The following is a 47,373-nucleotide window of genomic DNA, read 5'->3' on the forward strand; positions in this document are numbered from 1 at the left end:
GTTATTTTCTTGGCGGCGTGTTTTGAAAAACCTTTAGATTTTTTTTTGCTTTTCTTTAAAAAAACTCACTTTGTGGTTAAAAACACACCAAACTAGGAAAAATAACAAAAATAGCGTTTTTTTTACTCAAGCTTTTAAATGACCTGTCGATAACGATCGTTTTTTTTAATTATTCAGTAAAGACAATGCAAGATGAGGCTGCTTTTTCGCTTGGCTAAGAATAGATGTGCTGACTTGTTGCAGTATTTGCTGTTTAACCATTTGAGTAGTTTCTTTAGCAAAATCAGTATCTTTAATCCGACTATTTGAAGCAGCCAAGTGCTCATGCATATTATCAAGATTATTAATGGCATGATAAAAACGATTTTGGAGAGCACCTAATTCAGCCCGATGGCTATCGACATACTGTAATGCGGTATCAATCACAGCGACAGCACTTTGCGCACCACCAACAGAAGTGATATCAAGATCATTAACAGTTTCATATTTTCCAAAGGTAAGCTGTAACTGGTCAGCCAAACCACCTGAAAAATAAGGCTGGCCGTGAATAAAATGACTATGTTGATTTTCGAAATAAATCTGTAATTGTCCGTTTTCGTTAACTGAGGCGGACAGTTTATCGGTTTGACCATTAATATAAGTGGCTAAAGACTCGATGTTATCACCGACTTTAGCCTGAATATCGACAGTTTCTGTTATGCCTGCGCGATTCATAAACGAAATAGAAAGCTGATGATTACCTTGTTCAACTTGCCAATCGGGATCTTTAGGAAGAGAAACATATTTAAAGCCACCCATTAGCAACTGGTCACTCCGCATCGATTTCAAACCGACTTGTACCGCCTCTCCAGAGGCCGCACCAATCTGAAAAGAAGCCGAACCAAAACGTCCATTGAGTAATTTTCGCCCAGCAAAAGAGGTGGTTTCTGCAATTCGGTTTATTTCATCATTCAAAGCACTCATTTCTTCTTGTAGTGCTTGTCGCTCAGCTTGGCTATTCGAGCCATTCGCTGACTGTAAGGAGAGATCGCGCATTCGCTGCAAAAGGGTTGTGGTCTCTTGCATCCCACCTTCTGCGGTTTGCATGATCGAAATACCGTCATTCGCATTACGCGCTGCGACGCCTAAACCTCGCATCTGTGTTTCTAATCGATTGGAGATTTGCAACCCAGCGACATCATCTTTCGCTCGATTAATTCGTTTACCGGAAGACAATCGATCCAGTGATTGCTGAAGGGCTACTGACGCTTGATTAAGATGGCGCTGAGCGACTAAAGCCGAAACATTGGTGTTGACCGAAAGAGACATGCTGTTTTATCAAATTGCTCTGTGAACAAATACTTAACTAGCATATCGGCAAAATGAACAGAATCTTGAGTCATGATACCGATCATCATTGATGATCGGTAATGAAATAAGAAGAGCGCCCGACAAGATAGATTTGGGTACGTAATCAATAACCGTTTAACTCAACGGGCCAGCAGAATCAAAGCACGCTTTAACTCGACGACTACGTATCAAGTAAAAACCAAACCACAGTAAGATGAGCAGCGTCAATGCATTAGCCCACTGGAATGCGCCATGATCTAAATAAACATGATAAACCGTTTGTACTAATTGGATAATCAGTACACAAAGAGTCATGGCGCGTCCTAAACGGAAACCGGCGATAAGTAAACGTCGCTGCTCTTGTCTAAGGTGAATAAGCCACATCAATAGTAAGCTAGGTAAACCAGTCATTAACCCTAAGTACAGCATATCGTGATCGGGATACACAAAACTCAGAATGGTTGAACCATGTTCTCGGCTTACTCCTGCCACCACAAAAACGACCCAAGCGCGAGCTAAAAACAACCAGCCCAACCAGAGCCATAACGAAGCATTAAGGTAACCATAGCGGTCATAGTGTTCGATCGGATATCGCATAATACATCATAAATTCATACTATTATGCCTGCTACTTTAACGTAATCCTGACTCATCGCCTATGCCTTAACAACTCAAGTTTTAACCTTACTCGTCCTCAGTTGAGGAAATGAATCAAGGCATGTTAATCTGATCAATATTGAAAAGGGGTTATTAATGAAACAGACCATTATTCCGTCACCACAAACTCAGCAAGAAGCACAAGCCATTGCTAAAGCCTCACAAAAACCGGGCCAAACGAAAGAACAAACCAAGTTAATTGCGCAAGGTATAGAAAAAGGTATCGCACTCTATAAGAAACAACAAAAAGAGAAAAGCCGTCAGGCCGATAGAGCCAAAAAAAAGTCTCAGCAATTAAGGCATACGGCAGAGAATACGACGAAAGAAGTCATGCCACTCTCTGCCAAACCCAGCGCAAAATCAAAGCCATGGTTACCATGGGGACTGTTAATCATCAGTTGGATGGGGTTTATTGTTTATCTCTCAACAAAAGCCAGTTGATAAAAAAGCCAGCATAGACTGGCTTAAGCATGAAATCCAAGGCTTGCTGCAATCGCCGCTTTACGTTGGATGACCCATTGACTATCAAACGGTCCCCAATCCGATAACCGATAATAGCCATCATTATGACGACGTCCATCTTGAACAAAGCTGAGCTCAATTCCGATCCCCGGCATCGCTTTGATCACATCCTGAATGGTGCGACGCGGCCATCCGGTTTTTTCAATCAACTTAGGGACATTTGGCCGTTCAAGGCTTTCAACTAATAAGGCGAGATACAAACGCCTTGCAAAAACAGGACTCAATTCCATTGATACCTCCTAAATGGTGCAGAGCACATTATTTCTGTTTTGTCAGTTAAGATGTTGCGTTCGATCAATAACAAGCCAATCGGTGGTGCTACCGAACCGCTTTCTTATCCTTAACCTGTCATCCGTATGTTTTTTGTACATGCACAGCCAAATCATCTTAACAATAGCAAACCGCCAAATAGGGTTTTTTGTCACCGCTTACGCTTCCTGTTAGGATTTAGACACTGAATTCACCCCTATTGTTAACGGGCCAATAATCACAATAAATTGGCACCAGAGCGAGGAAAAGGAATCTTATGCTTATTACTCTTTACGGCATCCCCAACTGTGACACCATCAAAAAAGCGCGAAAATGGTTAGACGCCAAAGGGGTCGAATATCAATTTCATGATTACCGAAAAGATGGTATTACTGCTGAGTTAGTGAATGAGTTTTTTCAAGCACTCGGTTGGCAGAATGTGATCAATAAACGGGGAACGACTTATCGCCAATTGAGCCCACAGCAAAAAGAGAACCTCAATGAAACGACCGCTCTCCCTTTGTTGCTTGACCAACCTGCGATGATTAAACGCCCTATTTTACGTATCGAGAAGTTACTCTATGTCGGTTTTAGTACCGATGATTACGCTACTCTTTTTCCATCACCACAAGGACAATAAGGATGATAGATAGCCCCGTACTCGCGCTGGCAAAAGATTTGATCAGTCGCGAATCCGTCACCCCAAATGATGCAGGTTGCCAACAGGTGATGATTGAACGCCTTACCGCGCTGGGCTTTAATATTGAGCCGATGATCTTCGAAGATACGACCAACTTTTGGGCTCGTAAAGGAACCGAAGGTCCTTTGTTTGTGTTTGCAGGTCATACCGATGTAGTCCCAGCAGGACCTCTTTTTCAGTGGCACACACCGCCCTTTGAACCAACCGTCATTGATGGCTATCTGCATGGTCGTGGTGCCGCGGATATGAAAGGCTCATTAGCTTGCATGATAGTGGCGGTGGAACGCTTTTTAGCGAAACATCCCAATCACAAGGGGTCCATCGGTTTTTTAATTACCTCTGATGAAGAAGGCCCTTTTATTAACGGGACCACTAAAGTGGTTGATACGTTAATGGCTCGCAATGAGCTGATTGATATGTGCATTGTCGGCGAACCTTCTAGTACCTTAAAGGTCGGCGATGTTGTTAAAAATGGGCGTCGTGGTTCGATCACCGGTGATCTGACCATTAAAGGAACACAAGGCCATGTTGCTTACCCTCATTTAGCCAATAACCCCGTACATCAAGCGCTACCCGCTTTAGCGGAACTCGCGGCAACCACGTGGGATAACGGCAATGCTTACTTTCCGCCAACTAGCTTCCAAATCCCGAACTTGCAAGCAGGAACGGGCGCGTCAAATGTGATACCTGGCGAATTTAGCGTGCAATTTAATTTCCGATTTAGTACCGAATTGACCGAGCAAGAGATCAAACGCCGCGTTCACTCGGTATTGGATGCTCATGGTTTAGACTATGAGCTAAAATGGACATTGAGTGGCGATCCTTTTCTGACTGATGCCGGCTCGCTACTTGATGCGGTTGTTTGCGCCGTCCAAGAGGTCAATCATCAACAGCCCCAGTTATTAACCACTGGAGGCACTTCTGATGGCCGCTTTATTGCTAAAATGGGCGCACAGGTCGTCGAGTTAGGACCTGTCAATGCCACCATTCATAAAGTCAATGAATGTGTCAGCATCGCAGATTTAGAAAAACTCACGGACATGTATCAAAACGTGCTGGAGCACCTTTTCGGCCAATGATGTCACCTGAACAATTAACCGGAAAAACCGACGATCACCTCAATGCGGTGATCGTCGGCCAAAAAAACTTTTGGGTTCACCCAGAGGTAAGCCAAGATCTGCTTGCTTTAAAACAAGCGGCCGATTCAGCTGGATTTAATTTTAATATCGCCAGCGGCTTTCGATCTTTTGCACGTCAGCAGAGTATATGGAATCGTAAAATGAGTGGCGAACTCGCGATCTTAGATGAAGCAAGTCAGCCTATTGATACCGCTCATTACTCAGAAGAACAACGAGTATGGGCTATTTTACGTTGGTCAGCGTTACCTGGCGCAAGTCGCCATCACTGGGGAACCGATTTTGACGTTTTTGATCGTCATGGATTACCAGCCGGAGAGTCATTACAGCTAGAGCCTTGGGAATATTTGCAGGCTCATCAACACCCTTTCTATTTATGGTTAAAAGCACATATCGAACCGTTTGGATTTTTTTTCCCTTACCAACAGAATGGTATCGGGGTCGCCTTTGAACCTTGGCATATTAGTCACCGACTGACCGCTGAAAGGTGCTTAACACAATTAACCCTTGACGTACTCGCCGAACAATTAGCACCAGAACAGCTATTAGGCAAACAAACCGTATTACAAAACCTAGAGACGATCTACAATCAGTACATCATCAATATTGCATAGGCAGGACGGATATGGACTTTTTATTCAACCCATGGGTGATTTCAATTGCTGCCATGAGCCTGATTATTGGTAATTTAGCGGCGCTCAAATACCTATCCAAAATCAAATTCCAACCCATGAGCAAAAAAAAGGACTTTGAAAAGCTCAGCGAGCTAGACAAAAAACTGCAATCGATGACTGCCGAACTTGATTCCTCAGAACCGACGCCATCAGAGCAGGAAACAGAAAAAAAAGAACAAGCTAAAAAAGAGAGGGATACTGATCATTAGTATCCCTCATCGCTATAGTTGGTTACTTAGTATCAAACTATTTCTCTGCAATCGCAGCCAGTACCGGAGCCATCTCTTTCAGTAGCTCTTCCTCAACAGGTTTACCTGCCGAGTTGGTTACGTTGACTGACGTTCGGTTGCCTAAATCACCAAATAAGAAGGTATAAGTGCCCGCTCTTAGATTCATTGGCTTGACACCAATGTGATTCCAAAATTGATCATCGGGGGACGCGTACTTCGCTTTGATGGTGCCCTGTGACTGATTACGCTCTTCAATAGTAAAGCCCATCTCAGGTAATAAAGTCGGTAAACGCTGCCATAACACATCATAAGGCGTACGAGCAATGATCACCGGTAAACCACTACGGTCGGAGCCCATCGTGATGGGTATCTGCTTGACTAATTCTTGCGCTCGACGCGTCGCTTCTTCTCGTACTTGCTGATCATAACGGCTGGTGACTAAATTAGTCATAAAAGCGTTATAACGTTCTTTATTGCTTGCGGTCACCGGCATTGACTTGCCATCTTCCCGCCAATCTATCAGGGAAATTTTAAAACCAAAGCGATTATTAGCCTCAACGCGAGTTAACTCATAGCGGCTACCAAGCGTGGTGTCCTCATCTTCAGAAACCCAATTAATCCAACTGGTTTCGACACGATTATCGCTCTGCTCTACCGCGCCAATGCCTCGCTCTTCCATCATGGTTAATGCCGTTTGCCATACTCTATCGGCTTCATCTTGACGAATCATCCACAACGTCACTTCACCATTTTGTCGTTCTGCACGAGCGCCAGGAATTAACTCAAGAATTTGTTGAGGTGGACGAATATCCACTTTCCGGCCAATTTTTCCAGGAAATTGTCCTTCGGGAATCGTATAGTTAGGGTAAAACTGAGGTACCGCACCTTCAGGTAATACCCAAGGCGTTAATGGTTTGGTCTCTAAGTAGGCAAAATCATTTTTTGCTTGACGCCGCTGTGCCGGACTACTTGAACAAGCACTCAACACCAATACAGCCAGCGAACCAACAACCAGCTGGTGGGATAACTTCATTGAAACTCCTAAGTTGCTGAGAAGAGACTCAGCCGTAAAACGTTATAGAATACAAGCTTCTGTCATAGCTTGGGCAACGAACGGGCGAGCAGATTCTGAAAGCTCAGTCAAAGGCAAACGTAAATGACCGTGTGCAATTAAACCCAATTTATGGGCGGCCCACTTCACCGGAATGGGGCTAGACTCAACAAATAACCCCTTATGAAGAGGCATTAAACGTTGATTGATGACCTCCGCTTCCGCAAACTGACCGGAAAGCGCAAGTGACATCATTTGAGCCATATCTGCAGCGGCAATATTATTGGTAACCGAGATAACTCCTTTACCACCCAGTTTAACAAACTCAAGCCCAGTCGCGTCATCGCCACTCAGCAAAATAAACTGGTCACCGCACAACTCACGATGCAACGCAATACGACTTAAATCACCCGTTGCGTCTTTGAGTGCAACAATATTTTTTAGTTCCGCTAAACGAGCAACCGTTTCTGGTTTTAAGTCAACAGCCGTTCGGCTCGGCACGTTATAAAGAATAACCGGAATATCCGTTTCTTGACTGATCGCTTTATAGTGCTGAAATAGCCCCTCTTGAGTCGGCTTATTATAATAAGGAGTGACACTCAGATAACCCGCGATTCCAGTATTATTCAGTAAACGACTAAACGTCACGGATTCATGAGTCGCATTGGCACCGGTTCCAGCAATGACTGGTATACGCCCAGCAGAAAACTCGACCGTTTTCGCCACGACTTTGACATGTTCTTCTACCGAAAGGGTCGATGACTCACCAGTAGTACCCACAGAAACAATCGCGTCGGTTCCTGCTGCGACATGATAATCGACTAATTTTTGTAAACTAACGTAGTCTACTTCACCGTCATGGTCGAAAGGCGTAATTAACGCGACGATACTTCCTGAAAACATGTCTATCTCCCTAAATTGATAACTTTTGCATGGTACTGCATGGCACTTAAAAAACACAAGGGGGGAAATCTGCTTAAATGACACCTAACCGTGAATATTTATCAAATCTTATACCAGCGCCACTGAACCTTACTTGATCTTAGTTGGGTTATATACCTAAACGACTTAGCGTTGCAAGTGGGCGGTCAATGAATGATCTCTATACGCAAAGCAAACGATATGGTTATGGCTAAGCAAACGTCGAGAATGCCATGACAGCGTCGGATAGGCATGATCTACACCGGTTTCACCTACTTGTTGTCAAACTTAAGTAAGAAGGTTATCAGCCATGATTGACTCATGATCATTCACCGGATGTACGATTTTTATATCGCTTATTAACTGTGTTAACATCAATGAAAACATTCAACTCAAGTGGCCTTATGATTCAACATCTCGTGATAACCGCTATAGGCTCTGACCGTGCGGGTATTTGTAACCAAGTTATCCAGCTGGTGACTCAAGCTGGTGGTAATATTATTGATAGCCGGATTGCTTTATTTGGCAATGAATTTACTTTAATTATGTTGGTCTCTGGCAATACAAATAGTATTACTCGTATCGAAAGCACCCTTCCGTTGCTCGGACAACAACACGATCTTATCACAATGATGAAACGAACCTCTCCGCATCATCAGCCACATTATGCTTATAGCGTTGAAGTGTATGTCGAATCTGACGATAAACTTGGCTTAACTGAAAAATTCACTCATTTTTTTGCCGAACGGCATATCGGCATGGCTTCATTGAGTGCACAAACGATTCACAAATCAAAGCTCAGCACAGAGCATGACCAATTTCATATCGCGATTACTGCTCAAGTCAATGCCGACTATAATCTTATGCAATTACAAGAAGAGTTTGCTGCACTCTGTCATCAACTGGCTGTACGTGGCTCGCTCAATTTCATAAAAAACAGTCAATAAAAGGAAAAGAATCACCATGACTCCTCTACACGTAGGTTCAACGGCACCGACGCTGACTCGCCTTGATCAACACGGTAATCCCATCTCACTGGCTGACTTTGCAGGAAAAAAAGTACTGCTGTATTTTTATCCAAAAGCCATGACTCCAGGTTGTACCGTACAAGCGCAAGGTTTACGTGATATTCAAGCAGAACTTGCCGCACACAATGTGGTGGTACTTGGTGTCAGCGTTGACCCTGTGGCTCGGTTAGGTAAGTTTATCGAGCGTGATAAGCTTAACTTCACGTTATTATCCGATGAAGATCATCAGTTAGCGGATCAATTTGGCGTTTGGGGGGAGAAAAAATTCACCCTTAGAAAATTTTCATGACAATAAACCTTGATAATTTTTTATGACAAATCTATCTTTGATATGTGGGTAACATATTGAGGGTTGTTTTGTGATAGAAACGCATGAAGACAAATGTTTTGATATTTATGATGACTACCAACTGCTTTCCGTCGAGGTAGATACATTAGCAAAGCTACAAATTTCAGCGAGTATCGATACTGAATCTGGAGAAGTGACGCACTCACCCTACCTTTCCCCTTCCAATCTGGAATCCCGCCTGAAGAAAACCGATATCATCATTGCACCTGATGGGACGGTTGTTTACCCACAGTCCCTATACCTAGTGTCTAAATTGCGTGGTGAAGGGAAAGTCAAAGACACTGGGTCGATTGCAAAAAGCTTATTAGCTTTTACTCGTTATTTAGATTCCACTCACTATTCTCAAGTTGATGAAGATGGTAATGAAATACCACCTGAATATCTAACTTATAAAACCCTATCGAAGTATGAAGAAGAAGGTGCGCCTTGGCGATTTGCGGAGTTTCTACTTAAGAACTGCAATAATATTGAAGGTGCTAATGGCGATGAAGCTTTTAGTTTATCTACCGCTAGAAGTTATATGAGTGCCGTTATTGGATTCTATAGGTGGATGCAAAAGTACGGCTACATCAAAAATGACGATCAGAATGTTGTTACCCACTACACAACCGGAACAGTGCATCAAGAGTTAAATCAGCACGATATGTTGGCTCACACAAAGTCAGGTTCTAAACGAACTTATGAAACGTCTAATCTCATGAAGATGTTTCCAAAAAAAGAAAACACTCCCGCACATAAAAAGCTAAAGCCTATGCACCCAGAGCACAAGGCTTTATTTAATGAACATATCAATTCACTCCCAAAGGCGACAGGATTAATCTTTCTGCTATGTGTCGAGGCTGGGCTAAGAATTGACGAAGCTATTCACTTCCCCGCTCACGATATAGGAAAGGCTGACTACAGTAATTTAGATGCAGTACCAGTCAAAATCACTCACACAAAAGGTAGTAAGCCTCGAACCGTAGACATTCCCATTGAGCTTTACGAAGAGCTAGAGATATACAAGGAAAGTAACGCACGACTTACGAACCTAAACAAACGCAATGAACTTGTTCAGTCGGGTGAGGTATTAGATACCGTTGAATATCTATTTATTTCAAATAAAGGGACTCCCTACTCAAGCAACACCCTAGAAACACACTTTTCAAACCTTCGAAAACAAATACGTGAAGTAGACTCTTCTTGGTATTACAGGATTCATGATTTGCGCTCTACCTTTGCAACTCATTGGCTTTGGAGTGAGTCCTATAAGAGGCAAGTTTCCTACGACTATCTGATGGGTGAACTAGCTATGCTAATGGGTCATTCAAGTACATCAACAACGGAAAAGTATATTAAGTTCATGAATAAACTTGATGACCAGTTAAGAGTCGCAATGAGTAAAAACAACAAGATTAATGGGGGGTGGTAGCATGGCAAAAAGCCCTTTAGCAAAAAATTCACAGACTGCCAAGTACATTAGAAATAGTAAAAATGTGATTCCGTTACACCTGACTATCCCTTATAAAAATATCAAAAATAGAACAATAACAGAGTTTGATGTATCGCATTTACTCCACCTCGGCGCCAATAGCAATAACGAAAAAATTCAAAACAGAACACCTTACTTGAGAAGCTTTTGTAAAAAAGCCAAACAGTACATTAAACAAGGGAAATCAGCGACTAGTGTTACGAGTTATTATGATAGCTTACGTAGTTTGATTCTTTTTTGTGATGCTGTAAACGTGCCCCCCTTTTCCAAAGCAGGCTATTTAAAGTTCGCGGGAAATGATGGCGAGTTAAGACATCGTATGAAAATGTACTGTCCATCCAAAAAACTCTGGGAAAGGAGCCACAATGCTGAACTTGGTATTAAGGAGTCCACTGCGAGTGCTATTATGTCCTCCCTTCGCACAGCCCTTAAATGGTGTGGGTTACCCATTAATTCCTGGGGGACCCTGCATCGAGGATTTAGTGGTGGAGAAAAAATGCCATACAAAGGCTATTCCGACTCCGAAGAAAAGATACTAATCAGCCGATTAAGTGAGTTATTTTTCACCTTAGCCCCACAACTCATTGCTGTAAAAAAAGAAAATCTAAAACTGCCTGACATACTACCTGTCATTGTTGACTTGGGTAGCCACCAAGAAGTCATTTCGATTCAAACCCATCTAAAAACACAGGACCAAAACGTCATATCTGTAAGACCATCCTCTGCGTTTAACATGGTGATGGGAGCAGCTTACCACCTAATGTGTTTTTTCAGTTCACTGAACGATAGCGACGTAAAGGGCATTGCTCATCCACTTACGATACATACTGATGAACGAGATAAAAGTTTACAAGTGGTCAAAGTATCGAGCTTTAAAGCACGCGCGAACAAAGAGATAGACGCTATTTTAACCAATCAGAGCTTCGATGTTGATAAGCGCGATGGTGTAAATTTTATTACGACCCTTGAGACACTTTCAGCGCTGTACGGTGGTAACGAAGAAGGCTCAGAGTTAATCTTCACCCTCAATAGTCAGGGGGAGAAAAGCGACACATTTAATTTAGGAGAACTGAATAAACATCTAATGGTGGAATTAAACCTACTCGCACCTACTCGAAAATCCAATCTCCCATGGTTTAAAGAGCTATTTTATAGCTACCGAAACCAACGTGTTATCCAGCTAAAAACAGAGACCAATGAGCTTGGTCGAGTCATTGTAAGTAAAGTGACGCGCCCATGCTCAAAAACGGGAGCCACAAGAGGTGCAACCTCTGCTGCCTACTGCATTTTATCGTGTTACACAGACTTACCACTCAAAGGCGTCCTTCTGCCACTTTCCTACTCAAAGAAAGATTCCGATGGAAACATCCATGTTTCACTCAAATACAGAGATAACTCGATTCATGAATTCTCTATCCCAGCTGCAGATAAGACGTTAATCCAAGATATCGAGCAATTCGCCACAGATTTAGCAGATAAACAAAAACATAGAAATAACGAACGATTACTACTTAAACGAGGTAATGCTCACCAAGCCCCTAAGGATTGGGATGGAATTAGTCCTATAACATCAAACCTAATGAGAACCTGGTCAATTGACCCCAATGAATACTTCATTTCACTTCAATCAAGCCGCTGGAGAGAAATGACCAGCAACCAGGTGTACTCTGAGAATGGTAAAGAGGGTGTTCAAAACCTCCTTCAAAATCTTCTTCAAACCATTGATAAACATTATGTCAATGGTGACCCGAAACTTAATAAACTTATTATATCACAAGCCATGCAAGTCATGGAGCAATTGGGGGAAGACACGAATTTAGAGCAAGTAAGAGCAAAGGTTGTAGCCAAGCTTGGCATAAAAATGCTGGCATACGATGAATGGAAAAAGAAACAAGAGAATGAAAGAGCTAAAACCAACCCAAATGGTATTCATTGTAATGGACAGCAAAGCATCCCAGGCGGTAAAAACTCCCAGCGTGAAACCAACAAAGCAATCGGCTTTACACTACCCTGCACCGAGTACGATATGTGCCATAAATGTCAATCAGCCAAAGCCGTTGATGAAGTTCAGTCTATATATAAACTTATCTCTTTCATTGATGTACTAAAGGAAGCCCTCGACCGGTACCCCACAACAACAGAGGAAATTAATGAAAGGATAGCTGCTTTTGAGTTCACTCTGGACGGAGCAAGTACAGATGTGTACGAAAATGCCATGAAGCTATTTAACAAAAAAGGTCGTCATCCACGGATATCTATTGACCACGCCATTTTGGCTTTATATCGCTAATTAGGAGCCAACCATGATAAAACTACCTGAGCATGACATTGACCGACAAAATGCTATTATAAATGCGCAAAATGAAGTCGGAAGCTACACAAATTACCTGAATGATGTATTAAGGCCTGCGATTGAGTCGGGTGATTGGGATAAATTTGAAACGCTAGATATTGGCTTTAGCATCACTGGCAAATCGCTAGGCAAAATTGGTGATAGTGATGCATGGAAAAAGCTGCAACCTTTCTTTGAACCTATTATTACAAAACCGCACACATTAGACTTTTCCTTTGAAAACAAAGTCATGGAGCGCAACCTAAGAAATGAATTAATGGCGCTTGCTTTGAATATGATGTGGCTTTCTCCCAAAGACTACTCTTTTGCGTCCATTCACGGCACCATCAACACGTTAAAAAAGCTAGTTCAACCTATTTTGAGTGAAGGCTACAACAGCTTTGAGTTTTTGAGTTTTGACAGATTAGAGTCTTGGGTTCAGAGCGATTTTACCGATATAGATTTTGAAAGAGAACAGATTTACGTAGCACTCAATAAACTGTACTCGGAAAAAAAAGTTCTACCGTTTAACGTAGCCCTTTCGAAAAAGCTAACCGCATCTGATTTTGGCTTAACCATTAAAGAACCTGAGCAATATTCGGTTATCCCACTGCGACTGTATTGTTTGGGACTGCAAAAATCCGAAGAATTAGTTAACGAGCTATACCCAAACCGTGACCAATTAGGCAAACTATCTGATTACATTACCACCTACTTTGATAAAGTCTATCAAGAGTACGCTAAATACCTTGCCAGCGATAAGTCAAGGTTAAAAAATGGCAAATATAAGTGGTACTTAGGTAAAACGAATAAAGGTGATAAAGAAGGAGCAATAGCCTTTCAAGAAGCTTTTCTCGCGTTGAATCCCCCATCAGAAACAGCAATCCTTGAGTTGATCTACAAACACAAGCCAAAAGTAAAAAGTGATTACATCGACGAATTTCATCCTGATAGAACATTAAAGATTGGCAGTAGGATCGTGACGGGTCTTGCTGAGGCTCAATCACTTTTCAAACAGCTCAACGGTGGTTGCCTCTGGGCGCTAATGTCTCGAACTGGCATGCGGGCTGATGAAATCTTTCACCTGCATACCGCGAATGGATATTCAGAAGAAACCATATCCAAACAAACCATTCATATTATTCATGCAGACCTTTCAAAGACCACTAAAGGCTCTCAGTCAAAACAAGATGAGTTTGTTACTACAGAGGTTGGAAAAAAGGCTTACGAGATACTTCAGGCTTTACATGAAACACTAAGAAAACGTCATCCAGATAGCCAAGCATTTTTCCATAAGGTCATAGGAAACTTTGGTGCTATAACTAAAGACCAACTCGGTAAACATATTTCGGCTTGGTTCGAAAACACACTCGGGGAAAAACTTACACTAACCAATAACGATGTAATTGATTTAAAGGTTTCCGACCCTAACCTTTCGTTTCGTGTGGGTGATGATTATGAATTCACAGGACATCAGCTCCGCCGCTCATTTGCTTACTACCTAATTGGTTATGAACTTTGTGCTTTTCCACAACTTAAACAACAGTTCAGCCATGTATCTATGGCGATGACAAGGCACTACGCAAGAAACGCCAGTAAATTCCAGAAAATCAGAAAACAAAAGCAAAACCTAGCCAACACAATCGATGAAGAAAGAATTGATCAACAAGCCCATGTCTATCTAAAAATCTACAAAAAACTCGCTAACAAAGAACGTGTCGCAGGCGGAAAGGGTAAGGAGTTCGCAAGAAACATGATTAAAGTTGAGCACAATCTCTTTAAGGATAAAGTAGATAACGACATGCTATCGCTCAACTACTGGAAAAAACAAATTCGAGAGCAAAAGCGCCACATACATGCCGTAGCTCCTGGCATTTACTGTACCTCAACCAGATGTTCTCTACGAACACAAGTGAACCTCTGGGAATGTGTTGACTGTAAGAACGATTATATTGTCGATGCTGTTTTTGCCGAGGCTAAGCGCAAAGAAGCCGAAATTCATATGCTATGGGACATTGAGCATGATGAATTAACGCCTCAATCGGCATCAGAAGCATATATCAAAATCATGGCTGCTGAGCGCATTATGAAGGACCTAGAACTCAGATATGAGCCAGTTGAAATACCGCAAGAAGTTCAAGACCTGCTAATACCATATGGAGTGACTGCGTAATGACACAAGCCACTAAAAATAAACTAATAAAAGCACTAGAGCGACTTCTAGAGGGCAAGCCTGAAAACCGAGAGTTAAGAAAAAAAGCCCGAGAAGGTAAGCTAAAAATCAACAACAGTACCGTTGAAAAAGAAGCAGGGCTATCTGTAGGTGCATTGCGCAGACACGAAGATATTCGAGACATGGTGAAGGATAAATCACTTAAAGCTCGTGTAGCGCAGGATGACTCGAGTGAATCACCTATTGATCTTTTACAATCGGAAATCAAGCAATTAAAAAACGATAAAACTCAAGCAAATAAGAAGAGAAAAGAATACTTAGATCTTTCTAGAAGTCATGAACAAGCACTAGCCGTACAAGCTGCTAACCATATAAAGATAGTTCAAGAGCTAATGGAAATGCTGCATGAAAGTGAACGAGAGAAGGCAATGGATAAGGTCGTCAAAGCAAGACCAGACAACCTTATCCAAGGAGATTTTCGATAACATCCTTGTTAGTATTAACATTATATAGTCACAGTTAGTTACCGATAAAAATTAACACTCTAACGAAATAAAAATGCACTAAAAAAGATGTAGCGAATAACGCTACGCCATATACCATTAATTGAGAAAGTAAGGACAAAACCAATGGCAATAGAAGCTGGACAAATCGCACCAGATTTTACCCTAAATGACCAAGACAATAACCCAGTGACACTCTCTGAGTTTCAAGGAAAGAAGGTACTGCTTTACTTCTACCCACGAGCATCGACACCAGGCTGTACCGTTCAAGCTCAAGGCTTACGTGACATTAAAGCGGAGTTAGATACTCACAATGTTGTTGTTCTTGGTGTCAGCCCAGATGCTCCCAAACGCCTTACAAACTTTATCAACAAGCAAGAATTGAATTTTACTCTGTTGTCAGATGAAGACCATGCTGTGTGTGAAAAATACGGAGTTTGGCAACTCAAAAAATTCATGGGTCGTGAAAACATGGGAGTTGTAAGAACAAGCTTCCTGATTGATGAATCAGGTAACCTTGAACATGTATTTAATAAGTTCAAGACCAAAGATCATCATGAAGTTGTACTGGACTATCTAAACAGCAAATAAGCTTCCATGAGCAATTAACTCTTAACTTGGGGACAGGCATGATTGGCTACATTCGAGTATCAGATTCACAAAGAGCCGATGGCGAATAACAAAGAGAAGCTATCAAGGCGTACGCTGCTAAACGTGGCATACAAATAACGGATTGGATAGAAGAGCACGTGTCTGCCACCAAGACAGAGTTGAGTGAGCGGAAGTTATTTTCTCTCATCACCTCTCAACAAAGTATCATTGTATCGGATATCACTCGGTTGGGTCGCCATAAAGTTATGGAGCTAGTAGGTGCCATTGGTCAAATAGCCTCATACGGTGAACTACATTTAGCATACAACGACACCATCATAAGCTCAGAGAACGTTGATAATGCTGAAATCATTTTTACAGTTATTGGGCAGTCTTTTGCCAGTGCTGTAGAAGCCCAGAAGCGCTCTGAGCGAGCTAAAGCTGGTCACGCTAAACGTAAGGCCAAAGGGCTATCATCTGGCCGTCAGAGGGGGCAGAAGGTGAAATCAAGGCTTGATGAGCATACAGCGTTTATATTGAACCTTCTCGACACCAAGACCACCAAAGCTGAAATTCTTAGGCAACTAAACGAACGTGGTGTATCGATTTCTCGAAGTCGATTCTACTCTTGGTTGGAAGCCCGTGGCCTGCATAACAAGAAAGCAGAGTTTCAGGCAGACATGCTCACTGAGTAGCCGACTCAGTGCTGATTATCCCTTAATCATACTTGGCTAGCTCATTTATGCCCCATTCCGTGTTTGTTCCGATCAATAGAGCAAATCGCAGAAACCATTTTTGCGATACATAATCTAATGACCAAGCATAACTCACCTCCAAAGGCTCAGGCATCCACTTTCGCAATATTCATAAATCATCAAGCATTATTCGCTATCTTTTTGACTCATTTACTATCTTTCTGACTTTACTACATTTAACATATTCCCACAGTAGAATGATGTCATAAGGAAACTTTTTTTGATGCAACCTAATCACTTTGAGCTGCACTATGAAGGCAATGCGACTAGAAACCACTCAATGGATATTGCCGTTACCCGAGATGTGCTCAGTGCGTTAGATATCTTAGTTCGACGTGTAAGCAAAAAAACCGACAAAGAAGAAGACATCGTTGTCGACGTTCAAGCGTTTAAAGAAGGTTGTTTTGCAATTGAACTGGCAATCTTAGGTGGTGTCAAAGTAACAGCGTTTCATCTTATGGGTTTGATAGGTATTACTGCCGTTGCTCATGGTGGTGTACTAGGTTTCCTAGATTGGAAAAAAGGTCGCAAGAACATTGAGATCATCAAAGGTGAAGATGGCGAAGTTGAAGTTAAAGATCTTGATACCAACGAGGTTAAAAAAACAACTGAAGAAGTTGTGAAGCTATCCTCTGACAGTAAAATTACCGCTCAACTTCACCGTATCTTTGTTGAACCTTTTGAGCGGCTAGATTTAGACCGAGTCTTTGTTTCTCAAAACAACCAAACTACGGTTGTTTTGCCAAAGACGAAGGCTGAAACGCTATTTGAAGGTGCGACTGAAGAACACCTAGATAACTGGGTGCTAGATCATATTGTAACTGTTGAGCAAGTATCTTTAACCTCAGAAGGTAAATGGCGTGTTTATATTCACGGTTACAACCGTGCAGTGACAGCTACAATGGTTGATGATAATTTTCAAAAGCTTGTAGAAGAAGGGGCAGTTACCTTCCGAGCAAAAGATAAGATGGAAGTTCTCTTGGAAAAGGATGTTACAAGAAAAGGTGTTAGAAAGACAAATACATACACCATACATAAAGTACATAAACACTGGCATATTGACCAGTAAGGGCTATTTATGGATACAGGTACAGTGATAGTGATAGGACTCATCATTGCGTACCCGTTTATCGTGTCGCTAGTGAGAGCCTTAACTCGAACTACTCTAAATAAAACAATGCCTAAGCAATATCTCGTCAAGTACAAGGACAGTGACGGTAATGCTTCTGAGTTGGTTTTTTCTGCTAAAGATGTAAACCAAGTAACTACAGCACTTCGCACTATAGAAGAGGCATCTAAGGCTGCCAAAATGCATCAACATACAACTGTTGGAGGTCACTAGGTTGGCTAAATCAGTTGCAAATGTAGATACGCCATTATCAACAGCTAGTTTAAGTGGCACATTAATATTAGGCGCTTCACAACTTGTTGAAGCGCATGTTCCAACTAACTATCAAGCTGTCTGTAACGTTTTAGCGTCAACGATCATTACTTACGTTGCTATTCATTCGACGAGGAAAATACAGGCGTATTTACACAAACGCCAAGTAGGCAATACTCAAAAAGAGATGATCGCAGTGATAGATGACTCTATTAACCAGTTAGATGACATAATTGCTGTTTCGAAAGGCGATGTTAAAAAGCACGCTGAAGCAAATCGAAACGATCTAATGCGTAAGAAGGTTGATGTTGTATCTGGTAAGCTTCACATTTTAGCATTGGACGCATACGTAGATCCTCACCCCATGCACAATGCTGAGCCTAAAATAGCTGAATAAAACTGGGGTAGTTTGAACCAAACTGTCAAATTGAATAGCCACCGACTTGATAGACGACGCTTGTCTTGTCCAAACTTTACTTAAACCTAGCTTATCCGAAATGAATGTCTTAAATCGAAAACTCTAAGCCACTCCTGTCCAATTTCGAGTCAGTTAAATAAAGTGTGATTGGTGAAGAGCTCCTGTATTTCTTCTGTCGATATTATCGAATGATTTTGTTCCCTATATTCTAGAACGTTACTTGTTAAACATTTCCCCATCACGGTCACGTTCTAGCAAAATTATTTGCTAGGGCTAGCCAACTTCGATCAAATATTTGATTAAAGTACATAATTATTTGTGACCCACCTCGGTTACATATTTATTTCTCATATGAATTCGACTTCAGTATCGTTATATTTCTAGAGTTTCATATTCAGTATGCAGTGACAAACAGACCGTTCAAAAAGCGCAAGTAAGCCGAGATTGATACTGTTTAGCCATTCGGCGGTTGTGATTCTATTCGCTGCAGCATGCTTAATGTAATAGCCATGCCAATGGGAGGCTCTAATGCAAATAGATGGACATCATACTCTAACTTACGTTATCGCTCGGTATGCGGGGATTGAGCATACCGACGCTGAAAAAGTAGCGTATTCGGCTCAATATGTAGATGAGGCCACAAATGATAAGCCAATCCATTTTGATAATGGTGCGATGTACGACCGTATTGTATCTGCTCACAAAATGCTCGACTATCGAAACACGCAAGAGCTTGCAAATCATAAGGTATGGATACCATTTCACTTTCTTCCAGGCAACCAAGGCTTTCCTTCAAACGTTAAACCAGATGGAAGGTTTATACATCGGCTAGTTTGCAAACCAGACAGCGCTGTTGCAAGAGATATGCTGAGAATGGTGGCAACACATTGGTATAAGCCCTACGGCGTTCATCTGATGGGGATTGCCATGCATGTTTATGCAGATACTTTCGCCCATCAAGGTTTTGCTGGGGTGATCCACGACTACAACAAAGTAGATAACCTCGAATCGTCCTCCAGCTCTCTGTTACAACGAATTAAAGATGATTTGTTTAGTGGTGGGGTATCTGCTGCTTCTCCTCTTGGCCATGGTGCGGCCCTATCTTTTCCTGATAGACCTTACACTTCTTGGAATTATCTAAATGGAGAAGGGGAACACGTAGTAAGAGACAATACCTTGATATTTCTACAAGCCGCGGATGCGATGTGCAAAGCATTGCAATGTTGGAAACATGGTGACGCCGAGATCAATATCGATAATCAACCAGGTTTGACCACGCAGCAGCGCTCTTTAATAGAACACGCTTTAACAACCATAGATGATGAAGATGGTGAAGCTCGCCATACCAAGTGGCTTGAGTGGCTGCGAGAAGGAAAATTTGGCTTTGCTGCAGTCGATTTGTCGTTTGACAAGGATGGAGAGAACAGTTGGAAGCAACAGGCGAGGGGGCAAGGTTTTACACAAGACGGTAAATTTGTTTATCGCTACTCGTCATCCTTTTTAAATTCAGACTGGAAACTCTTTCATGATGCGCTCAAAACCTATCGCATAGAAGTGATCAGAGATGTCCTACCTAAGTACGGGATTTGTATCGCTTAGTGCGTCCACTCCTTAATAGTAAAAGGGAAAATACATGACTAAATGGTTTAAAGTCTCCGCTGTTACAAGGTTGAGGTTTATCACAACGGCTTCGCTGGTAGTGATAGGCCTTAGTGGCTGTGCATCGAATGAATCGATTACAATGGTGGGAGAGTACGCCAAGCAATCTACAGAAGTTCAAGACGCGCTAATCGCTGTATATGAATCTGCCGATGACGCGCGCATTAACGCTGAACTGATGAAAGCAACACGGGATGGTGTCACTGGCTCAGACCTAAATATTTCTACCATCAACAATGCCGGTCAAGAGGCTCTACTCAAAAACTTGAATACATTTTCCCAGAGTATTTATCTGCTTGCGACCGACGATAGAAGCGAAGCTCTGGATAAATACTCGGAGAAGCTAAATTCGTCGTTGGTATCTCTATCCCGGATGCCCCAAGTCGGAGAGATTGATGTAAACGACGTTGAATTACTCTCAACTAGCGTGAATGCAATCGCGCGTGCTTATACGGAGAAAAAGCGTTATGACCTATTAAAGAAAATCGTCATTGATTCAGAGAATATAGTTCAAAGCGCATTTAAATCATTAGAGGGTGAATTGGACTCTTGGAAGAAAGCGACAAGGATTTCTTTGGAAAAAGAACTGCGTATTCGCCTGTATCTACTCAACAACCCCAATCGCTGTGAAACCAGTGACAACATACGCTGTGTGACGTTCTATCATTCACTTGAAGAGCGAGCTGATGCTTACAAGAAAGCTTATGAGATCAGGGTACGTATAAACGAGCTAGATGCGAAGTTTGCAAAACTTGAACGTGCCTTAGTGGATATTCAAAAGTTGAACCAATCGATAGTCATATCTTTAAAAAATGATGACGACTTAACGATGGACGCGGCCAAGAAAGCGCTCAAATCTACTAAGACACAGATCGATGCGATCAAAGAGTTTCGCGATAACCTAGAGGACTAACTAATGGAACATAGCCACAACACTGCATACGCTGAATTGGAAAGTATGTATGACGAACTTCAAAGCTACCTTGACTCTGTCATGTTAGATCCAGCAGATGAGCCGTTGTTACTACAATGCGAACAACTAGGTGACCAAATTTATGCCTACAATGCGGTCATACTAGAAAACAATTCGGTCACACTCGCTAAAGGACAAGGAAGTCTTAAGGAGCTTATCAATCAAGCGAAAGGAGCGAGAAAAGCGTTAAAGAGCGCAGAAGATAAGGTTAAAGTGCTAGCTCAGGTAGCGAATGCTATCGATAAGGTATTAGCACAGTTGGCTAAATTCTTATAAGCGTTTTCGTTTTTTGCATCTTAACACCTATGTAGTGGATGTATTTAATTAGCCACTCAATTAGAGGCTTTGCAGTACTTTTTGTAATTGATTAGATGCTAATTTAGTCAAGTCGCTGAGAAAGTTCTGTCCAAAAGTGGTTTATAAATTGCTAATGCTCGCTAATGCTCGCTTCTGCATTAGCCACTAAAGAAGCTCACTCATTTCTGGTACACTCTCGGCCTGACTTAGTAAATGTTCACACTCTGTTTGGATGAGTGACACACATAGCTCTATGTGTTCACGTTCCCCATCGTCGATTCCTTGAGCTTCGGTAAGGTCAATCGCTTCCTTCAGAGCATTTTTTATAGCACCAACGGTTTCTACCATTATGGAAGCCATTTTGGTGCCTGAATAACTCAGCAGAGCGCCGAATTCAGCTAAATCATAGCTGGTGATAGGGCGTTTGAAGTTACCTTTCGGCGGATTTTGAAAGTCCTCACTTTCCCAATCTCCAATCGACATTGCAAAATATTGAGGGATACTGGCGGCACGCCCCTCATCAGCAGACAGTTTACCGCTTCGTGAGTTACGTTTTGTTCCCTCTTGAGCGATGGCTTCTATGTTTACTAAATCATAAAAAGGGGTTAGTTCCAGCCCTTTAGGGGTGACGAAGAAGCTAATATTTTTACCATGAGCATCGTAGTTTAGCGTTACTAGATTAAAGAGCATCCATTGGGTGAGCTTTAGGTTAGTGATGACCGTGTCTATGGTTTTGACACACAGTATGCGTGGGAAAGAAACGCCATCACGCATATATACGCCATCGCCTTCATCCCCATTCTGACGCTCGTATTTGTAACCTGGAGGTAAGTCAGTTGCCTGACAGCCATCAATCACATGTTTTCGTTGAACGATATCACGAGTAGCGATATAGGCACGATCGAACCGCTCTATGATCAGCGTCCTAGTATTCCCAATGCGAGTTAACTCAACATGAGCGACGTCCAAACCTGCTAGCTTGGCTAATGTCATGCAAAAGAACTCATTAACAGCAATACACGGTGCTCTACCGCTTTCAAATTTCAGAATGTAGTTCGAACTTAATTTTCCTTCGCCAAACCCCCATTCATCACCGCGCTTAAGTAAGTTTAATTTGTTTTGCACACCAGCAACCGAAAGGCGAACCTTACCGTCCCAATAAACTAATGGCGCTAGATTTCGCTCTAGTCGTTCTATTAGTTCATCATCAGGTACAGATCTAAAACTAGTTTCTTGAGGTTCTGATTCTGGAACTCGAAAAGATAATGCGCCAGATGTTTCCGCACCAAGCTTACGAATCAGCCCGAAAGTGTTGCTTTTGGAGATAGTGGTGTTTTGTATCATCTCCTCAAAGGCTTCTCCTTCAGGAAGGAGGTTTCTGAGGTAGTTCTCAATACTACGTGGCGAAGCCCGATCATCGAAAGGGATGTGGGGCGAAATCGGGAAACCAGTGTGTTTCCATTCATCTTCATAGATGAATGAGAACTCTGTTTCTGTTCCGACAGGAAGAATCAAACGACCAATTTTGGTATTCGTACCGATAAACACGTCTAACTGTTGTAACTTACTCATACCAACCGTCCTCATTGCCTCTCACGCTGTTTTCAGCTTGGGAGGGTATTTGGCTATGTGGACGAACAAATAGGTTTAAATCGATAAGGCGTAACGATAGCCCTAAGATGTCCATGAGGACGAGCACATTGGCAAAGGTGACACTGGTATCGCCTTTTTCTACTTTCATGACTGTTCTACGAGATAAGTTGGCTTTTGAAGCGAGATCATCAATACGCCAGCCTCTATCGGTGCGCTTTGAGCGAATGGCGGCTCCCAGCGTTTCCATACTGAACTCGGTATTCAAATCAGGCATAGGTTGTGCCTTTACCATCTTACCTTTTTTCATAAGTGCCTTTTAATGTACTTTTGTTACTATTGGGGTCGCCTCAATATATAAGTTCACTATAACTCACTTTTGAAGTGTCTGTATAAGAAATTATTTAAAAGTGTAATTTAAGTAACTTATGTTTAGTTTGCTAGTTGTATGTTCGTTCCAATAAGTGGCAATCTGTTTTTGCTAAACTAGAGTAAGCGTGTCATAAAATCACCATGTGAATAGAATAAGGTTCTAAGCAGCAATGAAAGTTAAAATTGAGAAGACCTGTGATGGTGAAGCTTTCTTCAACATTCCAGAAATACTGCAAGAAGAATTGCAATGGGAAGAAGGCGATCAAATCGAATGGCTCGACAATAACGATGGCTCATGGACTTTACGCAAAGTTGAACTTGAGGATGATACCCAGTCGAAGTCTATAGAGTACATTCTTTCACAACACCCTACTTTAAAAGAGCAAATGGAGGATGTGTTTGAGGACTCTGGTTTGAGAGCAGAATGGTTAACTTCCGCAATTCCAGCGCTATCTGGTCTAACTCCGCTAGAAGTTGTGCTTAAAGGCGATTTAAAACGCGTTTTAGATGCATTAAATCGTATCAAGTATGGTGATTTTTCTTGAGATGTTTTTATCTCAAAAGATCAGGTTGATATGTTGATCCATTGGCCATCTCTTTCCGGATGAAGCCTACTTTGTAAGGCAGAGATACGCTATATGGGCTGGAACTAACACGCTTGTACCCAATCATTGTGTGTCTAAGAGCCTATATCGCAGAACCAAACAGACCAACTTTCCCTGCTATGTCAGAAAAGTGGCTTTGTGACCAGACCATTGGTAGGTTTCCAGTTAAGCCGTATATCCGTACTTCAACTTATTGATCTCTTCTGTCACCAGAATGATACCGGTTTTTGTGTCACAGAGTGAAAGTGGTGTTTCGTTTTCAAACACCAAACTGGGTTTATTTAACCAGCGTAATGTCGCATCACGATCACCAAAATACTCATCTGCTTCTTTGACCATATCAGCAAGCATAAGAGCATGTTCACTGGCTGTTGGGCTTAGCGTTGCGTTCGGTTCTTTCATTTTTCGCTGGAGAGTACGCAGATTAACGCCAATAATTTTCGCGTAATCTGTCTTAGTCAGACCAAGAGTTAACATTCCTCTATCCAGCATTTCAACAGGAAGCCCTTGACGAATAATTTTTAGGCTATCGATTACGCTCTGAGCTTTGCGTTTTTCACCTCCAAGCATTTCATAAGCAGCACTGAACATTAAAGTACCTCCGAATCTAACTACACTTACACAATAGGCGTAATTAGATTATTTTAACACGGAAATGTGTCGAGGCTTGCTAGTTGCCTACATACTCTTTCCAATTAGTGGCAAGCTGGTTTTGCTACAATAGAACTAATCCAAGTATCGTATTGCTGTATATGTTATAAACGAAAATGGTTCATGAAAAATAGTTACAACTGATGAATTGATAGGGTTGTTAGCTAGTACGAACTAGCGCGTCGGCACAACACATGAGAGGACTAGGATGTTGTTTCTAAGTATAATATTCGCATTGAGTTTAGCTATTGGTGCTTTTACTCTCTATTCGGAAAATGTTCACGTTTGGCTCTCAAAACATATGGATGAATATGAAAAAGAGCTAGAGAAAAACAATCCAGAAGAGCTAAAAAAGCTGAAGAAAAAATACCAGCGTTAACAACCAATCACCTGATTCAACCGTAAATTTTATTAAATTTTCGGTTAATCTTACCGCAATTCATGCCAGTTTTCTGGGAAATCCAGATTCAACCGTAAATGAGGTTAAATTTACGGTTATTACTCCTACCTACTAACTCAAGCTTTTGGGAAATACAAAGACAGGCAATACTAGTGGTTGGATATCATTTTTACCATATGTGGACGCCCCGTTTGTTTCGATTGCAGATAGTGTCCTGGTGTGTGCAAGAAAAGTTCACAGCAAATTCACCTTCGCCCCTAAACGTTTTTAGAGCATAAGAAACTATCAATAGATTAATTTGTGTGTAAGCCTGTTGAACCAGTTTTTTAGTTCCAGGTACGACAAAGCCACAGGCAATGCCTATGGCTTTGTAAACAGCTACAGAAGGTTTGTCATTCAATACATTCTGTGTGCAGCGTCGGGTGTTTAATCACCAATGCATATGGGAGGGAAAGCACCTAGACTTATCGTATGTCCTCGGTGGTCTGCTTTGCGATTAAGCCAAGTTCAATTCGATACAATTACTTCTGGCCAGACAGTAAATCGTAACTCCAAGAAAAAGCAGGGATACCCGAGGCTCTCAAAGTTAGTTTAAAGCTAAGAACCGTATGTGGCAAGTTTGCTTCTGCCCCATTCTGCACCAGCGTCAATTGAGCCAGTTCCCTTTTGCTCTGCCTCATGACTTAGTTTTTACTAATACGTTTAACGTGTCTACATAAGAAGGATACTTCGCTGAGTAACAATGAAAATTCAGCGACTTTGTTAATTGTTCAGTTGCCTATAGGACAGCTATAATTTCAGCTACTACTTAGTTGTTATTTGGTACTAAGTAATGATTAATCTTATCAGCGACAGGAGTTCACAATGAAAGTTTATGGACAAAAAACGATAGAGGTCGTTGTTGTGCGTATTTCGGTGATTGCGATCGCTCGTTTCGGTTTATTCCGATCACTTGATCCTGCCGTTTTTCTCTCTTCCTATTTTTACTCTAAGTGATCGGATTGCGCCAGTTTTCTCATCGACTCACCTCCTAGTTCTATTCGATGACTATTGTGTACCAGCCGATCCATTAGAGCGTCAGCGACGGTGGCGTTGCCGATCATGTTATACCACTCCTTTACGGGTAGTTGGCTGATTACGATTGTGCTGCTGTTTTGGTAGCGGTCTTCAAGCACTTCTAGCAAGTGACCTGCATGCTCTTGAGTCAGTTTTTCCATCCCCCAGTCGTCGAGGATTAGTAGAGCTTTCTTAGCCAACGATTGAAGTTGCTTTTGATAGCTACCATCCAGACGACCTGCGGTCAGGTCATCAAGCAGGCGAGTTAATCGATAGTATCTGACCGTGTGTTGTTGGTCGCAGGCACTGGTTGCCAGTGCGCAGCCAAGATACGTTTTGCCAGCACCTGTTGGGCCTGTGATCAAGATATTCTGGTGCTTATGTAGATAACTGCCCGTTAGAAGTTCGCTCATCTGTTTACGATTGAGATTTCGTCCCTCCTTGTAGATGAGTTGGCTCGGCTGAGCATCCACTCTCAGTTTGGCTTGTCGTTTTAAGCGTTGGATTTTTGTCTGATTGCGATTCAAGATTTCACTTTCCAGAAGTAGGCTTAGCCTTTCCTCGAAGTCCAGCTCTGCGTAGGTGCTCAGTTGTTCTTGTTGCTGCTCTAACGCTTTCACTGCATGGCTCAAGCGGAGGGTTTTGAGTTGGTCGTTCAGTGCGTTCATTTGTATTTCTCCTAGTGATAACAGTTCGGGCCACGGACATTGCTATGAACAAGGTTCGGCGTGCTCGTGTTGTCTTTGCTCAGTTGTCCTTCACGATTGTTCTTCAGTAGATTGTTGATGAAGGTGTAGTTCGGTTTTGTCAGCATCAGCGCATCTTGACAGGCTTGCTCTAAGCGCGACTCGCCATGCGCTTTACTCAGATTGAGCAGCCCAAGACAGGAGCGATACGACTGCTCTGGATGAGGCTTGGAGTAGAGCATCTTATTGACGACTTCTCGTGTGTCTGGGCCGATATTGGCTCCCCAGTTGAGCAGGCGTCCAGGCGACCACTTCTGATGTTGATGATTACTCGGCATGTGCTCTGGTTGGGTGCTGTTTCCGCGCTCTCTTTGGCTGCGTGGATGCTAGGCTACCAAGTTACCTTGATGGTAGATCTGCACCAGACGGTTGGAGGCTTCCAGTTCGACATGGTGACCAACAAGTTGATGTGGCACCGAGTAGTAGTGGCGGCGATATTCGATGTGATAATCAGGCCCAACCTTGGCTCGCTTGGTTTCGGTATAGAGGTATCGCTGCTTAGGTAGCGGCTTTAACGCTGGCTTATCGAGTTTGTCGAACAGCGCTTTGCGGCTCGCACCATACTGTTTCATCTCACGTTCGTTTAAGTCATTCATAAGCTCACGGATGGCAAGGTTCAGCTCTTTGAAGGTATGGAAGGTTTGATGTCGTAGTCGCATCATGATCCAGCGTTCCACTAGGAGCACGGCATTCTCTGCCTTGGCTTTGTCTTTCGGTTTGTAAGGGCGAGCTGGCATCACTGCGGTTTGATAGTGATTCACCAGTTTTTGATAACTGTCGTTAAGTCTCGGCTCATAACGATTGGCTTTGGTGACCGCGCTACGTAGATTATCGGGAACCAAGAGCTGTGGTACACCACCGAAGTGCTCGAACGCATTGGCATGCGCCTCTAACCAGTAAGACTTACCTTGACTCGGGAAGGCTTCAACATAGGTGTAATTGGACGCACCTAAGGTCGCCACGAACACTTCTGCTTCGCGCACTTCACCTGTATCAGGGTTGACCACTTGAAGCCGAGGCCCACAGTAATCGATAAACAGCTTGTCACCTGCCACATGGAGCTGGCGCATGCTGCGCTTTTGGGTTTTGAACCAACGAGTGAAGTGCTCGCAGAACTGAGTGTAAGCGTAAGCTTGTTCTTGATATTGCTCATGGTATTCCTGCCACAACAACATCTTTGTCATACCTTTACGTCTGAGTTCGACTGCGTATTGAGTGAAGTCTGGCATGACTTTATCGCGACTGGCTTTCTTGCCGTGATACAGCGCTTGCGTGAGATCAGCATCGCTGCAACTTTCGGGTAGAGGCCAGCCAAGTTGGCTTTGTTTAAAGCGAGTAAGGAGTTCCGATATGGTGGACGGGCCGAGTTTCAGGCAAGAAGCGATACCACGATTGGAGAGACCGCAGTCGTACTTAAGGCGTAATACCTCTTTGATTTTGTTCATTGGAGTTCTCTTTTTGGCCATTGTCGCTTCCTTACGTTCTTGTTTAAGAAGTAAAGAATAGCGAGCTATTGATTTAAAAGAGAAAAAGGAAGGATTTCGGGCATTCCGATCGCGGTTTTCGCTATTCCGATCACCGATTTCGGAGTTAGGCTAAAAGTGATCGGATAATCGCGGAATCAGTGATCGGTTTAAACCGAAATGGGTGATCGGATAATCCCGAAATGACTGATCGGAATGCTCCGAAATATGCATTGTTGATCGATGTTGTGATATCTGTGGTACTAGTGTGATGGTCGTCGATTCAAATGGCGTTAAGTTAGAAGAGGTTGGTGAACTGACTGCTAACTGGGGATTTGGGTCAAAAATGGACGGTATTACCCACCACCTCGATATGTGTGAAAGTTGTTTTCAAGTTGCATTATCTGCTCTAAAGGAGCATCGTAGAAGCATTGTGATGTTCGATGATGAGCAAGACCTTCCCGATGAAAAATTTGGTCAACAACCTGTTGGTGGCTAAAATCAGACTCGCTTGTTAGTGAAAAAAGCCGTTTCCCAATTGTGCAACAGCCTGTTGCTCAAATCAGTCAAAATCAAAAATGCCCCAAAACGTGTTTCGCTAATTTTTCAGAAAATTACTAAAAACGAAATTCACCATACAAAAAATTATCTTTTAATTTTTCCTCGCATTTTTGTGAGGAAAAACATTTCATCACCAATTGTCTAAAAGTTGACCTGTCATTCTCTTGTGTGATCAAAATTAAGCTTCGTTTTATGCACTTCGTGGTACATTATTCGTCAGATGATTTAGGCAGTGATGTCGTGTTGCGTGCCGATAAGTAAAGGATAACAACGTGCATATTAGTAGTTTAAACCTAATTAACTACCGCAATTTTAAGAACGTCAAACTTAACTTTAACAAAGGTATCAACACTGTAATTGGTGAGAATGCATCAGGTAAGACCAACTTATTTCGTGCTCTGAGATTGCTGCTTGACAACTCGATGCCTAGGTCGTCGACAAAACTGTCTGAGAGTGATTTCTGTAGAGCGCTAGGTAGTTGGAAAGGTCACTGGATTATCATAAGTTGTGAGTTCGATGATATTTCTAGTGATGAAGCTAGTCAGTCACTGTTCCTCCATGGAAATGGGAATATCGAAGGTGAAGAAGAGGTAGTAACCAAAGCAACCTACAACCTCATATTCAGACCTAAAGCTCATATACGCCAAGCGATTTCAACAATCCCCGTTGGCGACACCACAGCGTTAGAAGAGTATTTAAATGATATCTCAATAGATGACTATGAAACGGTTTTAACTGGGAAAAGTACTGCGAATTTTGCTGATCCAGAAGTATATAAAGCTATTGTCGGTGACTTTGATGCTGTTGCTTTTCCAAATGAGCTAAACAACCCAGAAATTGGGATACGACTACCATATATCCTAAATATGCCGAATGAGGTTTCATTCACCTTTATTAAGGCATTGAGAGATGTGGTTTCAGACTTCCACAACAATAGAACAAACCCCCTGCTAACACTGTTAAAAAATAAGTCGGGTGAAATTTCCCAAGAGGATTTTCAACCAATAGCTGAGCTGATTGGTACTTTGAATGAGAATATTGAAGGCCTAAATGATGTTTGTGATGTTAGAGATGACATTGCATCAACAGTAGGCGATACAGTTGGAGATACGTATTCTCCAAGTTCAATCTCGATCCGCTCAAGTTTGACAGATGATTCAGACCAGCTATTTCAGTCCTTGAAGCTTTTTGTTGCTGAGTCAAACGATGGGTATGAAGGTGCTATTCATGAAATGAGTTTAGGGGGCGCTAATCTTTTATACCTCACGTTGAAAATTTTAGAGTTTAAGTATCAAAAATCTAATCAATCAATCGCAAATTTTTTATTGATAGAGGAACCAGAAGCTCATATTCATACGCATATTCAAAAATCATTGTTCGACAACATCAAGTACGAAAATACTCAAATTATTTATTCGACCCACTCATCACATATTTCAGAAGTCAGCAATATAAGAAACATGAACATTATTGGTCTGGTAGATGAAAATTGTGAGGTTTTCCAACCTGCTAAGGGGCTGACCAATGAGCAAAGTGGCTTCGTTCAGCGGTATCTAGATGCTATTCGAAGCAATCTATTATTTGCACGAAGTGTCATTTTAGTTGAAGGTGATGCAGAAGAAATTCTAATACCCGTTTTGTTTAAAAAATCAACAGGAATAAGCTTGGATGAGATGGGAATTAGTCTAGTCAATATAAGAAGTACAGGATTCGAAAATATCGCAATGCTCTTTAACGATGAACGTATTAGGAAACGCTGTAGTATTATTACTGACCTAGACTCTGCGTTTTTCGATACTGAAATCCAAGAACATGATAGTGAAGCTTTAAAGAAGAAAAAGAGAAAAGCTAAAGGTTCAGAGGAGTCAGGAGCTAATCGTAAACTGATACTTGATGAGTTCTGCGATAATAACCCTTGGTTAAGCCCTTTCTATGCAGAACACACTTTTGAAGTAGATTTTATTAAGTCTTCTAATAGCGTATATCTTAAAAATGTTGTTGAAGACGTTTATGTTGATCCGGCAACAAGAGTCACAGCCAAGGAAGATCTATCTAATGCAGATATCGCCACATCTGGAATGAGGGCATTAACGATGGCGAATCATCAAGGTAAGGGCTGGTTTGCTATTACTCTTGGAAAGGCGATCAACTTTAAAGTAGTAATTCCAGAGTACATTCTTGAGGCAATCAAATTTGCACATGGTGAATTTGATCCAGTTCTTACCTTTAAAATACTAAGCTATCGATTTAACTCTATTAAGGAGCATGTCGCTGAAGGTAAAAAGCACATGGAAAAAGCTGACGCGGATGGAGACATGGACCTAAAAGCTCGGTGTGAAGCTTATCTGCTACCATTGGAAACAGGTATCGAAGTATTTGCGCCTAAATGGGATGTATTCGACTCGGCTAACGATGACATCAATGATATTAAGGCTTCATTTATAGCTGATTTCCCAACAGAAAATCATCATTTGCTAGAAAGGATTTAATGATGTTCGTATGGGATAAAGATGATCTTAATGATGAGCAAGTGGATGCTATTCGACAAGCGGGTAATGTATTCCTTGAGGCGTGCCCAGGTAGTGGGAAAACACGAACATTAACGTATAAAATCGCTCTTGAATTGTCTAAGTTGACCGATGAAAAGAAATGGATTGTAGCAATTACATACACGAATCGTGCAGCTGATGAAATTCGTGAGAGAATAGAGCTACTAGGAGTTGAAACTTCTCAACTATGGATCGGGACGATTCATTCATTTTGCTTAGAGTGGATTATAAAACCTTATGGGATATACCATGACAAGCTTAAAAACGGTTTCAAAGTCATTAACTCATATGATAGTGAAGATATTATAACCAATATTTGTCTTGGGTTACGACCTCAACAATATATTACATACTATCAATGTTCACATTTTTATACACCAACAGGTCTGAACATTACAGGAAGCGGTGGGAGCTTAGCTACTAGTGTTCTGGAAGCTTATCATCAACACCTAGACAATAATCACCAAATAGATTTTGAACAGATATTGTACTTCTCTTACGAACTCCTACGTAACAAGGTCGCTATATCAAAAATATTATCTAATCTTTTTTCTTACTTCTTTATAGATGAATATCAAGATACCAAAGAGATTCAGTACTCAATTGTAGCGAGCATTATGAGGGCTAATCCGAGTAAAGTGACAACATTTATAGTAGGTGACCCAAACCAAGCCATATATACATCATTAGGTGGTTATGCAATATCTCATACAGAACTTGAATCTTTAACCGCAGCTTCATTTACTCCAATGTCTTTGGATAAAAATTATAGAAGCTCACGAAAGATTATAGAGTATTATCGAAATTATAATGTTAGCCCAAGTACAACTAGTGCAGAAGGTCGTGAGAGAGATTATCAAAGTACAATAACCTATGATCAATTAACTCACAAAGATGACTTAGTTGAGCAGGTAAGTCGATATATTGAGCACAACATTGAAAATTGCAATATCCCAGAGCGTGATATTTGCGTCATTGCTCCTTGGTGGACGCATTTAGCTGCACTAACACGAAATTTAGTGAATCGGTTGCCTCAATATAGTTTTGATGGCCCCGGTTTAGTACCATTCTCTAGAGACCTTGAGAACTTCTGGTACAAGCTTACAAGAATTATTCTCACGGAGCCTTCCCCTAGCATGTATGTCAAACGTTTAAGGTGGGCATCTGAAATTTTATATGATTTAGAAATTGCAATGGTGGACATAGCTCCTTTCACTTCGAAAGAACTCTTAAAATCAATTAACTCAATTTCAATAGACGAGGAGGACGGAATTACTTACCTATGCTCTTTCTTCGATGAGCTATTCAAAAGGTTAGGGGTTGATTACTCTCTTTATCCAATGTTGCAAGAGCACTATGAATCTTTTTTGAGTAGTACAGAAGATCGCATAGACAGGCTCCGCAGAGATAGCGAGGAATTTGCTACAGATATAGAGGCATTTCGAAGAGCTTTTAAGCCGAGAAGTGGAATAAAAGTTTCTACTATCCACGGGGTTAAAGGTGGTGAATATGACGCAGTTATATCATTCGGTTTACTTGAGGGGTTAGTTCCTAATTTTAATGACTCATCAGAAGAGAGTGCGAAGAAGCTTCTCTATGTTATTGGCTCTAGGGCAAGAAAAAACTTGCACTTGATCTCTGAAAGAGGGCGAATGCAAGGCTATAGCCCAAATCAAACCGAACGTACGTCCACTGAAGTTCTTCAACGCGTGCAATTTCCTTATGATCGTTTTGTATAGAACTGACAACAATTAGTTTAGTTTTGCCCTATCTCAATTTGTTTTAAGCGAGTAGCCTAGGGCACTAACTCTAAAAGGCTTTTGTCCAAAAGTGAGTTTGGTGATAAGTTTATGCATTGTGATCACCAAACAATTCAGTCGCAATGACAACCCATTTCACCTCATTGCACTGCCTAAGTTTTTTATGACAAGTTTGCGCTTTGAAAAGCGTCAAAAACAGCCGATTTACAAAAAATTATGACAACTGCTATAATTAGAGTTCAAAAAGAAAATTTATTACCCTAACTCACTGTTAAAAATAGAGTTTGTCAATAGTTGTCAAAATTTAGGTCTTAGAATATTCCCAAGGGTGATCGTCCATGGGTAAAACTTACGATGGCCTGCATCGGATCAGTTTTTTAATTGATGAACAAGGTAAAGTTGCTCATGTGTTTGATAAGTTTAAAACCAAAGATCATCATCAGGTGGTTCTTAACTACTTAAACCAGCACTAAGCCTACCTGCAAACTCTCCTCGGCAACGAAAAAAACCGCCCCGTTATTAACGAAGCGGTTTTTTATTACGACTGACTATCGATAAACGATATCAGACAATAAATTTACCTAAAATGGCGTCTTGCTCACGCACGTTCTCAGCTTGAACTTGCATGGCAATATTTGCTTCTTCTGCCGAGTCAGAAACTTGGGTTGATAAATCTTTTATCTTCACCGTATTGCTGTTAATTTCTTCGGCCACCAAGCTTTGCTGCTCCGCCGCAGAAGCAATCTGTAAGTTCATGTCACTGATTTGCTGAATGGCATGACGGATACGCTGTAATGCACCATCGGCTAACTGTGCTTTGGCAACGACATCTATCGCGGTATCTTTACTCTCTTTCATTGCTTTCGAGACCGAGCTAGAGCCGATTTGCAGTTGCTCAATCATACCGCGAATTTCAGTGGTCGATTGCTGAGTTCGTTGCGCTAAGGTACGTACCTCATCAGCAACAACCGCAAAACCACGTCCCGACTCACCCGCTCGCGCCGCTTCAATGGCCGCATTGAGTGCTAATAGATTGGTTTGATCCGCAATATCGTTAATCACTTTTAAAATCGTTTCAATATTAGCCGTTGCCGACTCCAAACCTTGAACTTCTTTAACGGCCATTTCAATGTGCGCGGATAACTTATCAATCGATTGCGTCGTCACACTCACAACTTGCGATCCCTCAATGGTTGCTTCATCGGCTTCTTTTGCGGCAGAGGCGGCCCCTTGAGCGTTATTGGCGACTTCCGTCGCGGTTACTGACATTTCATGCATCGCTGTCGCTAATTGCTCAAGCTCTTGTAACTGAGAACGCATCGCTGAAGATGAACCTTCAACACTCATGATGGTTAATTCAGCGCCACGCATGATCTCCTCACCAATCGCTTTCGATTGTTTGATTTGCGTTTGTAAGGTCTCAGTGAAGGTATTAAAGCCGTGAGCAAGCTCTGCGAACTCTTGATCGGTATTGGTATCTAGACGCTTAGTTAAATCACCTTGTCCTGAAGCGACATCTTTTATTGCTTGATTAAGCACGCTCAGCGGGCGCATTAATACATTAATTAGTAAGGTTAAACCTATAATACTGACAATCACCCCAATCAAAGTATAAATAATCGAGCTATTGCGTAATTTAGTCAGAGCAACGAATGCTAGCGACTCATCAATCACCGCCCCCACATACCAATTTTCGCTGGGTACATGACTAAAATACACCAAATGTGACTGACCATTAATATCAACCTGTTTTAGTCCCTCTTTCAATTGAACATCGGGCAAATAAGCGGTTAATTTCTGACCGTTATACCGAGTCTCAGGGTGAGCAATGGTTGAGCCATCGGCAGTCACAATAAACAGGTAACCCGCATCAAATAGGTTGATCCGATTGACCATTTCCGCTAATTGAGTGAGCTCTAAATCATAAAACATCGCGCCGATAAAGCGTCCGGCATGGCGTACAGGCGTACCGATAGAAATGATAATGTTATTGGTCGATGCGTCAGAATAAGGCTCAGTAACGACGAGTGAATTCTGAGCTTTAGCGCCGATATACCATGGGCGACGTCTTGGATCGTAATCACTACCAGGCTCCCAGCCATCGTCATTTTCGACCATTGAACCATCAGATTCATATCCCAACCCAATGGATAAAAAACTACCTTTGAGCGTTGGTTTTTCTAGCACATTGCTGACGTATTGACGATTTAAAGGATCAAGTTCTAAGGTTTCGGTGATGGTTTTGGCCATTCCCTTCTTACTGCCCATATCTAAGGTAATGGTGTTTTTTACCCCTGCAACCATCTCCTTTAAACTGCTGTGCACCAATGCTTGAACTTCTGAGCGAACCGTCGTCAACTGCTGCACAGACAATGAGACGACAATGACCAACAATAATGCAGATGAAGCTGCCACAATTTTTTGACTAAATTTCATAATTTCCCTCTACTAATCTTCCTAATGTTATTTTTATTTTTTATTCGGGCGAAGTTGGCCTTAATCACTGTATCGCCAAGTTCAATCAAAACTTAAACGAGGATATTAAGAGTGTAAGCAAAAGTTAACGCTTTTGCCGCAACGACAACATAAACAGCGCTTAATTATCTTTAAACAAAAAGCCTCATTAACGACAATGAGGCTTTGCAATCAGATAACGAGTAAAAACACATCGTCACTTAACTATCAATCGAGACCGTTTCATCATCATTACTGGGTAGAGCATGCCACACGGCTTTGACTAATGTGGCCAGAGGAATAGCAAAAAAGACGCCCCAAAAACCCCATAATCCGCCAAAAACTAAAACCGCAATGATGATGGCAACCGGATGCAAATTGACCGCTTCAGAAAATAGAATCGGCACCAGCACGTTGCCATCTAAAATTTGAATAATAAAATACGCAATCAACAAGGTATAATATTGAGGCGTTAATCCCCATTGAAACAAACCAACAATTGCGACTGGAATAGTGACTGCCGCAGCACCGATATAAGGGATCAGAACCGAGAAACCAACCGCAACAGCTAACAGAGCAGAATAACGTAAATCCAAAATCGCAAACGTCACATAACTCACGCCACCGACGATGAGAATCTCCAACACTTTACCACGAATATAATTAGAAATTTGTTGATTCATTTCTAACCATACCTTAGTCGCCAAACGTCGATTTCGAGGTAGAACGCCACTGGCGATCGACATCATTTCTTGTTTATCTTTAAGTAAAAAGAACACCAACATCGGCACTAAAATCAAATATACCGCCAGCGTTGCTAAGCTAACTAATGACGCTAATGACCCTTTGACTACCGACTCTCCCATGCTTAGCGCTTTATTTTTTGCATTATTAACTAATGACTCAATGATTTGTAAGTTGGCCAGTTCTGGGTAGCGCTCCGGTAAACTGGCAATAAAGTTTTGCAAATCGTTATACATATTAGGGATATCATTAATTAAATTAATGACTTGCTGCCAAATGGTCGGAACAATACCAAATAACGCAACTAACATGAGTCCAAGAAACAATGACACGATGACCAAAACCGATAAGGTTCTCGGAATTCCTAAACGGCATAGCTGGGTTACTGGCCACTCAAGCAGATAGGCTAAAACAATCGCAACCAATAATGGGGCGATCAGATGACCAAAAAAATAGATGATGATAAAACCAAAAAATAAGATAGCGACCAAACTAACCGCATGAGGATCGGAGAATCGTCTTTGATACCAACGATTGAGCATTTCAAACATCGAGCGGGCTCCCCTTAACAATAGAACGAGAAAAATAACGATTATTTGGCAAATTCATGTGCTGAACAGCAATGGTATTGAGATAATATGGAGCATCAACCGTATCTTGCCTGCCAATCAGAATAGTGTGATTTTTTCTATCATCAAGCGTCAAGATGTGACGGTTTGCAAGTAATAATGTCATAGGACAGCACGACTTAGGTAAATCAACAATCTTGGGTTCCATTTTAGGGTTCAATCCTTAATATAGACTCAAACTACTGATGGATGGAGCGGTCAGCCTCATCATCACTATTGAGAAGAAACCGCAACACAGTGTGTAAAATAAATCAGCCTCAATCATACCACTGCCGGAGTGAGTAAACGAGATGACTTTCTGCGGTGTAGGAAACCAATGGCATCGCACAGTGTCTTAGAGAAAGATAAGCTTGGAGCATTACCTATCACTATGAAAATAAAACGTTCTCTTGTTTACCTCTGCCTCGCGGCAACCTTAAGTCCACTTTCTGGCGCATATGCGAATCGTTTTGGGAGTGATAGCATAGAACTGCCCGATATTGGTACCGTGGCAGGCTCAACATTAACAATTGATCAAGAGCTTATCTATGGTGATGCGTATATGCGCATGTTACGTAACAGCCGTCCGATCATCAACGACCCGGTTATCAATGAGTATATTGATGCGCTAGGTTATCGCTTGGTCGCTAACTCAGATGATGTCAAAACGCCGTTTACCTTCTTTATGATCCGCGATCGTAATATTAATGCTTTCGCGTTTTTCGGTGGTTATATTGCGCTGCATTCTGGTCTACTACTGCATGCTCAATCAGAAAGTGAGCTCGCGTCGGTCATGGCGCATGAAATTGCTCACGTCACTCAACGTCATTTAGCGCGTAGTATGGAAGAGCAAGCTCGTCGCTCCCCAGCCACAATTGCCGCTTTAGCTGGCTCACTGCTATTAGCCATCGCAGCGCCTCAAGCGGGAATTGCAGCGATCACCGCGACGACAGCTGGCAGTATGCAAAGCCAAATTAACTACACGCGCAGTAATGAAAAAGAAGCGGATCGTTTTGGGATTGCGACTTTAGCTAAAGCTGGGTTTGATGTGCATGCTATGCCACGCTTTTTTGGTCGTCTTGCTGACGAATATCGTTATGCCAGTACGCCACCACCGATGCTCCTCACCCACCCTTTACCCGAAGATCGTATTACAGATAGTCGTTCTCGAGCACAACAATTTCCTAGTGTTAGCGTTGCTCCATCTCTGAATTATCATTTAACGCGCTCGCGAGTTGTCGCTCGTTATGCAGGAATCAACAGTGAAGCCGCATTAGATTGGTTTAAGCGTAACCAAAGAAAAGCTGATCCGGGTATGGCCGCCGCCTTTGATTATGGTAAAGCTCTCGTTTATCTTGATACTAAGCAATACGACGAAGCCGAAAGTCGCTTGAAAAAGTTGCTACAAAGTCATCCTGATAATAATTTTTATCTCGATGCGATGAGTGACCTTTTGGTTGATACTGAACGCGCCACAGAAGCACAATCCATGCTGGCTCAAGCACTGCAACGAAAACCCAATAATCCTGTATTGGTGATAAACTACGCCAATGCCTTGATCAAAGATGAAAAATTTTCAGAAGCCATTCGTATTTTACAACGCTATACCCATGAGCGCCCCAATGACGTCAATGGATGGCATTTGTTAGCAGAAGCGAATAGCCGAAGCGGTAATAGCGCGGAAGATTTGGCAGCCAGGGCTGAAATTTTTGCCTTAGGCGCAAACTGGAATAAAGCGATTCAGTTTTATACCCAAGCCAGTCAACTTGCTCCTTTGGGTAGTTTGCAACAAGCTCGCTATGATGCACGACTCGATCAACTCATGGTACAAAGAGATCGATTTTTAGCCCTACGATAAACTTAGCGACTCAAGGCGATTGTTAGCCAATAATGACTGAGAGTAATTGATGATTGGTAAGCGAGTGTAACCCTAATCATATCGACAAACTATGTGATTGGGGAAAATGACGCAGCCAATACCACAGCCTCGTCAACTCGCAGAACAATAAGCAACTTAAATAATAAACCATCTTTATTAAGGAGAGAGGATGTCCGTTACTATTTATCACAATCCACGCTGCTCTAAAAGCCGCGAAACGTTAGCGCTATTAGAAGCACGTAACCTGCAGCTGAACATTATCCACTATTTACAAACCCCATTGACCATTGAACAACTCAAAGCCATTCATGCAAAGTTACCTCATAGTCAGGTTCGAGACATGATGCGTTGTAAAGAAGCCTTATATAAAACCCTGAATTTAGCCGATCCTACCCTCTCTGACGAGGCGTTATTTTCAGCCATGGTAGAACACCCCATTCTGATCGAACGCCCTATTGTGATTGCCAATCAACAAGCGCGTCTCGGTCGTCCACCAGAACAGGTACTGGATATTTTATGACTCGTCTGATCGTTCTGTACTACAGCCGTCACGGAAGTACCCGCAGCTTGGCTCGGCATATTGCCCGAGGTATTGAGTCGGTCTCTGGATGTGAGGCAATTTTACGTACTGTTCCTGAGCTAGAACCTGCGCAAGGAAACGTGAGTGATCCTTACTTAACCTTCGATGAGTTAGAACAGTGTCATGGCTTAGCCGTCGGCAGCCCCGTTTGGTTCGGAAATATGGCGGCACCATTAAAACATTTTTGGGATCAAACCACCCCACTATGGGTAAAAGGTTCGTTAATTGATAAACCAGCCTGCGTATTTACTAGCTCGGCAACATTACATGGCGGACAAGAGACGACTCAACAGACCATGATGCTGCCTTTGCTGCACCATGGCATGTTGATTATGGGGATTCCTTATTCAGAGCCCAAGCTGCATACCACTCGATCGGGTGGCACCCCTTACGGCGCCAGTCATGTGGCTGACTCTGCAAATAACACCTTAACCCATGATGAGAGTGAATTAGCCCAACGTCTTGGTCAACGCCTTGCTCAACTCGCCGTTGCCTTAAACGAGGGTGATAATCATTAATTGAAAACGTGAGTCCCAACCTCTAAAAAGGGCTGGGACAAGTCAATTAAATCGGTAGGAGGGATTTTGTCTGACTTTACCGATTAACATCTTCAGCGACCATCAATCCCCTTAAACAGGGAGAAGTTAATCTTGCCAAGAGAAATAAAGCTGGGTTCTTTTAGGTGGTGTCACCACCGGTCGCTTATCCTCTGGCTCACGATATTCTTTCTCCTGTTCTTGCTCAATGTTTTCACGCTCAACGAGTTTCGGTACCGCTCTCTGCGTCACTTGGCGCAGACGAAGCACTTCCTGAGCGAAATCAGCTTCGCTAGCTAACAAGTGCACATTGAAGATAACTTCATCCCCTCGAATACTCACAATATCCAAAGAGGCGACTGAGCTTAAGCGTCTCACGCTCTCCTCCAAGGTAAAGAAAGCCTGAGCATTATTAATCGGTTTAAATGCCGCCCACAGCGTTTGTGAAGACTCGCTACCCACTAACACCGCACTTTTTTTAGCGTAGTGATTAGCCAATACATCGATGAATGTGTTCATTGCCTCCTCGCCAGAAGTCTGACCACTGACTGGGACTTTAGGAGAGGTTCGCATCTGTTCGGCGGATTGATCGTACAACGCCCAACGCAAAGTGGAACCTTGAGCTCGTAGCACTAAAATGGCATCGCTGGTATAGCGTTGACTCGCCGTCGCAATTGACTCCGTAAAGCCGCCCCAAAGATCGGAGCTTTGAATACTCGTTACATCCTCAAAATCACCGACAGGAAAAGTAAGCGGTAAACCACGTTGCTCAGCCTGCATTTTTAATTGCGATACAACGTCGGTTTGTGAATGCTCCCAAATGATACGCCGCTCATAGTCAGATTCTTCTACCAACCACACTAAAATATTGGCCCGGTCTTCTGGCCAGAATGCTAAATGCGCTTGAGTTAACAGTGCTCGGATGCGTGGTCCACTAAAGGCAATTCTTAATGTTCTTTGATCATTGAGTTGTCCATAGCTGATCTGATTCGCGTATTGAGCACTTTGACGCAGCGCTTTACTGACGACGTCATTGTTCAATGAGTCCTGACTCCCCGTGGCTCGAACAATCACCTCTTGCATGGCACGAATTCGAGCTTCAGCTTCTGGGTTATTGTGCTGTTCGTCGATCACAACTTCAGCTTGGTACAGATTGATTTTGGTTAACGCCAATACAGGCAGACTGATTAACCCCATCAACAACAAAACGAAATAGCGCATACGGTTACCATAAATTCCAAGTGAGCATTGATGATAAGCAACTATCTAGGTCGGGGCAAGGCGCAGTACCAGAGCCAGTGTCAATTTTCCGCAGTTTTTCCTTCCTGATTCCTGCCTCATCAGTCGCAATGCCAAACCTTTTCAGCTTATTAATGATCAGAAACCAGAAAAAGTTTGATCCATAACCGATAGCAATCGTTTGCAAAGATGATAGAATCCCGCGAATTTTATTTTGCTTCAGGGAAAACACGATGAAAAATGCCATTCAAGGTGCACAAATGCTATTTGTCGCATTTGGTGCTCTGGTTCTGGTTCCATTGCTGACCGGGCTTGATCCTAACGTTGCTCTGTTTGGGGCTGGTGTAGGCACCTTAATCTTCCAAATCATTACTCGCCGCTCTGTACCTATCTTTCTCGCCTCTTCTTTCGCTTTTATTGCTCCCATTATGTATGGCGTACAGACCTGGGGAATTGGCGCAACAATGGGGGGCCTAATGGCCGCTGGCGCAGTCTATGTCTTACTCGGCGCTATCATTAAAGTTCGAGGCGTGGGCTTTGTACATACGCTATTACCCCCCGTGGTCGTTGGGCCGGTTATCATGGTGATTGGATTAGGTCTCGCACCTACTGCGGTCAATATGGCACTGGGCAGAACGGGGGATGGTTCAGTACAGTTGATTGATGCACAAGCTGCGTTATGGATTTCAGCGATTTCACTACTGGTAACCGTTGGTGTCAGTGTCTTTTCGAGAGGTTTTTTTAAACTCATTCCTATTTGTGCAGGGATTGCCGCCGGTTATAGCGTTTCTCTGTACTTTGGTGTGGTCAGTTTTGTTCCGGTTCAACAAGCCGCGTGGCTAGCATTGCCAAACTTCACCTTTCCTGAATTTAACATTAATGCCATTTTATTTATGATTCCGGTCGCGATTGCTCCAGCCGTTGAGCACGTCGGCGATATGCTCGCAATTTCTAATGTCACCGGAAAAGATTATCTTAAAAAACCGGGTTTACATCGTACCATTGCGGGAGATGGATTTGCGACCATAGCAGCCAGTATGGTCGGTGCACCACCAAATACAACCTACAGTGAAGTCACTGGCGCGGTAATGCTAACTAAAGCCTTTAACCCGGTTATCATGACTTGGGCGGCAGTAACGGCGATTGTATTAGCCTTGGTCGGCAAGCTTGGAGCATTGTTACAAACCATTCCAATCCCGGTGATGGGCGGAATTATGATTCTATTATTTGGATCGATAGCCACCGTTGGACTCAATACCTTAATCCGAAACCAAGTCGACTTACACAAATCTCGTAACCTTGTGATTGTCGCTGTCACTCTGGTTTTCGGGATTGGTGGTATGGCGTTTGGTATTGGTGAATTTAGTTTACAAGGTGTGAGTTTGTGTGGGATTGTGGCGATTATTCTCAACTTAGTGTTGCCAAAAGATCTCGGTGAAAACCACGTGGTCGACAACACGCAAATGGATAAGCATTGATCATGTCGCCAGATGGCGACAAATTAAAATAAGAAAATGATCAGTGACGCTCTCGTTCATCCGATGACCATCAATAGACTTCATCAAGATAAACGAGGGCCTCCCATATCACCACTTGCAACCACAAATCGACAGACTTATTGGCACAAATCAACAAACTGTCCATCAGTGAGCTTAGTGAGGTCTTGTGGACTAAGCTCTATCTCTAAACCACGCTTGCCTGCACTAACACACAGAGTGGTCAATGTCTCGGCACTGCTGTGAATAAAAGTCGGCAAGCGTTTCTTTTGCCCTAACGGACTGATCCCACCCACCACATAACCCGTGATCTTTTGAGCGATCTCTGGATCGGCCATCTCAGCTTTTTTCGCTTTGGCCGCTTTTGCCGCGAGCTTTAAGTTGAGTTTTTTTTCAACGGGGATCACCGCAACGGACAAATGCTTAGCTTCGCCATTGAGACAGAATAATAACGTTTTGAATACCGTCGCGGGGTCCTGACCTAAAGCTTGCGCAGCTTCTAAACCATAACTCGGATGACTAGGATCATGCTCATAGTGATGAATCGTGTGGGCGATGTGCTTTTTTTTCGCTAAATCAATGGCTGGGGTCATGCTTAACTACTCCTTATTGCCCAAACCAAAACGGGTAAGGAATTATCTTACCCGTTTTTTTAAAGCGCAAGGATTGAACTTAACGGATATCGATCGGTGCAAAGCTCTTAATCAAATCATCCAACGCTTTCATTTGTACTAAGAAAGGTTCGAGCTTATCCAACGGTAAGGCCGAAGGACCATCACATTTCGCTTGATCAGGCGTTGGGTGAGCTTCGATAAATAAACCAGCGATGCCCGTCGCTAAACCAGCTTTAGCCAGTTCCACGGTTTGTTCACGGCGACCACCGGAAGCAGCTCCTAATGGATCGCGCATCTGCAGTGAATGGGTAACATCGAAAATGATTGGACTGCCTTTAGAGGCTTTTTTCATCACGCCAAATCCGAGCATATCAACTACTAAGTTATCGTAACCATGGCAAGCACCACGCTCACATAAAATGACTTGCTCATTGCCACATTCCGCGAACTTTTCAACAATATTACCTACTTGTCCTGGGCTCATAAACTGTGGTTTTTTAACGTTAATGACTGCGCCCGTTTTTGCCATCGCTTCGACTAAATCCGTTTGACGTGCTAAAAATGCTGGCAATTGAATCACATCAACGACCTCAGAGACTGGCTGAGCCTGCGCTTCGGTGTGTACGTCGGTAATAATTTTCACCCCGAAGGTCTCTTTCAGCTCTTGAAAGATTTTCATGCCCTCTTCCAAACCTGGCCCACGATATGAATGTACCGAGCTACGGTTAGCCTTATCAAACGATGCTTTAAACACGTAAGGAATACCAAGCTTTTCGGTTACTTTGACGTAGTACTCGCAAATTTGCATCGCCAAATCACGAGATTCCAACACATTCATACCAGCAAACAGAGTAAAGGGATGATCATTGGCGACCGGAATATGACCGATATGAACAATTTTTTGTTCCATAGTGAGTTCTCTTAAGTTGTGATTAATGCAGCGTCACTGGATAAACCGTTAGCGCATTCATTTGATTCTTGAGTAACTGCGCTGCGGGATCATCAGGGCAGTGTTCAATAAAATATTGGAAATCGGATAACGCCACCTGATGACAGTCTAACTGCTGATAGATAAAACCACGATCGCGTATTTCATAAGGATCATCAGGGACAAAGGTTAACGCTAAATTGGTGCAGCGCAGCGCCAAAGTATAGCGCTCTTCGCGCAACAAGGCACTTTTCAATAAGGCTAACCAGCGACCAATAATCGTTGGATTATCGGTCGGTTTTAGATGCTCAGCCTGCAAGCGGGCCAAAGGGCCTTTATGACCAACCAACCACGCATTGAGCATGTATTTCGAGACAAACTCGCCGGAAAAAGGATTGAGATACAGCGGAGCTTCATCAGGCCACTGCACTTCAAGTAAAAACTGGGTAGGAAAAGTAATTCCTTGCACGGGAAAATCAAAGCGCCTAGCAAAATAGAGCAGCAACGCTCCAAGACTCACCGGTATTCCCTGACGACGTTCGAGGACTTTATCAATAAAACCGTTACGAGAATGAAAATAGGTTTCTTTATCGCCAACAAAGCCCCATTGATGATAAAAAACATCCAAAAATAGGGCAAAGCGCTGCTTTGTATTTGATTCATCAGCTAAAGCTAACTCAGCTTGATGGTACAGCCTTTGCAATTCAGCGAGAGCCCAATCGACTTTAGTCTCCGGATTGATGGCTTTATTTAATGCCAGCGCACCTTCCACTAAATCCATTGCATCAAAATCTTCATCAAATAAATTCAGCATTGATTTATCGAGTCCATGATATTAACTGAAAAACATCGGTGCTTTAGAAGCAGTCACTTTACCCGCCATGATCAGCCAGCCCATCGCGCCAAGAAAAGCAAACGAGCGTAACAGCTTATTACGACCAAACTTAAGCGCAAAAAAGCCCAAAGCGATATAAGCCAAGACACAAGTAATTTTATCGGTCATCCACGGCGCTGCAGCCGTATAAGGTATAAAGCCAGTGATCACGATAAGCCAAATGCCAGTAACTAATAACAGACTATCGTTAATGTGCGGATAAATTTTCAGAAACTTATGTTGTAGCCAATGGGAATCCATCATCATTAAAATATAACGAACACTCAATAAGAAAGCGCTAGTAGCTATAGTGAAGAGATGGAGTGATTTAAGTACTTCGTACATGTGTTCCTCTTTAAAATCGACATTGACCCAAGGTGACTCGATCGTTACCAGCGTAGTCTTGCTCCGTAACCACTTGCTGATAGCCAAGTTCACTCAGAATAGTTCGCACTGCTTTGCCTTGTTGGTAACCATGTTCAAACAACAGCCAGCCTTGATCGAGTAAATATTCACGCGCCGAAGTCGCGATATGTTTAATATCGGCTAATCCATTATCGCCTGCGACCAGAGCGCTTCTCGGTTCAAAACGAACATCCCCTTGCTGTAAATGGGGATCGTGTTCCTCAATATAAGGCGGGTTAGAAGCAATCAAAGCAAACTTTATACCGTTAGCGAGAGGGGTAAACCAACTGCCTTGCAAAAATGTGACATTGGAAAGCTGTAATCGTTTGCGATTATCCTCGGCAAGCTCAACGGCCTCTGAACGCAGATCGATCCCCAGCACGTGGCGCTGAGGTAGCTCTGAAGCAAGCGCTAATGCGATAGCTCCAGTTCCTGTCCCTAGATCAAGGATATCGCCATCAATAAGTACAGCCTTATCCAGTGCTAATTCAACTAAGCGTTCAGTATCCGGACGAGGTATTAAGGTCGATGGTGCAACTTTTAGGGGCAGCGACCAAAATTCGCGTTCACCAATAATATAAGCGATCGGCTCACCGGCGATACGCCGTGCGAGCAACACCTCGAAAGCAGAAATAGCCTCTGCATCGAGCCTTTTATCTGGCCACGTCAATAAATAGGAGCGCGGTTTTTGTAACACATGGCAAAGCAGCAGCGCGGCATCAAGAGACGGCGAATCGCTGCCGCTCTCGATAAGTTGCCGCTTAGCGTTAGCCAATAAGGCTTGTATCGTCATGATAATGAATGAATTAATGGTTATCAGATAACGCAGCCAGCAGATCCGCTTGATGCTCTTGGACAACAGGATCAATCAAGGCTTGTAAATCGCCTTCCATCACCTCATTGAGACGATAAATGGTGAGGTTAATACGATGATCGGACACTCGACTCTGTGGATAGTTGTAAGTGCGAATGCGATCACTGCGATCGCCTGAGCCAAGTAGATTACGTCGGGTATCGGAGATTTCCGCCGCACGTTTTTTCTCTTCAGCCTGAACAATCCGAGCGCCAAGCACAGACATCGCTTTAGCTTTGTTCTTATGTTGAGAACGCTCATCCTGACACTCAACCACAATCCCCGTTGGCAAGTGGGTAATTCGAATTGCTGAATCCGTCGTGTTAACGTGCTGGCCACCTGCTCCTGATGAGCGGAAGGTATCAATTTTTAGATCGCTGGCTTTAATTTCAGGAATTTCGGCTTCAGGGATCTCAGGCATCACAGCCACAGTACACGCAGAAGTATGTACACGACCTTGAGATTCGGTCGCGGGAACACGTTGCACTCGGTGACCGCCCGACTCAAATTTCAATACCCCGTAAGCTCCGTCACCATTAACTTTGGCTATCATCTCTTTGTAACCACCATGCTCAGCTTCACTCGCCGACATGACTTCAATTCGCCAGCCTTTTTTCTCAGCAAAACGGCTGTACATCCGGAACAGATCACCAGCAAAAATCCCGGCTTCATCACCACCCGCCCCAGCACGAATTTCTAAGAAACAGTTGCGATCATCATTCGGATCTTTAGGTAACAGAAGGATTTGCAGCTCAGCACTTAAGCGTTCAATTTCCGCTTTAGCCGCTTTCATTTCATCTTGGGCCATTTCGCGCATTTCAGCATCGTCTTCTTTGGTCATCTCTTCTGCGGCCAGCAAATCTTCCTGAGCTTGCTGATAGGCTTGGAAGCATTGGGTGACTTCTTCGAGCTGCGAGTACTCTTTTGAGAGCGATCGAAATTTATTTTGATCACCGATCACGGCAGGATCGCCTAATAAGTGTTGCACTTCTTCGTAGCGCTCCACCAAAG

General features: G+C 42.7%; 46 protein-coding genes and 3 pseudogenes. 29 read left to right on the top strand and 20 right to left on the bottom strand.

Annotation, left to right across the window (positions count from 1 at the left end):
• Positions 1-165: 165 nt before the first annotated feature.
• Complete coding sequence (locus CAG60_RS16065; protein WP_158138775.1) at positions 166-1,308, bottom strand: flagellin; 1,143 nt, start codon at positions 1,306-1,308, stop codon at positions 166-168.
• A 156-nt stretch (positions 1,309-1,464) separates the two neighbouring features.
• A complete protein-coding gene (locus CAG60_RS16070) occupies positions 1,465-1,926 on the bottom strand; it encodes a DUF2919 domain-containing protein (protein ID WP_161439413.1) in 462 nt (153 codons plus the stop codon).
• Between the two features lie 156 nt (positions 1,927-2,082).
• On the opposite strand from CAG60_RS16070, the gene CAG60_RS16075 reads away from it, so the two are divergent.
• Positions 2,083-2,427 carry a DUF2956 domain-containing protein gene (locus CAG60_RS16075; protein ID WP_161439414.1) on the top strand — a complete coding sequence of 115 codons (345 nt, stop codon included), beginning with the start codon at positions 2,083-2,085 and terminating at the stop codon, positions 2,425-2,427.
• Between the two features lie 23 nt (positions 2,428-2,450).
• Here CAG60_RS16075 and CAG60_RS16080 read toward each other — a convergent pair whose 3' ends face one another.
• A complete protein-coding gene (locus CAG60_RS16080; protein WP_004394748.1) occupies positions 2,451-2,738 on the bottom strand; it encodes a winged helix-turn-helix domain-containing protein in 288 nt (95 codons plus the stop codon).
• A gap of 296 nt (positions 2,739-3,034) precedes the next feature.
• Here CAG60_RS16080 and CAG60_RS16085 point away from each other — a divergent pair, with 296 nt between their 5' ends.
• The 4 genes from CAG60_RS16085 to CAG60_RS16100 are packed head-to-tail and all read left to right on the top strand — an operon-like array spanning position 3,035 to position 5,476.
• Positions 3,035-3,397: an ArsC family reductase gene (locus CAG60_RS16085; protein WP_004394747.1), complete on the top strand. Its 363-nt coding sequence runs from the start codon at positions 3,035-3,037 to the stop codon at positions 3,395-3,397.
• A 2-nt stretch (positions 3,398-3,399) separates the two neighbouring features.
• Entirely contained in the window at positions 3,400-4,536 is a 1,137-nt protein-coding gene (gene dapE / locus CAG60_RS16090; protein ID WP_154170419.1) for a succinyl-diaminopimelate desuccinylase, read from the top strand.
• Positions 4,536-5,207 carry a M15 family metallopeptidase gene (locus tag CAG60_RS16095; protein WP_186463415.1) on the top strand — a complete coding sequence of 224 codons (672 nt, stop codon included), beginning with the start codon at positions 4,536-4,538 and terminating at the stop codon, positions 5,205-5,207. Before dapE ends, CAG60_RS16095 begins: the two co-directional genes overlap by 1 nt.
• Positions 5,208-5,218: 11 nt before the next feature.
• Positions 5,219-5,476 (top strand): DUF2897 family protein, encoded by a 258-nt coding sequence (locus CAG60_RS16100; RefSeq protein WP_040904127.1) that lies wholly within the window; start codon positions 5,219-5,221, stop codon positions 5,474-5,476.
• Positions 5,477-5,513: 37 nt separating this feature from the next.
• On the opposite strand, the gene bamC is transcribed toward CAG60_RS16100, so the two are convergent.
• Entirely contained in the window at positions 5,514-6,530 is a 1,017-nt protein-coding gene (gene bamC, locus CAG60_RS16105) for an outer membrane protein assembly factor BamC (protein ID WP_158138781.1), read from the bottom strand.
• Positions 6,531-6,572: 42 nt separating this feature from the next.
• A complete protein-coding gene (dapA, locus tag CAG60_RS16110; protein WP_004394742.1) occupies positions 6,573-7,451 on the bottom strand; it encodes a 4-hydroxy-tetrahydrodipicolinate synthase in 879 nt (292 codons plus the stop codon).
• A gap of 422 nt (positions 7,452-7,873) precedes the next feature.
• Here dapA and CAG60_RS16115 point away from each other — a divergent pair, with 422 nt between their 5' ends.
• The 13 genes and pseudogenes from CAG60_RS16115 to CAG60_RS16175 all read left to right on the top strand — a co-directional run bounded on the left by CAG60_RS16115 (position 7,874) and on the right by CAG60_RS16175 (position 21,378).
• The gene (locus CAG60_RS16115) at positions 7,874-8,416 is read left to right on the top strand and encodes a glycine cleavage system protein R (RefSeq protein ID WP_040904125.1); all 543 of its coding nucleotides are present in this window, start codon (positions 7,874-7,876) and stop codon (positions 8,414-8,416) included.
• A 16-nt stretch (positions 8,417-8,432) separates the two neighbouring features.
• On the top strand, positions 8,433-8,786 hold the full coding sequence (bcp, locus tag CAG60_RS16120; RefSeq protein WP_161439416.1) for a thioredoxin-dependent thiol peroxidase: 354 nt from the start codon (positions 8,433-8,435) through the stop codon (positions 8,784-8,786).
• 70 nt (positions 8,787-8,856) lie between these two features.
• The gene (locus CAG60_RS16125; RefSeq protein WP_148636162.1) at positions 8,857-10,257 is read left to right on the top strand and encodes a tyrosine-type recombinase/integrase; all 1,401 of its coding nucleotides are present in this window, start codon (positions 8,857-8,859) and stop codon (positions 10,255-10,257) included.
• Between the two features lies 1 nt (position 10,258).
• The gene (locus CAG60_RS16130; RefSeq protein ID WP_161439417.1) at positions 10,259-12,607 is read left to right on the top strand and encodes a hypothetical protein; all 2,349 of its coding nucleotides are present in this window, start codon (positions 10,259-10,261) and stop codon (positions 12,605-12,607) included.
• Between the two features lie 13 nt (positions 12,608-12,620).
• Positions 12,621-14,822, top strand: a complete 2,202-nt coding sequence (locus tag CAG60_RS16135) for a tyrosine-type recombinase/integrase (protein ID WP_161439418.1) — start codon at positions 12,621-12,623, stop codon at positions 14,820-14,822.
• On the top strand, positions 14,822-15,307 hold the full coding sequence (locus tag CAG60_RS16140; protein ID WP_136981202.1) for a bacterioferritin comigratory protein: 486 nt from the start codon (positions 14,822-14,824) through the stop codon (positions 15,305-15,307). The genes CAG60_RS16135 and CAG60_RS16140 overlap by 1 nt, the downstream gene beginning before the upstream one ends.
• 144 nt (positions 15,308-15,451) lie before the next feature.
• Positions 15,452-15,916, top strand: coding sequence for a thioredoxin-dependent thiol peroxidase (gene bcp / locus CAG60_RS16145; protein WP_136981201.1), 465 nt, complete (start codon positions 15,452-15,454; stop codon positions 15,914-15,916).
• 38 nt (positions 15,917-15,954) lie between these two features.
• A pseudogene (locus CAG60_RS16150) lies at positions 15,955-16,611 on the top strand (recombinase family protein).
• 283 nt (positions 16,612-16,894) lie between these two features.
• Positions 16,895-17,740 carry a hypothetical protein gene (locus tag CAG60_RS16155; RefSeq protein ID WP_158137121.1) on the top strand — a complete coding sequence of 282 codons (846 nt, stop codon included), beginning with the start codon at positions 16,895-16,897 and terminating at the stop codon, positions 17,738-17,740.
• Between the two features lie 274 nt (positions 17,741-18,014).
• Positions 18,015-18,449, top strand: coding sequence for a hypothetical protein (locus tag CAG60_RS16160; protein WP_161439419.1), 435 nt, complete (start codon positions 18,015-18,017; stop codon positions 18,447-18,449).
• A gap of 549 nt (positions 18,450-18,998) precedes the next feature.
• The gene (locus CAG60_RS16165) at positions 18,999-20,069 is read left to right on the top strand and encodes a DUF6765 family protein (RefSeq protein WP_094124121.1); all 1,071 of its coding nucleotides are present in this window, start codon (positions 18,999-19,001) and stop codon (positions 20,067-20,069) included.
• A 34-nt stretch (positions 20,070-20,103) separates the two neighbouring features.
• Complete coding sequence (locus CAG60_RS16170; protein ID WP_161439420.1) at positions 20,104-21,042, top strand: hypothetical protein; 939 nt, start codon at positions 20,104-20,106, stop codon at positions 21,040-21,042.
• A 3-nt stretch (positions 21,043-21,045) separates the two neighbouring features.
• Entirely contained in the window at positions 21,046-21,378 is a 333-nt protein-coding gene (locus CAG60_RS16175) for a hypothetical protein (protein WP_080537734.1), read from the top strand.
• A gap of 186 nt (positions 21,379-21,564) precedes the next feature.
• Here the strand turns inward: CAG60_RS16175 and CAG60_RS16180 are convergent, their stop codons facing one another.
• Positions 21,565-22,971 carry a HipA domain-containing protein gene (locus CAG60_RS16180; protein WP_161439421.1) on the bottom strand — a complete coding sequence of 469 codons (1,407 nt, stop codon included), beginning with the start codon at positions 22,969-22,971 and terminating at the stop codon, positions 21,565-21,567.
• Positions 22,964-23,299 carry a helix-turn-helix domain-containing protein gene (locus CAG60_RS16185; RefSeq protein ID WP_104027213.1) on the bottom strand — a complete coding sequence of 112 codons (336 nt, stop codon included), beginning with the start codon at positions 23,297-23,299 and terminating at the stop codon, positions 22,964-22,966. The genes CAG60_RS16180 and CAG60_RS16185 overlap by 8 nt, the downstream gene beginning before the upstream one ends.
• A 232-nt stretch (positions 23,300-23,531) precedes the next feature.
• Here CAG60_RS16185 and CAG60_RS16190 point away from each other — a divergent pair, with 232 nt between their 5' ends.
• The gene (locus tag CAG60_RS16190) at positions 23,532-23,906 is read left to right on the top strand and encodes an MbcA/ParS/Xre antitoxin family protein (RefSeq protein WP_038885217.1); all 375 of its coding nucleotides are present in this window, start codon (positions 23,532-23,534) and stop codon (positions 23,904-23,906) included.
• Positions 23,907-24,131: 225 nt separating this feature from the next.
• On the opposite strand, the gene parS is transcribed toward CAG60_RS16190, so the two are convergent.
• Positions 24,132-24,557, bottom strand: a complete 426-nt coding sequence (gene parS / locus CAG60_RS16195; protein WP_161439422.1) for a type II RES/Xre toxin-antitoxin system antitoxin — start codon at positions 24,555-24,557, stop codon at positions 24,132-24,134.
• A gap of 268 nt (positions 24,558-24,825) precedes the next feature.
• Here parS and CAG60_RS16570 point away from each other — a divergent pair, with 268 nt between their 5' ends.
• Positions 24,826-24,996: a hypothetical protein gene (locus CAG60_RS16570; RefSeq protein ID WP_165387364.1), complete on the top strand. Its 171-nt coding sequence runs from the start codon at positions 24,826-24,828 to the stop codon at positions 24,994-24,996.
• 885 nt (positions 24,997-25,881) lie between these two features.
• Entirely contained in the window at positions 25,882-26,013 is a 132-nt protein-coding gene (locus tag CAG60_RS16795; protein ID WP_272924718.1) for a hypothetical protein, read from the top strand.
• Here CAG60_RS16795 and istB read toward each other — a convergent pair.
• Positions 26,001-26,741 (bottom strand): IS21-like element ISVch3 family helper ATPase IstB, encoded by a 741-nt coding sequence (istB, locus tag CAG60_RS16200; RefSeq protein WP_011988345.1) that lies wholly within the window; start codon positions 26,739-26,741, stop codon positions 26,001-26,003. The two genes, CAG60_RS16795 and istB, sit on opposite strands and share 13 nt — an antisense overlap.
• Before the next feature lie 11 nt (positions 26,742-26,752).
• Positions 26,753-28,285 (bottom strand): annotated as a pseudogene (istA, locus tag CAG60_RS16205) (IS21 family transposase).
• Between the two features lie 268 nt (positions 28,286-28,553).
• Between istA and CAG60_RS16210 the strand changes: the two are divergent.
• The 4 genes and pseudogenes from CAG60_RS16210 to CAG60_RS16225 form a co-directional block, all read left to right on the top strand.
• Entirely contained in the window at positions 28,554-28,781 is a 228-nt protein-coding gene (locus tag CAG60_RS16210) for a hypothetical protein (protein ID WP_237667805.1), read from the top strand.
• A 334-nt stretch (positions 28,782-29,115) separates the two neighbouring features.
• Entirely contained in the window at positions 29,116-31,332 is a 2,217-nt protein-coding gene (locus tag CAG60_RS16215) for an AAA family ATPase (RefSeq protein ID WP_161439423.1), read from the top strand.
• Positions 31,332-33,131 (top strand): UvrD-helicase domain-containing protein, encoded by a 1,800-nt coding sequence (locus CAG60_RS16220; RefSeq protein WP_082325017.1) that lies wholly within the window; start codon positions 31,332-31,334, stop codon positions 33,129-33,131. Before CAG60_RS16215 ends, CAG60_RS16220 begins: the two co-directional genes overlap by 1 nt.
• A gap of 359 nt (positions 33,132-33,490) precedes the next feature.
• A pseudogene (locus tag CAG60_RS16225) lies at positions 33,491-33,625 on the top strand (thioredoxin-dependent thiol peroxidase); the annotation flags it as partial.
• 91 nt (positions 33,626-33,716) lie between these two features.
• Here the strand turns inward: CAG60_RS16225 and CAG60_RS16230 are convergent.
• From CAG60_RS16230 to CAG60_RS16240, 3 genes are all read right to left on the bottom strand, one after another.
• On the bottom strand, positions 33,717-35,588 hold the full coding sequence (locus CAG60_RS16230; protein ID WP_161439425.1) for a methyl-accepting chemotaxis protein: 1,872 nt from the start codon (positions 35,586-35,588) through the stop codon (positions 33,717-33,719).
• A 239-nt stretch (positions 35,589-35,827) separates the two neighbouring features.
• The gene (locus CAG60_RS16235) at positions 35,828-36,901 is read right to left on the bottom strand and encodes an AI-2E family transporter (RefSeq protein ID WP_004394738.1); all 1,074 of its coding nucleotides are present in this window, start codon (positions 36,899-36,901) and stop codon (positions 35,828-35,830) included.
• Complete coding sequence (locus CAG60_RS16240) at positions 36,894-37,127, bottom strand: hypothetical protein (RefSeq protein ID WP_040904123.1); 234 nt, start codon at positions 37,125-37,127, stop codon at positions 36,894-36,896. Before CAG60_RS16240 ends, CAG60_RS16235 begins: the two co-directional genes overlap by 8 nt.
• A 222-nt stretch (positions 37,128-37,349) precedes the next feature.
• On the opposite strand from CAG60_RS16240, the gene CAG60_RS16245 reads away from it, so the two are divergent.
• The 3 genes from CAG60_RS16245 (at position 37,350) to wrbA (ending at position 39,935) form a co-directional block, all read left to right on the top strand.
• Complete coding sequence (locus CAG60_RS16245) at positions 37,350-38,816, top strand: beta-barrel assembly-enhancing protease (RefSeq protein ID WP_161439432.1); 1,467 nt, start codon at positions 37,350-37,352, stop codon at positions 38,814-38,816.
• A gap of 190 nt (positions 38,817-39,006) precedes the next feature.
• Positions 39,007-39,357: an arsenate reductase (glutaredoxin) gene (gene arsC / locus CAG60_RS16250; protein ID WP_161439426.1), complete on the top strand. Its 351-nt coding sequence runs from the start codon at positions 39,007-39,009 to the stop codon at positions 39,355-39,357.
• Positions 39,354-39,935 carry an NAD(P)H:quinone oxidoreductase gene (gene wrbA, locus CAG60_RS16255; RefSeq protein WP_161439427.1) on the top strand — a complete coding sequence of 194 codons (582 nt, stop codon included), beginning with the start codon at positions 39,354-39,356 and terminating at the stop codon, positions 39,933-39,935. The genes arsC and wrbA overlap by 4 nt, the downstream gene beginning before the upstream one ends.
• Positions 39,936-40,061: 126 nt before the next feature.
• On the opposite strand, the gene CAG60_RS16260 is transcribed toward wrbA, so the two are convergent.
• Positions 40,062-41,174, bottom strand: a complete 1,113-nt coding sequence (locus CAG60_RS16260; protein ID WP_161439428.1) for a DUF2066 domain-containing protein — start codon at positions 41,172-41,174, stop codon at positions 40,062-40,064.
• Between the two features lie 251 nt (positions 41,175-41,425).
• Between CAG60_RS16260 and CAG60_RS16265 the strand changes: the two genes are divergently transcribed.
• A complete protein-coding gene (locus CAG60_RS16265) occupies positions 41,426-42,670 on the top strand; it encodes a uracil-xanthine permease family protein (RefSeq protein WP_004394733.1) in 1,245 nt (414 codons plus the stop codon).
• A 137-nt stretch (positions 42,671-42,807) separates the two neighbouring features.
• Here the strand turns inward: CAG60_RS16265 and ybaK are convergent, their stop codons facing one another.
• The 6 genes from ybaK to prfA all read right to left on the bottom strand — a co-directional run bounded on the left by ybaK (position 42,808) and on the right by prfA (position 47,371).
• Positions 42,808-43,281: a Cys-tRNA(Pro) deacylase gene (gene ybaK, locus CAG60_RS16270; RefSeq protein ID WP_161439429.1), complete on the bottom strand. Its 474-nt coding sequence runs from the start codon at positions 43,279-43,281 to the stop codon at positions 42,808-42,810.
• A 79-nt stretch (positions 43,282-43,360) separates the two neighbouring features.
• Positions 43,361-44,212 (bottom strand): 3-deoxy-8-phosphooctulonate synthase, encoded by an 852-nt coding sequence (kdsA, locus tag CAG60_RS16275; protein ID WP_158138785.1) that lies wholly within the window; start codon positions 44,210-44,212, stop codon positions 43,361-43,363.
• 22 nt (positions 44,213-44,234) lie between these two features.
• Positions 44,235-45,044, bottom strand: a complete 810-nt coding sequence (locus CAG60_RS16280; protein ID WP_004394730.1) for a SirB1 family protein — start codon at positions 45,042-45,044, stop codon at positions 44,235-44,237.
• Between the two features lie 21 nt (positions 45,045-45,065).
• Entirely contained in the window at positions 45,066-45,449 is a 384-nt protein-coding gene (locus CAG60_RS16285) for a SirB2 family protein (protein WP_040904120.1), read from the bottom strand.
• A gap of 10 nt (positions 45,450-45,459) precedes the next feature.
• Positions 45,460-46,308 carry a peptide chain release factor N(5)-glutamine methyltransferase gene (gene prmC / locus CAG60_RS16290; protein WP_332397039.1) on the bottom strand — a complete coding sequence of 283 codons (849 nt, stop codon included), beginning with the start codon at positions 46,306-46,308 and terminating at the stop codon, positions 45,460-45,462.
• 7 nt (positions 46,309-46,315) lie between these two features.
• Positions 46,316-47,371, bottom strand: a complete 1,056-nt coding sequence (gene prfA / locus CAG60_RS16295; protein WP_237667806.1) for a peptide chain release factor 1 — start codon at positions 47,369-47,371, stop codon at positions 46,316-46,318.
• Positions 47,372-47,373 lie beyond the last annotated feature (2 nt).

Source organism: Vibrio sp. V33_P6A3T137 (assembly GCF_009904835.1).
Classification (GTDB): Bacteria; Pseudomonadota; Gammaproteobacteria; order Enterobacterales; family Vibrionaceae; genus Vibrio; species Vibrio metschnikovii.

Excerpts from the sequence above, each read along its gene's own strand:
- ybaK (WP_161439429.1), bottom strand. The coding sequence starts at position 43,281 with ATGACCCCAGCCATTGATTTAGCGAAAAAAAAGCACATCGCCCACACG.
- CAG60_RS16135 (WP_161439418.1), top strand. The coding sequence starts at position 12,621 with ATGATAAAACTACCTGAGCATGACATTGACCGACAAAATGCTATTATA.
- CAG60_RS16170 (WP_161439420.1), top strand. The coding sequence starts at position 20,104 with ATGACTAAATGGTTTAAAGTCTCCGCTGTTACAAGGTTGAGGTTTATC.
- CAG60_RS16285 (WP_040904120.1), bottom strand. The coding sequence starts at position 45,449 with ATGTACGAAGTACTTAAATCACTCCATCTCTTCACTATAGCTACTAGC.
- wrbA (WP_161439427.1), top strand. The coding sequence starts at position 39,354 with ATGACTCGTCTGATCGTTCTGTACTACAGCCGTCACGGAAGTACCCGC.
- CAG60_RS16075 (WP_161439414.1), top strand. The coding sequence starts at position 2,083 with ATGAAACAGACCATTATTCCGTCACCACAAACTCAGCAAGAAGCACAA.
- dapE (WP_154170419.1), top strand. The coding sequence starts at position 3,400 with ATGATAGATAGCCCCGTACTCGCGCTGGCAAAAGATTTGATCAGTCGC.
- CAG60_RS16070 (WP_161439413.1), bottom strand. The coding sequence starts at position 1,926 with ATGCGATATCCGATCGAACACTATGACCGCTATGGTTACCTTAATGCT.
- CAG60_RS16220 (WP_082325017.1), top strand. The coding sequence starts at position 31,332 with ATGATGTTCGTATGGGATAAAGATGATCTTAATGATGAGCAAGTGGAT.
- bamC (WP_158138781.1), bottom strand. The coding sequence starts at position 6,530 with ATGAAGTTATCCCACCAGCTGGTTGTTGGTTCGCTGGCTGTATTGGTG.
- CAG60_RS16235 (WP_004394738.1), bottom strand. The coding sequence starts at position 36,901 with ATGTTTGAAATGCTCAATCGTTGGTATCAAAGACGATTCTCCGATCCT.
- bcp (WP_161439416.1), top strand. The coding sequence starts at position 8,433 with ATGACTCCTCTACACGTAGGTTCAACGGCACCGACGCTGACTCGCCTT.
- CAG60_RS16240 (WP_040904123.1), bottom strand. The coding sequence starts at position 37,127 with ATGGAACCCAAGATTGTTGATTTACCTAAGTCGTGCTGTCCTATGACA.
- CAG60_RS16230 (WP_161439425.1), bottom strand. The coding sequence starts at position 35,588 with ATGAAATTTAGTCAAAAAATTGTGGCAGCTTCATCTGCATTATTGTTG.
- CAG60_RS16080 (WP_004394748.1), bottom strand. The coding sequence starts at position 2,738 with ATGGAATTGAGTCCTGTTTTTGCAAGGCGTTTGTATCTCGCCTTATTA.
- CAG60_RS16245 (WP_161439432.1), top strand. The coding sequence starts at position 37,350 with ATGAAAATAAAACGTTCTCTTGTTTACCTCTGCCTCGCGGCAACCTTA.
- CAG60_RS16085 (WP_004394747.1), top strand. The coding sequence starts at position 3,035 with ATGCTTATTACTCTTTACGGCATCCCCAACTGTGACACCATCAAAAAA.
- CAG60_RS16265 (WP_004394733.1), top strand. The coding sequence starts at position 41,426 with ATGAAAAATGCCATTCAAGGTGCACAAATGCTATTTGTCGCATTTGGT.
- CAG60_RS16165 (WP_094124121.1), top strand. The coding sequence starts at position 18,999 with ATGCAAATAGATGGACATCATACTCTAACTTACGTTATCGCTCGGTAT.
- CAG60_RS16180 (WP_161439421.1), bottom strand. The coding sequence starts at position 22,971 with ATGAGTAAGTTACAACAGTTAGACGTGTTTATCGGTACGAATACCAAA.
- istB (WP_011988345.1), bottom strand. The coding sequence starts at position 26,741 with ATGAACGCACTGAACGACCAACTCAAAACCCTCCGCTTGAGCCATGCA.
- CAG60_RS16795 (WP_272924718.1), top strand. The coding sequence starts at position 25,882 with ATGAAAGTTTATGGACAAAAAACGATAGAGGTCGTTGTTGTGCGTATT.
- bcp (WP_136981201.1), top strand. The coding sequence starts at position 15,452 with ATGGCAATAGAAGCTGGACAAATCGCACCAGATTTTACCCTAAATGAC.
- CAG60_RS16095 (WP_186463415.1), top strand. The coding sequence starts at position 4,536 with ATGTCACCTGAACAATTAACCGGAAAAACCGACGATCACCTCAATGCG.
- kdsA (WP_158138785.1), bottom strand. The coding sequence starts at position 44,212 with ATGGAACAAAAAATTGTTCATATCGGTCATATTCCGGTCGCCAATGAT.
- CAG60_RS16175 (WP_080537734.1), top strand. The coding sequence starts at position 21,046 with ATGGAACATAGCCACAACACTGCATACGCTGAATTGGAAAGTATGTAT.
- arsC (WP_161439426.1), top strand. The coding sequence starts at position 39,007 with ATGTCCGTTACTATTTATCACAATCCACGCTGCTCTAAAAGCCGCGAA.
- CAG60_RS16130 (WP_161439417.1), top strand. The coding sequence starts at position 10,259 with ATGGCAAAAAGCCCTTTAGCAAAAAATTCACAGACTGCCAAGTACATT.
- CAG60_RS16570 (WP_165387364.1), top strand. The coding sequence starts at position 24,826 with ATGTTGTTTCTAAGTATAATATTCGCATTGAGTTTAGCTATTGGTGCT.
- CAG60_RS16280 (WP_004394730.1), bottom strand. The coding sequence starts at position 45,044 with ATGCTGAATTTATTTGATGAAGATTTTGATGCAATGGATTTAGTGGAA.
- CAG60_RS16210 (WP_237667805.1), top strand. The coding sequence starts at position 28,554 with ATGGTCGTCGATTCAAATGGCGTTAAGTTAGAAGAGGTTGGTGAACTG.
- CAG60_RS16185 (WP_104027213.1), bottom strand. The coding sequence starts at position 23,299 with ATGAAAAAAGGTAAGATGGTAAAGGCACAACCTATGCCTGATTTGAAT.
- CAG60_RS16065 (WP_158138775.1), bottom strand. The coding sequence starts at position 1,308 with ATGTCTCTTTCGGTCAACACCAATGTTTCGGCTTTAGTCGCTCAGCGC.
- CAG60_RS16190 (WP_038885217.1), top strand. The coding sequence starts at position 23,532 with ATGAAAGTTAAAATTGAGAAGACCTGTGATGGTGAAGCTTTCTTCAAC.
- dapA (WP_004394742.1), bottom strand. The coding sequence starts at position 7,451 with ATGTTTTCAGGAAGTATCGTCGCGTTAATTACGCCTTTCGACCATGAC.
- CAG60_RS16155 (WP_158137121.1), top strand. The coding sequence starts at position 16,895 with ATGCAACCTAATCACTTTGAGCTGCACTATGAAGGCAATGCGACTAGA.
- CAG60_RS16260 (WP_161439428.1), bottom strand. The coding sequence starts at position 41,174 with ATGCGCTATTTCGTTTTGTTGTTGATGGGGTTAATCAGTCTGCCTGTA.
- CAG60_RS16140 (WP_136981202.1), top strand. The coding sequence starts at position 14,822 with ATGACACAAGCCACTAAAAATAAACTAATAAAAGCACTAGAGCGACTT.
- CAG60_RS16100 (WP_040904127.1), top strand. The coding sequence starts at position 5,219 with ATGGACTTTTTATTCAACCCATGGGTGATTTCAATTGCTGCCATGAGC.
- parS (WP_161439422.1), bottom strand. The coding sequence starts at position 24,557 with ATGTTCAGTGCTGCTTATGAAATGCTTGGAGGTGAAAAACGCAAAGCT.
- CAG60_RS16115 (WP_040904125.1), top strand. The coding sequence starts at position 7,874 with ATGATTCAACATCTCGTGATAACCGCTATAGGCTCTGACCGTGCGGGT.